The sequence below is a fragment of the Nitrospiria bacterium genome (assembly GCA_036397255.1).
GTDB lineage: Bacteria > Nitrospirota > Nitrospiria > DASWJH01 > DASWJH01 > DASWJH01.
Genome location: DASWJH010000055.1, coordinates 1 through 57493, shown reverse-complemented (window position 1 = coordinate 57493; position 57493 = coordinate 1). Strand labels below are relative to the sequence as shown.

Annotated in this window: 55 protein-coding genes, 1 tRNA gene and 2 other RNA genes; 22 read left to right on the top strand and 36 right to left on the bottom strand. The window is 43.3% G+C overall.

The genetic code is table 11. The annotated features are described in order from the left end of the window. The first annotated feature begins 574 nt into the window (after positions 1 to 574). The 5 genes from VGB26_07740 (at position 575) to VGB26_07720 (ending at position 6348) form a co-directional block, all read left to right on the top strand. Positions 575 to 1222 (top strand): hypothetical protein, encoded by a 648-nt coding sequence (locus VGB26_07740; GenBank protein ID HEX9757678.1) that lies wholly within the window; start codon positions 575 to 577, stop codon positions 1220 to 1222. Between the two features lie 160 nt (positions 1223 to 1382). Beyond that, a complete protein-coding gene (locus VGB26_07735) occupies positions 1383 to 3359 on the top strand; it encodes a hypothetical protein (GenBank protein ID HEX9757677.1) in 1977 nt (658 codons plus the stop codon). Positions 3360 to 3738: 379 nt separating this feature from the next. Further along, complete coding sequence (locus VGB26_07730) at positions 3739 to 4836, top strand: aminomethyltransferase family protein (protein ID HEX9757676.1); 1098 nt, start codon at positions 3739 to 3741, stop codon at positions 4834 to 4836. Between the two features lie 29 nt (positions 4837 to 4865). Further along, positions 4866 to 5681, top strand: a complete 816-nt coding sequence (locus VGB26_07725) for an SDR family oxidoreductase (protein ID HEX9757675.1) — start codon at positions 4866 to 4868, stop codon at positions 5679 to 5681. 121 nt (positions 5682 to 5802) lie between these two features. Further along, a complete protein-coding gene (locus VGB26_07720; protein HEX9757674.1) occupies positions 5803 to 6348 on the top strand; it encodes an HNH endonuclease in 546 nt (181 codons plus the stop codon). Between the two features lie 173 nt (positions 6349 to 6521). On the opposite strand, the gene VGB26_07715 is transcribed toward VGB26_07720, so the two are convergent. Together VGB26_07715 and VGB26_07710 are read right to left on the bottom strand one after the other, a co-directional pair. After that, on the bottom strand, positions 6522 to 7511 hold the full coding sequence (locus VGB26_07715; GenBank protein HEX9757673.1) for a DUF6687 family protein: 990 nt from the start codon (positions 7509 to 7511) through the stop codon (positions 6522 to 6524). Next, positions 7508 to 8362, bottom strand: a complete 855-nt coding sequence (locus VGB26_07710) for a transglutaminase-like domain-containing protein (GenBank protein HEX9757672.1) — start codon at positions 8360 to 8362, stop codon at positions 7508 to 7510. Before VGB26_07710 ends, VGB26_07715 begins: the two co-directional genes overlap by 4 nt. A gap of 258 nt (positions 8363 to 8620) precedes the next feature. On the opposite strand from VGB26_07710, the gene ffs reads away from it, so the two are divergent. The 12 genes from ffs to VGB26_07650 all read left to right on the top strand — a co-directional run bounded on the left by ffs (position 8621) and on the right by VGB26_07650 (position 19261). Further along, positions 8621 to 8720: signal recognition particle sRNA small type (ffs, locus tag VGB26_07705), an RNA gene on the top strand. A gap of 35 nt (positions 8721 to 8755) precedes the next feature. Then, entirely contained in the window at positions 8756 to 10411 is a 1656-nt protein-coding gene (gene dnaX / locus VGB26_07700) for a DNA polymerase III subunit gamma/tau (protein ID HEX9757671.1), read from the top strand. 8 nt (positions 10412 to 10419) lie between these two features. After that, a complete protein-coding gene (locus VGB26_07695) occupies positions 10420 to 10737 on the top strand; it encodes a YbaB/EbfC family nucleoid-associated protein (GenBank protein ID HEX9757670.1) in 318 nt (105 codons plus the stop codon). 127 nt (positions 10738 to 10864) lie between these two features. Then, positions 10865 to 11482, top strand: a complete 618-nt coding sequence (recR, locus tag VGB26_07690) for a recombination mediator RecR (GenBank protein HEX9757669.1) — start codon at positions 10865 to 10867, stop codon at positions 11480 to 11482. A gap of 43 nt (positions 11483 to 11525) precedes the next feature. Beyond that, positions 11526 to 11875: a transfer-messenger RNA gene (ssrA, locus tag VGB26_07685) on the top strand. Positions 11876 to 12008: 133 nt separating this feature from the next. Further along, positions 12009 to 12323, top strand: a complete 315-nt coding sequence (locus VGB26_07680) for a YciI family protein (protein ID HEX9757668.1) — start codon at positions 12009 to 12011, stop codon at positions 12321 to 12323. 352 nt (positions 12324 to 12675) lie between these two features. Next, positions 12676 to 13281 carry a TetR/AcrR family transcriptional regulator gene (locus VGB26_07675; protein ID HEX9757667.1) on the top strand — a complete coding sequence of 202 codons (606 nt, stop codon included), beginning with the start codon at positions 12676 to 12678 and terminating at the stop codon, positions 13279 to 13281. A gap of 69 nt (positions 13282 to 13350) precedes the next feature. Further along, positions 13351 to 14109, top strand: a complete 759-nt coding sequence (locus VGB26_07670; GenBank protein ID HEX9757666.1) for an SDR family oxidoreductase — start codon at positions 13351 to 13353, stop codon at positions 14107 to 14109. A 41-nt stretch (positions 14110 to 14150) separates the two neighbouring features. Next, positions 14151 to 15005, top strand: a complete 855-nt coding sequence (locus VGB26_07665; protein ID HEX9757665.1) for an outer membrane lipoprotein-sorting protein — start codon at positions 14151 to 14153, stop codon at positions 15003 to 15005. Positions 15006 to 15084: 79 nt separating this feature from the next. Then, positions 15085 to 17454, top strand: a complete 2370-nt coding sequence (locus tag VGB26_07660) for an MMPL family transporter (protein HEX9757664.1) — start codon at positions 15085 to 15087, stop codon at positions 17452 to 17454. Positions 17455 to 17486: 32 nt separating this feature from the next. Then, positions 17487 to 18839: a hypothetical protein gene (locus VGB26_07655; protein HEX9757663.1), complete on the top strand. Its 1353-nt coding sequence runs from the start codon at positions 17487 to 17489 to the stop codon at positions 18837 to 18839. Between the two features lie 116 nt (positions 18840 to 18955). Then, positions 18956 to 19261: a TfoX/Sxy family protein gene (locus tag VGB26_07650; protein HEX9757662.1), complete on the top strand. Its 306-nt coding sequence runs from the start codon at positions 18956 to 18958 to the stop codon at positions 19259 to 19261. Positions 19262 to 19289: 28 nt separating this feature from the next. Here the strand turns inward: VGB26_07650 and VGB26_07645 are convergent, their stop codons facing one another. Beyond that, positions 19290 to 19640, bottom strand: coding sequence for a hypothetical protein (locus VGB26_07645; GenBank protein HEX9757661.1), 351 nt, complete (start codon positions 19638 to 19640; stop codon positions 19290 to 19292). Positions 19641 to 19750: 110 nt separating this feature from the next. Here VGB26_07645 and VGB26_07640 point away from each other — a divergent pair, with 110 nt between their 5' ends. Further along, positions 19751 to 20002 carry a hypothetical protein gene (locus VGB26_07640; protein ID HEX9757660.1) on the top strand — a complete coding sequence of 84 codons (252 nt, stop codon included), beginning with the start codon at positions 19751 to 19753 and terminating at the stop codon, positions 20000 to 20002. A gap of 83 nt (positions 20003 to 20085) precedes the next feature. Here the strand turns inward: VGB26_07640 and VGB26_07635 are convergent, their stop codons facing one another. The 3 genes from VGB26_07635 to VGB26_07625 form a co-directional block, all read right to left on the bottom strand. After that, a complete protein-coding gene (locus VGB26_07635; GenBank protein HEX9757659.1) occupies positions 20086 to 20325 on the bottom strand; it encodes a hypothetical protein in 240 nt (79 codons plus the stop codon). 56 nt (positions 20326 to 20381) lie between these two features. Beyond that, a complete protein-coding gene (locus tag VGB26_07630) occupies positions 20382 to 20849 on the bottom strand; it encodes a thermonuclease family protein (GenBank protein ID HEX9757658.1) in 468 nt (155 codons plus the stop codon). A 353-nt stretch (positions 20850 to 21202) separates the two neighbouring features. Continuing rightward, a complete protein-coding gene (locus tag VGB26_07625; GenBank protein ID HEX9757657.1) occupies positions 21203 to 21601 on the bottom strand; it encodes a PilZ domain-containing protein in 399 nt (132 codons plus the stop codon). Positions 21602 to 21968: 367 nt separating this feature from the next. Here VGB26_07625 and VGB26_07620 point away from each other — a divergent pair, with 367 nt between their 5' ends. Next, positions 21969 to 22469: a DUF4388 domain-containing protein gene (locus VGB26_07620; protein HEX9757656.1), complete on the top strand. Its 501-nt coding sequence runs from the start codon at positions 21969 to 21971 to the stop codon at positions 22467 to 22469. Here VGB26_07620 and VGB26_07615 read toward each other — a convergent pair. The 20 genes from VGB26_07615 to pgsA all read right to left on the bottom strand — a co-directional run bounded on the left by VGB26_07615 (position 22441) and on the right by pgsA (position 43517). Then, the gene (locus VGB26_07615) at positions 22441 to 23385 is read right to left on the bottom strand and encodes a DUF2232 domain-containing protein (protein ID HEX9757655.1); all 945 of its coding nucleotides are present in this window, start codon (positions 23383 to 23385) and stop codon (positions 22441 to 22443) included. The genes VGB26_07620 and VGB26_07615 overlap by 29 nt on opposite strands. Before the next feature lie 113 nt (positions 23386 to 23498). Next, positions 23499 to 23729 carry a 30S ribosomal protein S18 gene (gene rpsR / locus VGB26_07610; protein ID HEX9757654.1) on the bottom strand — a complete coding sequence of 77 codons (231 nt, stop codon included), beginning with the start codon at positions 23727 to 23729 and terminating at the stop codon, positions 23499 to 23501. Between the two features lie 31 nt (positions 23730 to 23760). Next, a complete protein-coding gene (ssb, locus tag VGB26_07605) occupies positions 23761 to 24159 on the bottom strand; it encodes a single-stranded DNA-binding protein (protein HEX9757653.1) in 399 nt (132 codons plus the stop codon). A 3-nt stretch (positions 24160 to 24162) separates the two neighbouring features. Beyond that, the gene (gene rpsF / locus VGB26_07600) at positions 24163 to 24507 is read right to left on the bottom strand and encodes a 30S ribosomal protein S6 (protein HEX9757652.1); all 345 of its coding nucleotides are present in this window, start codon (positions 24505 to 24507) and stop codon (positions 24163 to 24165) included. A 159-nt stretch (positions 24508 to 24666) separates the two neighbouring features. Then, the gene (gene ychF, locus VGB26_07595) at positions 24667 to 25761 is read right to left on the bottom strand and encodes a redox-regulated ATPase YchF (GenBank protein HEX9757651.1); all 1095 of its coding nucleotides are present in this window, start codon (positions 25759 to 25761) and stop codon (positions 24667 to 24669) included. Between the two features lie 34 nt (positions 25762 to 25795). Further along, on the bottom strand, positions 25796 to 27853 hold the full coding sequence (locus tag VGB26_07590) for a sodium-translocating pyrophosphatase (protein ID HEX9757650.1): 2058 nt from the start codon (positions 27851 to 27853) through the stop codon (positions 25796 to 25798). Positions 27854 to 28008: 155 nt separating this feature from the next. Then, entirely contained in the window at positions 28009 to 28272 is a 264-nt protein-coding gene (locus VGB26_07585) for a hypothetical protein (GenBank protein HEX9757649.1), read from the bottom strand. A 170-nt stretch (positions 28273 to 28442) separates the two neighbouring features. Continuing rightward, positions 28443 to 29171: a 50S ribosomal protein L25 gene (locus VGB26_07580; protein HEX9757648.1), complete on the bottom strand. Its 729-nt coding sequence runs from the start codon at positions 29169 to 29171 to the stop codon at positions 28443 to 28445. A gap of 23 nt (positions 29172 to 29194) precedes the next feature. Continuing rightward, entirely contained in the window at positions 29195 to 30136 is a 942-nt protein-coding gene (locus VGB26_07575; GenBank protein ID HEX9757647.1) for a ribose-phosphate pyrophosphokinase, read from the bottom strand. 63 nt (positions 30137 to 30199) lie between these two features. After that, a tRNA-Gln gene (locus VGB26_07570) sits at positions 30200 to 30274 on the bottom strand. 36 nt (positions 30275 to 30310) lie between these two features. Beyond that, positions 30311 to 31318: a 4-(cytidine 5'-diphospho)-2-C-methyl-D-erythritol kinase gene (gene ispE / locus VGB26_07565; protein ID HEX9757646.1), complete on the bottom strand. Its 1008-nt coding sequence runs from the start codon at positions 31316 to 31318 to the stop codon at positions 30311 to 30313. A gap of 183 nt (positions 31319 to 31501) precedes the next feature. Next, entirely contained in the window at positions 31502 to 32932 is a 1431-nt protein-coding gene (locus tag VGB26_07560) for a sigma-54 dependent transcriptional regulator (GenBank protein ID HEX9757645.1), read from the bottom strand. Positions 32933 to 33125: 193 nt separating this feature from the next. Next, entirely contained in the window at positions 33126 to 34814 is a 1689-nt protein-coding gene (locus VGB26_07555) for an ATP-binding protein (GenBank protein ID HEX9757644.1), read from the bottom strand. Positions 34815 to 34863: 49 nt separating this feature from the next. Then, positions 34864 to 36075 (bottom strand): type II secretion system F family protein, encoded by a 1212-nt coding sequence (locus tag VGB26_07550; protein HEX9757643.1) that lies wholly within the window; start codon positions 36073 to 36075, stop codon positions 34864 to 34866. Positions 36076 to 36146: 71 nt separating this feature from the next. Then, positions 36147 to 37259 (bottom strand): type IV pilus twitching motility protein PilT, encoded by a 1113-nt coding sequence (locus VGB26_07545; protein HEX9757642.1) that lies wholly within the window; start codon positions 37257 to 37259, stop codon positions 36147 to 36149. Positions 37260 to 37338: 79 nt separating this feature from the next. Beyond that, positions 37339 to 39138, bottom strand: coding sequence for a type IV-A pilus assembly ATPase PilB (pilB, locus tag VGB26_07540; protein ID HEX9757641.1), 1800 nt, complete (start codon positions 39136 to 39138; stop codon positions 37339 to 37341). Between the two features lie 358 nt (positions 39139 to 39496). Further along, on the bottom strand, positions 39497 to 40561 hold the full coding sequence (aroC, locus tag VGB26_07535) for a chorismate synthase (GenBank protein HEX9757640.1): 1065 nt from the start codon (positions 40559 to 40561) through the stop codon (positions 39497 to 39499). Positions 40562 to 40722: 161 nt separating this feature from the next. Then, positions 40723 to 41580, bottom strand: a complete 858-nt coding sequence (aroE, locus tag VGB26_07530) for a shikimate dehydrogenase (protein ID HEX9757639.1) — start codon at positions 41578 to 41580, stop codon at positions 40723 to 40725. Beyond that, entirely contained in the window at positions 41528 to 42904 is a 1377-nt protein-coding gene (locus VGB26_07525; GenBank protein ID HEX9757638.1) for a DUF512 domain-containing protein, read from the bottom strand. Before VGB26_07525 ends, aroE begins: the two co-directional genes overlap by 53 nt. 67 nt (positions 42905 to 42971) lie before the next feature. Beyond that, entirely contained in the window at positions 42972 to 43517 is a 546-nt protein-coding gene (gene pgsA, locus VGB26_07520; GenBank protein ID HEX9757637.1) for a CDP-diacylglycerol--glycerol-3-phosphate 3-phosphatidyltransferase, read from the bottom strand. 713 nt (positions 43518 to 44230) lie between these two features. On the opposite strand from pgsA, the gene VGB26_07515 reads away from it, so the two are divergent. From VGB26_07515 to VGB26_07505, 3 genes are all read left to right on the top strand, one after another. Continuing rightward, positions 44231 to 44554: a hypothetical protein gene (locus tag VGB26_07515; protein HEX9757636.1), complete on the top strand. Its 324-nt coding sequence runs from the start codon at positions 44231 to 44233 to the stop codon at positions 44552 to 44554. Positions 44555 to 44625: 71 nt separating this feature from the next. After that, a complete protein-coding gene (locus VGB26_07510) occupies positions 44626 to 45153 on the top strand; it encodes a TIGR02266 family protein (protein ID HEX9757635.1) in 528 nt (175 codons plus the stop codon). Positions 45154 to 45251: 98 nt separating this feature from the next. Then, the gene (locus VGB26_07505) at positions 45252 to 48020 is read left to right on the top strand and encodes an FAD-binding and (Fe-S)-binding domain-containing protein (GenBank protein HEX9757634.1); all 2769 of its coding nucleotides are present in this window, start codon (positions 45252 to 45254) and stop codon (positions 48018 to 48020) included. Between the two features lie 75 nt (positions 48021 to 48095). On the opposite strand, the gene VGB26_07500 is transcribed toward VGB26_07505, so the two are convergent. The 10 genes from VGB26_07500 to VGB26_07455 form a co-directional block, all read right to left on the bottom strand. Continuing rightward, positions 48096 to 48905 carry an AgmX/PglI C-terminal domain-containing protein gene (locus tag VGB26_07500; protein ID HEX9757633.1) on the bottom strand — a complete coding sequence of 270 codons (810 nt, stop codon included), beginning with the start codon at positions 48903 to 48905 and terminating at the stop codon, positions 48096 to 48098. A 179-nt stretch (positions 48906 to 49084) separates the two neighbouring features. Continuing rightward, on the bottom strand, positions 49085 to 49564 hold the full coding sequence (locus tag VGB26_07495; protein ID HEX9757632.1) for a biopolymer transporter ExbD: 480 nt from the start codon (positions 49562 to 49564) through the stop codon (positions 49085 to 49087). An 87-nt stretch (positions 49565 to 49651) separates the two neighbouring features. Continuing rightward, positions 49652 to 50113, bottom strand: coding sequence for a biopolymer transporter ExbD (locus VGB26_07490; protein HEX9757631.1), 462 nt, complete (start codon positions 50111 to 50113; stop codon positions 49652 to 49654). Positions 50114 to 50153: 40 nt separating this feature from the next. Then, positions 50154 to 50807 (bottom strand): MotA/TolQ/ExbB proton channel family protein, encoded by a 654-nt coding sequence (locus VGB26_07485; GenBank protein HEX9757630.1) that lies wholly within the window; start codon positions 50805 to 50807, stop codon positions 50154 to 50156. Continuing rightward, positions 50808 to 51254 carry a hypothetical protein gene (locus VGB26_07480; GenBank protein HEX9757629.1) on the bottom strand — a complete coding sequence of 149 codons (447 nt, stop codon included), beginning with the start codon at positions 51252 to 51254 and terminating at the stop codon, positions 50808 to 50810. Beyond that, positions 51235 to 51846: a tetratricopeptide repeat protein gene (locus VGB26_07475; protein ID HEX9757628.1), complete on the bottom strand. Its 612-nt coding sequence runs from the start codon at positions 51844 to 51846 to the stop codon at positions 51235 to 51237. The genes VGB26_07480 and VGB26_07475 overlap by 20 nt, the downstream gene beginning before the upstream one ends. Before the next feature lie 22 nt (positions 51847 to 51868). Beyond that, positions 51869 to 54736: a tetratricopeptide repeat protein gene (locus tag VGB26_07470; protein ID HEX9757627.1), complete on the bottom strand. Its 2868-nt coding sequence runs from the start codon at positions 54734 to 54736 to the stop codon at positions 51869 to 51871. Beyond that, positions 54733 to 56115 (bottom strand): tetratricopeptide repeat protein, encoded by a 1383-nt coding sequence (locus VGB26_07465; GenBank protein ID HEX9757626.1) that lies wholly within the window; start codon positions 56113 to 56115, stop codon positions 54733 to 54735. The genes VGB26_07470 and VGB26_07465 overlap by 4 nt, the downstream gene beginning before the upstream one ends. 150 nt (positions 56116 to 56265) lie before the next feature. After that, a complete protein-coding gene (locus tag VGB26_07460) occupies positions 56266 to 56865 on the bottom strand; it encodes a c(7)-type cytochrome triheme domain-containing protein (GenBank protein HEX9757625.1) in 600 nt (199 codons plus the stop codon). Continuing rightward, positions 56852 to 57217: a cupredoxin domain-containing protein gene (locus VGB26_07455; protein ID HEX9757624.1), complete on the bottom strand. Its 366-nt coding sequence runs from the start codon at positions 57215 to 57217 to the stop codon at positions 56852 to 56854. The genes VGB26_07460 and VGB26_07455 overlap by 14 nt, the downstream gene beginning before the upstream one ends. Between the last annotated feature and the right edge of the window lie 276 nt (positions 57218 to 57493).

The window sequence follows — 57493 nt, the reverse complement described above, 5'->3', positions numbered from 1 at the left end:
GAATTACTCAGCAACTGTATAAAGTTTGTGACCCCTTTCCTACACCCCAATCACAAATTATAAAGGTAGATTATATCCGTATCCTGGATGTTCCCCAGATTCCTTAGCTTCCCTTCTTCAACCTTATTCTTGACCTTTATGACTTGCCCGGGTTTAATCAAGCTAAGTACTTTCTGAAAAAAAAAGAGGTGTTTTTACATCAGGAAAAAATTTTCCCGGATTTCAAGGCGGGGGAGGAACTTTTTTTTCAAAGAATTTTTTGAGAAAGATTTGTTGGAAATTTTATTTAATATCTGAAAGTAAATGAAATTGGGTGCCTTTCAAATAATGGCTCCTGGAACCAAGCCTCCGGATTATGTTAAACTAAAACTTTTACTCGAAGATTAAATGATCGGCAAGATTTTTTTGAGTTTATTCATAGTGGGTTGAGGCTTTTCATCTTCTATCGGTTATCAATCAGGAAGGGGAGGCGGAGGCCATCCGGACCGAGGATGGAATACCCTACTCCTATCCCATTTTTTTCAACCTTGATGAAAAAGGGCTTTGGAAGTTAAGGGGGTTTTAGAAAAAATAGATGAGTTTAAATCGAAAAAAATTTAACCTGATTTTGCTTTTTACGTTGGTTTGTTGGTTTGCCGGTGGATCCAAATTTGTAGAAGCGGGATACCGGGGACCGTTTGAAGGACGGATAGTAGACCAAGAGACCTTAGAGCCAATCCAAGGAGCGGTGGTTTTTGTAGAATGGCATAAAGAAAAGTTAACCCCCGTTCATCCTGTTCAGGAATTCTATGATGCGGCGGAAGTTCTAACCGATGAAAATGGAGAGTTTTATGTTCCAAAAAAGTGGTCTTGGAACCCATGGACTAGCTTGATGGCGTATTCAAGGGTCATCCTCTTTAAAGCAGGGTATGGGTCTGTTACCATTTCCCATTGGCCAGGTTTAAAGGATCTGGCGGAAGAGATGAAAACCTTTGATGTTGAGACAAGAAAGAAAGCAGGACCCGAACTATATTTTGATATTCTTTTCGAAGAAAGGTCCTCCAAAAAAGATCTCCCAATTTTCTTACTTAAAAAACTAACTTTAAAGGAAGAAAGTTTGAAAAACCGACTTGGTTTAGATCCAGGTTCAGAGGTACCTAAGGAAAAGAAAATCCTAATTTTGAAAGAAATAGAGCGTGATAAAACTTTTACCAAAAGAGCAATAAAAAATGAAAAAAAATAGTACTCCAAAAATTTTCTTCTTTATTTGCTTTTTAATCCCTAACTTATTTATTGAGCACGTTTTTGCGTGGAAAATACCTACACATGAATTGCTGTCAAGGGAAGCAGTAGTAGCCTCAAATTTGAATAATGGGGTTTTACAATCACTGGGGTTTGAAAATTTGGAAACAGAAATTACCGGTAATAACTTTAATAATGAGACGGTTAACCAAAACATCATAGAGTGGGTTGAGAGCGGAGCTAGATTTGAAGATGCAGGCAATCTTTTAACAGGGCGGTTGTATAACCACTTTCATAACCCTTTATTGGAATGGCCTTTCGCAGGGTTGAATGATGATATTATTGGTTTTCCCCTTCAAGGAGAATCTTCGGTTCTTTGGGCGCAAAACGCAACTATTTTAGAAAACCCTGACTGGTCGTGGTGGGGAATTCGGGAGTCTTTCTTTCAAGGCCTGACATCCATAACGTCAAGTGAAAGGGAAGCTCAATTCGCTCGAGTATTTGCTGGACTTGGACATATGATTCACCTAGTACAGGATGTAGCTCAACCTGATCATGTCCGAAATGATGCTCACGCTTTTGATTTCTTTTTAGTGCAGGGAATGGAACACTGGGCAAAGGTAAACCCCGATGATATTGAGGATTTCGTTAGCATTCCAGATTTCCCGAATTTATCTTTAGATAGCCCTATCAATAATCTAGCCCCTTTGGCTAGGTTTTGGGATACTGATCAATATGACGGTACATCCAACACGGAAGGTCTAGCTAAAGGGCTTACAGTAGGATTGGCCGAATACACCAACCGAAATTACTTTAGCGAAGATACTATCGATTCTTCTGACTCACACCACCAATTCCCATTTCCTTCCGTTGATATCCAGAATTACCACGTTTGTGCTGATGACCCTCCTCCCAGTTCCTTTGGAAGTAAGCGTTGGTATATTAGTCGTGACCCATGTGATTCCACAGACGGAATTGACCATTTTCTGGCTCAGAGCCTCCTTCGTGATGTGGTTAACCAACAACCGGTTGAGATTACTTCCGCAATGCAGATCGATAATAGGGTCCGTAGGGATTATGCAAGCGACCTGATTCCCCGGGCCGTCGGCTACTCAGCCGGTCTTATCAATTACTTTTTCAGAGGGCAACTTGCTGTTGAGCCGGTGAATGATACCCATTTAAGGGTGTACAATCAATCTTCTGAACCCTTAAATTCAGGCACCATCGAACTTTTCTATGATAATCCCCAAAATCAAAGGGTTCCGATTACGGCAAGCCCTTTTGTGATTTCAGCCCCAATTGCCCCTGGTCAAACCTCCGACTCTATTCCCTACATTCCACCTTTGGATAACGCTAACCCCGGGAGGTACTGGGCAGTATTTAGCGGGACTTTAGGGGCCGAAAATAACGCTGTCATTGGGTCTTTCGGTTTTCTGTGGCAGGAGGAATGGGATAATGGGATTACCGGTAATCACTCCTGGTGGCACATGGCAACTGATCCGATTTACATTAATTCCCTAGATCCTGGAAGTGTTATTAATACAGAAACCAGCAACGGCATTCTGACCATGGAAAATTCCCGCGTCCCCCAATTTTTGTATGCAGACCCGGATACTGGAATTGTCTACTATGGCTATCCCGACAATCAGGTTAATGAATCGATTGTTGGGGTGTTCGATTATATTGGGTCAAATGACGAGATATATTTTGATGGGTTTCCAATTCCCGTTACACCCGAAACAGAAGTCCATGTTAAGGTCAATGAGATGACCACATTAGGGCAACCCCCTCCCCCCCAGTGTGCCTATCAGGGTCAAAATGGAGCATTCCAACATATCAGTATTGACTTTAACCAAGACTTTTTCGTAGGGCCTGATATTGAATTGACCATTTCAGGTCAGCAGTTTATTGCAGGAGATACATTTAAGCCGGTTTTTATTTCCATTGGCCAGGAAACCCGTCTGAATATTTATCAGGCTTTGCAGGACCGTGGGGTGGTAATTACCCCACCTCTTGAGATAACCCATATTGGAATGACTCAGCAATTGTTTGAGGTGTGTGATCCCTTCCCTACACCTCAATCCCAGATGATGGAGATTGAATATATCCGCATCCTGGACGTTCCCCAAACTCCTTAACCCCCCACCTCTTAATCTACTTTTTTACCCTTTTCATAGATTTCGTTTTGTTGAATCCCATTTTCTCCTATTAATAGAAGTGGTTTTTTAAAAAATATTTTCACCTGTTTTCCTAAGGGTTATTTTCCCCTCCCGATTAAAAAGAAGATTGAATAGGTTACTATTCTATTTAACCCACCAAACAATAAATTTTTTGAATAAAATGTATTGTTTCCATGGAAAACAGCAGGGGGATTCCCCTGATCGACGGTTGGGTTGGGTCTTTGGATTGGGATTCTAAGGAATTTAAAATGGGGAGATTTCTCTTGATGAGCTTATTTTCATTATACTATAATCTCTATTTAACCTCTTAATACAAAAGGAAAAGGTTCGGGTTTTAATGAAACGGTTATTTCTCCATGAGAACCATAAAGCGTACGGAGCGGAATTTGGCCCTTTCGGGGATTGGGAATTGCCACTCCACTATGGTTCCCTTGAAAAAGAGCCAGTCCAGGTCCGAAAAACCGGAGGGATCATTGACCGGTCTTTTATGGGGAAACTCTTGATTGCCGGAAGTGACCGGCTCTCTTTTCTTCAAGGGATGGTGACAAACGATGTTAAACAGGTCACTCCCGAAAAGGGAATCTATAGCCTGGTGGTGACGGTCAAGGGAAAGATCGTTGCCGATTTTCTGGTTCTGGGTTTGGAGGAAGCCTTTCTCCTAGTGCTTCAACCGGAGTTAAGCGAAAAAGTTCAAACCCATCTGGATAAGTTTGTGATTGCATCGGATGTCAATTTGCAAGACGTCAGCGGCCAATGGGGTCTTTTTTCCGTCTACGGTCCATCGGCCCCTGTGCTTTTAAAAGGGGTGCTGGGAAAAGAAATTACCCAAAAGGACCCTTTGTCGGTTGAGGTTCATACCTGGAACGGTCACAACGTTTGGCTAATTCATCAACAGGAGTTGGGAACCCTCGGTTTTGATATTCTGATACCCCAAGAGCAGGCAATTTCTTTATGGGAAGAATTAAGGTCAAAAGGAGGCGACTTGGGTATCGCCCCTTTTGGCTGGAAAGCCTATGAGGTCCTTCGGATCGAAGGGGGGGTCCCACGGTATGGATATGAATTGGACGAAAGCGTATTTCCATTAGAGGCGGAGGTGGAGAATGCAGTGAGTTATGATAAAGGGTGTTTTCTGGGACAGGAAACCATAACCCGGATGAAGTTTCGTGGGCACGCGAATCGGCTTCGAATTGGGTTTGAAGCGGGGGGGAAGGAACCTCCGAAAAAAGGAGACCCTATACTATGTGAAGGAAAGGAAACCGGTTGGGTAACCAGTTCTGCATTCTCACCTTTTTTACAAAAAGTGGTGGGAATGGGATTTATCCGCAGGGATTTTACGGCCCCGGGAACACCCCTGAAGATCAAAATGAAATCCGGTGAAACCGAAGGAAAGGTATGCTCGCTTCCCTTGGTGGGTTTGAAAGAAAAAACGGGTTAACATAATAATTATAAAAAAGGAGATTTGGCGTGGAAAATATCCAGCAACAGTTTAGCGGTGATTGGGCCCTAATCCTTGGGGCGTCCAGCGGTTTTGGAGAAGCTGCGGCCCTAGAGTTGGCCCGGGTTGGGTTCAATATTGCTGGCGTTCATCTGGATCGCCGTTCAACCCTTCCCAATGTGGAGCGGATTGTGCAGAGCATCCAAGCTGAGGGAAGGGAGGCTTTATTTTTCAATGTGAATGCTGCAGATTCCAGCAAACGTCATGAGGTAATTGAAACTTTGGAAAAAAAATTTAAGGAATCGCCCCCCCAACCTCTTTTAAGAGTTTTTTTGCATTCGCTCGCCTTTGGTACCCTCAAACCGTATATTGCCCCCAAGGCTGGGGAAGCGATTACGGATTCCCAAATGGGAATGACATTGGATGTGATGGCCCATAGTTTGGTTTACTGGGTCCAAGATCTGATGTCTTCCCAATTGATGGGAAAAGGAAGCCGGATTTTTGCACTTACCAGTTCCGGTGGATCCCGGGTTTGGCCTACTTATGGTGCTGTTTCTGGCGCAAAGGCGGCTCTAGAATCTCATATCCGTCAGTTGGCCCTTGAGTTGGCTCCTTTTGGTATCACCGCAAATGCCATTCGGGCAGGGGTTACCGATACCCCTGCACTTCGAAAAATTCCCGGACATGAGCGGATGATCAAAGAGGCTCAGCAGAGAAACCCTTCCGGACGCCTCACGACTCCCTTGGACGTAGCCCAGGCCATGGTCATGTTAGCCAGTCCAACCGCTCATTGGGTGACCGGCAATGTCATTGGGGTGGATGGGGGAGAGGATATTGTGGGATAGTTTGGTAATTCTATTAAACCGAATTGTGGAAAAAAGAGTAAACTGGATTTTTTTCAAAAATATTCTATAATTTTAATTATTGGGAAAATACCTTCAATGCTCCTGATAAGGATTCCTGAGAATGACCCTTTTATTAAATGCCACTTATGAGCCTCTCCGGGTTTTAAATTGGAAGCGTGCGATAACGCTCCTTTGGCAGGGGAAAGTTGAAGTTTTAGAAGTATATGATCAGGAGATTCGGGGTGTTTCCATTACCATTAAATTACCTTCTGTTTTACGCCTATTAAGAGTGGTCAAGGTAAAAAACTGGCACCGTGCGGTGAAATTTTCACGAGCCAATATCTTTTTAAGAGACCGTTATTCTTGCCAGTATTGCAAAAAACGATTTCGAACAGAAGATCTGACTTTTGATCATGTTGTTCCCATTGCGCGAGGAGGGAAAAAAACATGGGAAAATATTGTGACTGCCTGCATTAGATGCAATAATAAAAAAAGCGGGCGGACGCCGGTAGAGGCGAGAATGAAACTCATTAAAAAACCTGAAAAACCCAACTGGCAGCCTTCCCTGACCATTACCATTGGGATAAAAAATGCCCCGGAAAGTTGGCGTGATTATCTGTATTGGAACCTTGAACTCGATAACGACTCTGATCCCGATACTTCGTGAGAAATTCCCCCTTCTTATCCCCTCGGAATTTCTAAGAATGGTTTTTCCCTTCGATTAATACCGTAAAGTCCTCCCAATTTGTTTTTAATAGACACCTCCAAACGGACCGGAATATTGTTTTTGAATTACACCTTTTTCTTTTATTAGGTGAACCGAAAAAAAGGGGTTCAATCTCATTGGCAGGGGTGTGATCGTTGACCGGCGGATGCTTGTCTGATGTAGTCTCTGACCATTTGGGCTACATTTTCATAGGGAAACCGGCTTGGAAGGGAATCCCCTTCGGGATTGGTATATTTTAATGCCGTGGTCAGAGACCCACCTTGAAAACCTTGAGACATCCAGCGGCCGAGGCCCCTTCCATCATAAACGTTGAGACGGCTGGCCAGTTGTTCCATGGGAACTTGAGGGATTTTTGGCCGGGTGATGGTTTCGGCCCAACTGTAATAGCGATACTCTAAGTCGTAACAAAACCCTTCTGAATGAATCTGGACGATTAAAAATAAATTTCCCTGACAGTGGTGATCAATGGCATATTTGGATGGCCTTTTTCCACAGACCAAAACGGTTAAACTTTCTTTTGGAAATTCTTTTCGAAGAACCTCCCCCTTTTCAAATTGTTCAAAAGAGTTTTCAATTTTTATATATTCAGAAAGCCAAAATTTCTCGTATGCACTGAGATTGGAGAGAAGCAAAGGGAGCTGTTCTAGTAATTTTTCGTAGCAGAATTGATCCTTCTTTTCATCTCTCCATTCCCTCATGGTTTCTGCAAAGGGAGATTCCGGGGATTCCCGGAAGGCGGTGACCAGGAGGTTGAATTGAACCGCCTTCGGCTGGGTGAATTGAGAAAAATCCCCTACCTCAGCTGCAGCGATCAGAAATTCTTTATGGGGTAAAGCCTGGGACGGGGAAAGAAGCACCCAAAGGGCCAAAAGACCATCCGTATCAAAATGGTTGTTGGATAGAATATCGCACTTTTGAATATATTTTTCTGAGTGAGGATGGGTGATAAATTTAATAGCAATTTCCGTGGAGGTGTCTGCGGTGAAAACCTCAGGGGTTTGATTGCCTTTCCAGTGGCTTAAATGAAAGCTATTGGGAACAATTCCATCTACGGAGATTTTCGTTTCACTGAGAATTTCAGGGGAATAATAAATAAATTTCATAAGGGACCTTTTTGAAGAAGTGTTTCAATCCAATGGTTAATTTTATTTAATTCAGGTTGTCGTTGTGTTTTGGAATAAATCACCTGAAGGTTTCGGAGCATTCGGGCCAAAATTGTCTGATCGGAAACCTTCTCCAAAAAAGATGAATGAAATGGTATTCCTGAATTTTGCAGGAATTGGACACAGTCTTGAACCTTTAATAGGGCTCCCTTATGATAGGGATCGATTAAGAACTTTTGGGTCTCCTTTTCATAGCCGAGGATAAAATGAATCGGCATGCCAATTCCAAAAATGGGGAGATTTAAGCGCCGGCCCAGGAATAAATAAATGGCAGAAAGACTAATGGGGATTCCTTTTCTTCGATCTATGACACGATTCAAATAACTGTTTTCCGGATCATGGTAGCTCAAGGCGTTTCCATGAAACCGCTCTTTTTCAAATAAAAAAATATTGAATCGATGAATAATTTCAAGGGGTTGTTGAGTGTCTCCCAAAGATTTTTTCAAATCTTCTGCCATTTGATTTAAAGTGGATCGATAAAAGCTGATTTCCATTTTGGGGTATTGGCTTTTGGCCAAGAGAAAAGCTCCATCCTCGAGGTTTATTTCAGAAGATTCAGATAAGTAAGCGCTGAATTGTTCTTCAAACTCCATCTGATCCATTTCAGCTAGAATGGGGCCTAATTTTTTTTGAACAGGGTTGGGTTTAGTTTTTAATGCCCGTTTAAGATTGACTAGAGAGTCTTCTCCAATTTCCTTGAGTTTTTGTTTTACCAAGGTTACGGTATGTGGATCAGAATCGGTGAGGAGCATAATCAGGGCTTCTATTTCTTTATGGGAGAGGTTAGACATTAATTTGATTTTTCCTTTCAAAGAGTCTCTATTTTCATGCTAACAAGTTTATTCCCTGGATTCAAGGAAGGTTTTGTCCTTTTTGTTTGCATTAAAGCAGAAATTTACCATACAATGCCTTTTGTTTATTTTCTTGCCCTATTGAAGGGTTGGATCAGCTTCAAATTCAGGGCAACATAAAGAAGAGGACCCATTTCTTCTAAAACCCTTCCAGATGGGAAGTGGAGGATTTCTTTAACAAAGTGCAGATAATGGGGAGGCCGGGCCCTGTGCAGCAAGGCCTTATGAACCCCGTCAGGTCCGGAAGGAAGCAGCGGTAAGTAGGTCCCCTTGGGTGCCGCAGGTTTGCCTGGTCTCCCCATTATCTGCACTCAACCGGAAACAGGAGAAAGGATGGATAAGAGCTATCAAGTTTCTGCTCGGAAGTGGCGGCCAAAATTATTTGAAGAGGTGATTGGCCAAGGCCATATTACCCAAACCCTTCAAAATGCCGTTCAAAGTGGGAGGGTGGCCCATGCCTATCTTTTCTCAGGTGAAAGAGGGGTTGGTAAAACAACCGTGGCCAGAATTTTTGCCAAGGCGTTGAATTGTGAGAAAGGACCCACCATCAACCCTTGCAATGATTGTGTGACCTGTCGGGAAATCTGGGATGGGATGGCCATCGATGTCATCGAGATTGACGGAGCATCCAATACCGGTGTGGATGATATCCGGGAGCTTCGAGAAGCGGTCAAGTACATTCCTGTCAGAGGAAGATATAAAGTCTATATCATTGATGAAGTCCATATGTTATCAACCTCTGCTTTTAATGCACTCTTAAAAACCTTGGAAGAACCCCCCGACCGGGTGATTTTTTTGTTTGCTACGACGGAATTACATAAGATTCCACCCACGATTCTTTCCCGCTGTCAGCATTTTACGTTTAAACGAATTCCTTTTGAGGAAATGATTCGACACCTACAAGGGATTGCAGTTGAGGAAAAAATTGAGATGGAAGAGGGGGGGTATAGGCTGATTGCACGTGCCGCTGAAGGGAGTATGAGGGATGCATTGAGTATTTTGGATCAATCGGTGGCCTTTTGTGGTCAGAAAGTGGATTTGGAAAACTTAAGAACTTTACTGGGCATTGTGAACCAACAGATACTGGAAAGGACCATTCATGCGCTACATCACCAGGACACGTCGGATGTTATGGCACTGGTTAATGACCTGGTAGCCCATGGAACAGATTTGCGAAAGTTTTTAGGTGATTTAGTTGAATATATCCGAAATCTTTTAATGATCAAGGTCTCGACCGATCCCTTTTCTTTAGTGGATTTACCCCGTGAAGAAGTGGAGCATTTAAAACAAATTGTGGCTTCCCTTTCCCTGGATGAGCTTCAACGGTGGACTGGGCATTTTGTTAAAACTCAAGTAGAAATCAAACTGTCTCTTTCACCCCGGTTTTCCCTGGAGTTGGCCTTGGTCAAGGCAACGCGAATGGTGAGGACCACCTCCCTGGAGGATCTGATCCAACGGCTTCATGCCATGGAAAAACGTTTGACCGATTTAAATAATAATCTTGTTGGGGAAGAATTCAAAGGTGGGGATCGTTCCTCTGAAAAAGTCCAGAGGGTGTCGCCTAAACCTGCTTCATCAGATGAGGCTGTCCCTCCTGAATTGTTTTTGGAGAAATGGAATCTAATTCTCAAGCGGATTAAAGAAGAAAAACCCAATTTAGGATCTTATTTGGAACAGGGAAGAGTCGTTGATTCCGGTCCGGATAAGGTTACCATTGGCTTTCCTGAAAATTCCTCTTTTTTGATGAAATTGGTTCAAAAGGAGGAGCATATGAAGGTTTTAGAAAGGACATTGGAGCAGGTAATGCAGAGGCCTTTGCCCATCAAATGGACGGTTTTGGATCCTGGATCAAAGACCGAACCGCTACCTTATATGGAAAAAAGTGAACGGGGGGGTGGGGAGGAAATGAACGATCCCATACAGACCCCGTTAATTAAAGAAACATTGGCAATGTTTGGAGGAAAAATAATCGAGGCCAAGGAAGAATAGGAGCAATCATGGCAAATAAAATGTTTGGAGACATCATGAAGCAGGCGCAAGCCATGCAAGAAAAAATGATGAAGGTTCAAGAGGAGGTGGCCAAGAAACAAGTGGAAGCCTCCTCTGGGGGGGGAATGGTAACGGTGGTTGCCAATGGAAAGCAGGAGATTCTCTCCATTAAGATTGATCCGGAGGTGGTTGATCCCAAAGATGTGGAGATGCTTCAAGATTTAATTGTGGCGGCGGTCAATGAGGCACAAAAAAAAGCCCAAGAAATGATGGCCGAGGAGGTCAAGGGGCTAACTGGGGGTTTAAAAATACCCGGTCTGTTTTAAGGTTTTCTTCATGGGGGAGCTACGGGAAAAATGAAAGTTCCGCAGACTTTCTCTAATATCTTTATTCAGGGGGTGGGGAGCCATCGAGGAAAACCTGGAGAGAGGAAAGTTTTTTTTTGGAGAAATCGTGAAATCTTTTGGAAGATTATCAGGGCAACCGGGAGCTTTATCCCAACTGGTGGAAGTATTAAAACGGTTACCAGGGATTGGACAAAAGTCGGCCCAACGGTTAGCCTTTTATTTCATGAGAATGACCCAACAGGATGTCCAAGGTATCGTTCAAGCCATTTTGGATATCAAGGAAAAAGTTTCTCTATGTCGGGATTGCCATAATATTTCAGAAAATGAGGTTTGCGGGATTTGCAACGACCCCAGGCGTGACCGGACAAAGATTTTGGTAATTCAAGACCTCAATGTCTTATATACTATAGAAAAAACGGGGGATTACAAAGGGCTGTACCATGTTCTCCAGGGTATTTTATCCCCTCTGGATGGGGTTGGTCCGGACCAGTTTCAGGTGGATGATTTGATTAAACGTTTTGGAAATGGAGAAGTGAAAGAGGTGATCATTGCCACCAATCCGAACATTGAAGGGGAGGCCACTGCCATTTATCTTTCCAAATTTATAAAAGACGCAGGGATCCAGGTCTCGAGGATTGCCTATGGAATTCCAGTGGGTATGGACCTGGATTATGCGGATGAAGTTACCCTTATTAAAGCCTTAGAGGGGAGGCGTTCCTTTTGAATCCCTTGTCTCCCATTCAGGTGATATGTTATTATAGTGCGTAGGGGGCGATCGGCTTCGACGGAGATCAAGAAGCTTAGGTGGCATGCCGAGGTTCCATTGGCTCGTTAAACAAATGGAAAAATCTAAATGCAAACTCACAACCTGAGTTAGCCTTAGCTGCCTAATCGCGGCTAACATTTAATCTGCAGTTGCCTGTACTGTGGGTTGAATGTCAACAAAACAGGCTAGGTGTTTTCACGCTTGGGGTAAACACCGAGATCAACAAGCTAGCCTTGGCTTTATGCCTGCTTTTGGGCGGGGGCCATTGCGAATTTAAAACAAAGGCTAAGCATGTAGAAGCCTAAAGCGGAGGGTTTTCGGACGCGGGTTCAATTCCCGCCGCCTCCACCAGTTTAAAAAGCCCGGGAAACCGGGCTTTTTTTATGGGTGGTTCATCGGACTTTTTTTATGTTAATATGCCCTGGGTCTATTTTTTTCATATAAACTAATTGAAATTCACCTTTCAAATCTATTGGAGGAATAAATGGCAAATTTTATGATTGCTTATTACGGAGGAAAACAGCCAAGCTCAAAAGAAGAGGGAATGGCCCAAATGGAAAAATGGAAGGCTTGGGTAAAAGGTCTTGGTGAAACTATAGTTAATCCAGGAACACCATTACCGGTTTCAAAAATTGTAACATCAAGTGGTGTTGAAGATGATAATGATCCAAATCCGATGAAAGGATTTGCAGTTGTTAAAGCAGGAAGCATTGAGGCTGCCAGTGAAATCGCAAAATCCGATCCGTTTTTAGAAAATGGTGGAACAGTACGTGTCTCACAAATGATGGAGATGAAATAAGACTACCTTTTTACTTCAATGTAGTATTTTGTAGTTAACCAAGAAAAAACTGTGAGTGATTGCAAACAGTTAAGTTAGCAATCACCAACTCCACCGTTTGGAAAAAAGCCTGGGAAGCCTGGTTTTTTTTATGCCACCTCCCGTGGTCCATCCGGGAACATTTTCGCATCTTTATCCACCAGACTCCTGCCAAAACCCCGTCCATATCTGTATCTGTTAACCTTCAGGATTTTATTCAAATCATTTGTGCGCTAAGCGAGGAAAAGGACCCTATTGGAATCATTTATTTTTTTAGCTTGACTTCAAATCGGTGTCTTGTTATTTTTATACCAACCGGTAGGTATGTTAACCCATGAGAACCGCACAAGAACATTCTCCTGCTAAAGAAAAACTATTGGAAGCAGCTACCCACTTAATGCTGACCAAGGGGTTTCCTGCGACCTCCTTGGAAGAGATCTGTAATTCAGCGGGTTTGACCAAGGGTAGTTTCTTCCATTACTTTGAAAATAAAGAGCATCTGGGAAAATCCGTGCTGGACCGGTATGTCGCCTTTATGCAACAGAAAATCCAGCAGGCCCCCTTTTGCAAGAAGAAGGATCCCCTTCAAAGAGTGTATGGCTATCTGGATTTTGTGATTGAGCTATCAAAGGATCCCAACTTTCAAAATAATTGTCTTTTGGGAACCTTTTCTCAGGAACTTTCCAGCACTCATCCTCAAATCCGGAAGTTATGTTCCCAATATTTCCATCAATGGACGGAGACACTTAAAAAAGATCTTGATGAAACCAAGGAAAAATATTTCCCCAAAAAGAAATTCAATAATAAGGAATTGGCCGAGCATTTTATCGCCATTCTTGAGGGATCATTTATTTTGGGAAAGGCAACCCAAGATTCTTTTATAGTTGAAAAGAACGTCAAACATTTCAAACAATATCTTAAAGTTTTATTTAAAAGGTAAAATTTCGATTGAAGAACTATTTCCATCATTTCCCAATAAAGGGTTTATTGATCAAGAGGAGGGCTTTCCATGAGATTAAAAGATAAGGTTGCCATAATTACCGGTGGAGGAACCGGTATCGGCGAAGGGATTGCAAGGTTATTTGCAAGGGAGGGAGCGAAGGTTACCATCACCGGGCGGCGAAAAGATGTGCTGGAAAAAGTGGTCAAAGACATTTCCAATAGCGGGGGAAAAGCACTGGCCGCTTCGGGAAGTGTGACGGAGGAGCAGGATGTCCAACAGGCCGTAACGTCAACGCTTACTGCCTTCGGAAAAATCGATATTTTAGTCAATAACGCAGGTAATTTATTTCATGGAGGACCTCTCCATGAAACCTCCGATCAGGTCTGGAATGAAACCCTGGATATTTTTTTAACCGGGACTTTTCGTTTCAAGCGGGCGGTGATTCCCCATATGCTGAAACAGGGGGGTGGTTCGATTATCAATATATCCACGGTTTTGGGTCTGAAAGCCGCGCCGGGGTTTCCCGCCCATGCCTATGGGGCCGCAAAATCGGGAGTGATTATATTGACCAAAAGTGTGGCCATAGAATATGCGAAAAATAAAATCCGGTGCAATTGTATCTGTCCCGGTGGGGTGGATACCCCGGGGGTGGCGCCCATGATGAGCGATCCTCAGGTGAAAGCCGGTTTTGAATCGATGCATCCCATTGGCCGGATGGGAAATCCTGAGGAAATCGGGCACGCCGCGGTTTATTTTGCATCGGATGAATCCGTTTGGACCACCGGGAGTATTCTGTCCGTTGATGGGGGAATGGCGGCACAGTAATTTAAATTACCTTTTCCAAGAGAGGACAAAAGAGGAATCCAATGGAGAAATATAAGATGAGCCTTTTGCAAAAGAACCGACGGTTCAGAGCGTTCTTACTGATCACCATTTTGATGGGGTGGACGATTCTGTTGATCCAACCACCCATAGGATCCGCAGCCCTTTCTTCAGGTAAAACTCCTGAGGAAATGGGAAGATACATTTTTGTGACTCAGGAGGAGATGGATGAAGGATTTGGCGATGATGAAATCAGCATGGACATGACACTGATCAATGCAGCCGGAGAACAAAGCCAGCGCAGGATGGACCGGTTGACCTTTGAAATGAAGAAGGATGGGGATAAAACACTAATGACTTTCCAGCATCCCCTGGATATTAAGGGAACAGGTTTATTAACTTTTGAGCATATTCAAGGGGAAGACGACCAATGGCTGTATCTTCCCGCCCTGAAACGGGTCAAGCGAATTGCCTCGAAAAATAAAAGCGGAAGTTTCGTGGGTTCTGAGTTTAGTTATGAGGACTTATCTTCCAATGAACCAGAGAAATATAATTACAAATATCTTCGCGAGGATATCTACCAAGATCAATCGGTTTGGGTGGTGGAGCGGTACCCGAAGGATCCCAATTCCGGTTATACCAAAATCGTTACCTGGGTCAACCAATCCAACTTTCAAACCGTCAAACAAGAATTTTTTGACCGAAAGGGATCACCTCTCAAGATTCAATATTACAATAAGATCAGACAATATTTGGAAAAATTTTGGAGGCCCAATGAAATCATTATGGAAAACCTCCAGACCCAAAAAAAGACCGTTTTAAAATTTGAAGAATGGAGATTTAGACAAGGTCTCAAAGAATCATTTTTTACCAAGCGGTCATTAGAGCGGCAGCGATAGGCAAACACAGACCACCCAAAGAAATAAAAACCCAACGGATCACGGGGAAAATTTCTGTGCCCTTATGAAGAAGGGTAGAATGAAACTGAATAATTCAACCAACAACGGACAGGCTTTTCCTGAACGGTTAGGAAGGCTGGTGGTTCAATACCGCTGGTGGATGGTGGCCCTTCCCATTCTCCTTTCCCTAGGGGTGATTCTAACTGGGTTACCCAAAGCAGGGTTTAATTCCAGTTACCGGGTCTTTTTTAGTAAGGATAACCCTCAACTCAATGCGTTTGATGATTTTCAAGCCATTTATACCAAGGATGACAACATAACGGTCGTCATCCATCATCCTCAAAAGCCTGTTTTTTCCAACGAAGTTCTTGAGACGGTTCAAGATCTCACGGCTGGTTTATGGAAAACCAACTATGTTACCCGTGTGGATTCCATAACCAATTTTCAGCATACAGAGGTTTTTGAAGATGAACTAAAGGTCGATGATTTGGTTCCCCAACTTCCCCTTTCGAAGGGGGACCTGAAAATTAAAGAGGCCATTGCCCTTGAAGAACCCCTTCTGAAGGGGTTCCTTTTATCCCATGATGGGCGGGTGACTCAAATTAATGCCAGGGTGCTTTTCCCTCCTCTTGAGGAGAATCCTAATATCGCCAGCGTCATTTACTCCCTGGTAGAGGAGTTGGTATATCTGGAAAGAGAAAAACACCCGGAAATTGATTATCGCCTCAATGGCGTGGTGGCCACCAATACGGCTTTTTCAAGGACCCCTGAAGCTGAAATGAAGAAAATGATGCCGATCATGCTGGGCCTTGTGATTATTGGGCTAATCGTTCTGGTGAGATCAACCGCCGGGGTGGTGTTTCCCCTCCTTATTGTCTTTTTATCCATCATCTTTACCGCGGCAATTTCCGGGCATTTCGGAATTTTATTGACCCCGGTTTCTGCTGCCTTCCCCCAAATTTTATTATCCGTGGCAATTGCTTACTCGATTCACGTTGTGGTGAGTTATGCACGGCTAAGGAGGAACGGTCTTACCCAGGAAGAAGCGGTTCAGGGGGCCTTGCAAAAAAACTTTTTCCCAATTTTTTTAACTGCTTTAACCACCGCCATCGGGTTTCTTTCCATGGTTCTGAATGAGGTTCCCCCCGTGCGACATCTGGGCATTTTGGTAGGAAGTGGGGTCCTCTTTACATTTGTGATTTCCGTCACCCTCCTGCCCGCTTTGTTGACCATTTGTCCTTGTGGCATAAAACCCTTGAAAAAATCCCATAATACAGAGGGAGGGGAAGTTACTCCTAGAGAATGGACAGACTGGTTGGGGGACTTGGTGACCCGGCGTTATCAATTCTTTTATTTTTTTTTCCTAGGGGTGGCTGTGGTAGGAAGTTTATTTATTTTTAGATTAGAATTGGACAACAACCCCATCAATTATTTCAAGAAGGGGACCTGGTATCGGGAAACGGCGGAATTTGTAGATGCAAACCTCACCGGGGTTTCCTATACCGATTATTCTATTGAAAGCGGTCAGCCCAATGGGGTCAGTGATCCTGCTTTTCTTGCAAAGGTTGAAGCCTTTTCGGAATATCTTATGACTTTTCCGGAGGTGGTCCATGTCAACACGATTGTTCCCATTATGAAACGATTGAACAAAAACCTCCACGGGGATAATCCCGCTTTTTACAGGCTACCCGAGACCCAAGAATTGTCCGCCCAGTATTTACTGCTTTATACCTTATCCCTTCCTTTTGGATTGGACCTGACCAACCAGATCAATGTGGACTATTCCAGCACCCGTGTTACGGCTACCATGAAAAAAACACCGGGCAAGCGGCACCGAGAGATTTTGAGTGATGTGGCATCATGGATGGGAACCCATTATCCGGAGATCGAAGCACAGGGGACTGGGGCTTGGGTCATGTTTACTTTTTTAAGCGACCGGGTCATCCGCGGAATGCTCATGAGCTTGTTTGTGGCACTTTTATTAATTACCCTGGTTTGCATTTTTACATTTAAGTCCATTCGTTTGGGATTGTTGAGCCTCGTGCCCAATGGTTTACCCATTGTATTGACATTCGGGGTTTGGGGGATGCTGGGAGATCATGTAGATTTTGCGGTATCCATTGTGGCCACCGCTGCTTTGGGAATTATCGTGGATGATACCATTCATCTGTTGGTTCGTTATCAACGAAATAAAGAAAACGGATTGGAAAGCGGCCCGGCGTTCCAGCACGCTTTGGGAGATGTGGGCCATGCCTTATTATTCACCTCGATTATTTTAACCATCGGATTCGGTTTGTTCATGCTTTCGGGTTTCCGGATTAACTCCAGTTTAGGGGCGATGATCAGCTTCTCAATTGTCCTGGCCTTAATTTATGACTTCTTTTTCCTCCCGGCCCTGTTGATGAAATTCGATCAAAAAAAAGTTAAAATAGCCCGTCCTAATTTTTGAACCTGTTGAGAATTACTCAAAATGAATGTCCCATGAGAGAGCTATTTTCCCCCCTTATGGTTTTTCGGACCGGTAAAAGAGTGACCTGCTTCCCTCACCCGATTAGCGAATCCTTTCAACATTTCTTAAAAGTCAGTTTTCTGGCAATGGTCCTTATCCTTTTTCCTTTTTGGGGAAAAATAGCTTGGGGTATCGACCATGATTTGAAAATAGAAACCAGTGTGCAGTTTTTTGTTTTCCCTTATCCCGGGAAGGGAGACCAGGATGAATTTGTTTCTTCCGTTCAGGTCAAACCGGACCTGGCCTTATTTTTTAGCGAGTCTCTTCAGTTGACCGTAGCGCCTCGCTTCCGGGTGGGTATAACCGATCCTGAATATCATTTATTCTCCCCAGATGATATTTATCTTGAATATGTAAGAGAGAGTTACGAATTTCGGTTTGGGTATCAAACTTTTTTTTGGGGAACGGTGGAGTCTGCCAATATTGTCGATATTCTTAATCAAGAGGACTATATCGGAGATTTTTTTGATCCTGACAAACTGGGGGAACCTTCCCTTCGCGCCAGGTTTTTAATCGGTGAAAACCGGTTTGATTTTTTTCAGTTTTTCTATTTTACTCCAGCACCCATTCCCGGAAAGGTGAACCGGTTTAATTTTTTTGATGGGACTCGAAATATATCTGGTGATGCCATTTACACCCATTCGGCAAAACGTTTTCGCCAGCAGTTTGCCTTACGGTGGGAGCGTACTTTCGGTTCTGCCGATGTTGGGCTCTCTTATTTTAACGGGTATGAAAAGTTTCCCATTATTTTTCTGGCTCCTGGGGAGGAAAATGCCCAAGTGTTTTATTACGAAATGCAGCAAGCAGGGGTTGACCTTCAAATGAGTTTAGGAAATTGGTTGATCAAAGGAGAAACCCTTTTCCAAGAGACCGGTGCGGCGGGGATATTAGACCGGTCCAGGCTGCTACCCAATGGAGCAGTGGTGACTCAGAATCTGGTTCCGGAAGACCATGCGGCCTTGGTGGGGGGGGTTGAGTATACTTTTTTTGGGGTTTTGGGTAACAGCGATCTTGGGATGCTGGGAGAATACCTATATGATTCCGAGCAAAGTTTGGATGCGGTTGCCTTTAGGCCTTTCCAGAATGATCTTTTTATGGGGTTCCGCTGGTCCCGGAATAATTCGGGTGACGGAGAAATTTTATGGGGTGTGACCTTGGATCTAAAAGAACAGTCTCAGATTTGGCGTGTGGAATATTCGGAACGGTTTTTTGAACGAATCAAACTGATGGTTAGAGCGGATATCATTGATGCGGACCCCAAAGACCCCATTTCTGGTTTTAACAATGATGACCGTTTCTCCTGGGAGCTTTTATATGTTTTTTAGGATTTTTCTTTTTTTAAGAGGGAAAGGGGTGTCTTTGCAAATAATCGAATGAGGAATGAACCCCTTATTTGCTTTCTTATTATTAAGAAAAGATAAATAGTAGGGTTTTTTGTTAGGTGAAAAGCGATTCTTTTAAAGATTTTATTTTGGACCAATTACAGCACTTAAACCAGTTGAATTGCCGTCCCATGTTTGGGGGGTACGGGCTATATCGTGGGAAAAAATTTTTTGGAATTATTTATAAAGGGAGGGTCTACTTCAAAACCCGGCCTTCCAACCGAACCCACTACGTGGAATGGGGTATGAAACCTTTTCGTCCAAATTCAAAGCAAATTCTGAAAAACTACTTTGAAGTTCCTCCTGATATTTTAGAAGACTCCGATCAGCTTACCCTGTGGGCTGAACAAGCCTTTCAGGCGTAAAAAAAAGGATTCGGGTATTTCAAATGGGTCATGATATGGGCACGAATTCGTTGATATCCAGTGAAAAACCTTTTTCATCCGTAAAGACCAGACGCCCATTCTTATTCGCATAGTGGAGTGATTCAAGGTTGGCGCTTTTCGGGAGAATGATTACAATATGCCCCGCGCCGGACATGAAAAAGATTCTGATCCGTTTTTCGGGTCTCTTTTCGTATTCATTTTTTCCAGAATTATAAACGAACACATGACCCTCCACGCGGATCTGATCCGCTGAGACCGCTTGAATTTCCCCCGCAAAATGCTGGTTAACGTCTTTTGGGAACAAGCGCCGGGTAATAATGTGGATTTTTTCTCCAACACTGAACACAGGTGTATTCACCGCTTCCTCCTTTTTTTACTGATTCCCAGTATCACTAAATATAGGGGTTAATTGATAACATTATATTATAAGGGTCTTCGTGTAATCGAGTGGGTAAAAATTGTTAAAAAGTGTTTAAGGTCCATACAGGGCAAGGGTCAAGTCAAAGTCATTCTGCGGTTGAAGCCTTTGAAGTATTAGAGGTTCCTGCAAAATCCAGTTCGTCATTCCCGAATGGTTTTATCGGGCCCGCCTGCCGGCAGGCAGGAATCCAGGATTCAAAAAATCAACAACTTCTGGATTCCCGCTTTCGCGGGAATGACGGGAAGGGCCTGGATTTCCGCTTTCCCCTGCCTGCAAGTGCCCGCCGGACAGGCGGGTAATGACAAAATTTACCCACTCACTTCCACGATGAGCCATATAATTTAAAAGGTCCTGATCAGTGACTCCAACCAGAGCAAAAATTTCAAGACCTCTTCCGAATTCGAATGACCCTTATCTGACAACGGGAGCAAACATCCTTTTGCGAAAGAGGAAATCCGCAGGTCGGGCAATTGATCTTCCTTCGGCGTCCCACCCGGCGATCCTCATGAAGGCGGGCTCCCACTCGTCGATCTATTTGGCGCCGGTTGAGGGATTCATCCCTCCGACCCTGCCCCTTCCGCCTGCTGACCTTCCCATTCCCTTTCCCATTTCCCTGATCCACTTTAACCTCCTTTCAGGATATCAGGCATCCCTTTCCTGGAAAAATTTCTTTACGGGTCAGTGTCCTTGATCCACCTGAACGTGGGCGGCCCAAATTCCTCGCCTCTCCTCCCATGCCTTTCTCTGTAAACCAAGTAAACGGCTCGCATATTTTAAGTTTGGAGGGTGAAGAGAAACCCTTGCATATCCCTCCTGAACCAAAAGGGCATTCACCATGACCCCATCCACATAGAGGTAACCCAAAAGCCTCTCATAATTATCTCGCTCTTTTTGGTCAAATTCCAAATAAACAGTATGTCCTTCAACCAAATGCCGATTAAACCGAAAAGCCGGAAGACCAAAGGGTTGGGGAGCTTCTCTCCATTTTCCCTTTATCTTTTTTTTTATTTCTGGAGCATCGATCCCCACATACCGAACCTTTTCCCCATTGCTCAGCTCTACGGTATCCCCATCGATCACCTTTAATACAAAAACCTCATGGCCAACCCCCGGCTCCTTATTAGTGGAATTGGCAATCCTCCTCAATCCTGAACCAAATCCATAAAAGGGATGAAAAGAAAGTGATCCTAACCCAGGAAAATCAAATAAAGGGTTTTTACATGGAATTCCATTTTGGATATTGAAGTTTCGAAAACTGTAAATGGGATTTTGCCCGTTTGCCTTTTCCAAAAACCAAAAGGAGAAAATAAAGAAAAATACAAAGCCCCACAAAAAAGAAAAATACGTTGATGTTTTTTTTCCAACATGGCAATGGATTTTTCTGGCAAAGGAAAAAAGACATTTACACGGAAAAAGGAAGGTGAGGGAAGATAAAAACACCAAAAACCTCTTTCTTGGGTAGGACTTGGATGGTTTAAACGCTTTTTACCCCATTATGACTAGGGCTTTCTTTTTTTGCGATGGTCTTCCTGTTGAATCCAGGCACCGATGACCTGTTTCGCTTTATTATTAAGGTCAACAAATTTGATCCCCATACCACCGGATATGAGGTCATTTTTCCCGTAATTTCTTCTCCATACCACCTCGCAGGTGGCGCGGACCATTGTTTTATTATCGGGAAGCACAAATTCCACGGGAAACCGCTCACCCACGATAAGGGGTGTTTTTGCCGAAACAAATAACCCCCCTTGGCTGATATTTTCCGCATATCCTAAAAAAACCTTTTTCCCATGTTCTCCCCGAACCTCAAGGACCAATAAAGGTAAACGTGGAGAAATTCTCCCGTCTAATTTTTGGGGCGCCTTCTTTTTTACGGCTGTTCCTTGCGCTTGCCTCATGGGGCTTATTCCTCCTTTTCTCTCCAAACTTTAAATGGTTTTCTTTCCCTTCAGTCCCCTCTTCAAAAACGGGAAAAATTTAAAACGATCCCCTTTTGGGCCATCAAAAATAACCTAAATCTCTATTCGAAATCCATTCACCGAATTTTAAGATCATGAATGAAAGGCAGGATAATGGGTACGTCATTAGAATTACCAAATGGTAACATCCTGCCCTGGAACCGTCAAGCGTAAGCCTTTAAATTGGGAAGGGTTTTCGGCAGGCTTTCCATATTTTCAATCTATACACCGAGCGAAACTTGACATTCAATCGGGGTGGGCTATAATTTGAGAGTTCGGTTCATCTTCCTCTCTGAAACCAAAAATCATGACAAACCCTCTTATTTTTTCAGGCTTTCTCAAAGAAAAAGACCTGATCCAAGTTTTGGAAACCTTATTGGCCAACAAGGCCACTGGAACTTTGACTCTTCAAAACCAGGGTCAAGTTAAATCCATCTCCTTGAAAGAAGGTATGATCGTTTTTGCCTCCTCAAACCTACCGGAAGACCGCCTTGGGGAAATGCTTTTAAAATCCCAAAAAATTACTCCGGAACAATATCGAATTTCTGTGGAAATTATTAAAAAAACAGGAAAGCGCCATGGCAGTGTATTGGTGGAGGAGGGATTTTTAAATCCAAAAGAAATTTTTGAAGGCCTAAAGTTTCAGGTAAAAGAAATTTTCACGAGCTTGTTTCTTTGGGAAGAAGGAGAATTTACTTTTTTAGATGGAGAACTTTCAAGGCAGGTCATTCCACTTCAACTGAAATTAGAAGATTTAATTTCCGAAGCCATCGAACGAGTCAGACAAGAGATTCACGAACCTTCCTAAAATCAGCCCAAACGTCAGCCAATCCCAAAAAGACCACAAAAAGTAGCGTCGGCCAGAAAATCAAAAGAAAAAAAGCCAAGGTTTGTAACCAATAGGAAACCCGTTTTTGGTGAAAAATGTGAATCATCAGGGCCAACCCCTGAAAAAGATAAAGAAGCATCAAAACGATCAACGCATTCCCTCCAACAACCCTTCCCGGAGAAAATGGGATAATCAGTAGGAAAACGGCCCCAATGACTCCCCAAATCAACTGATCCGGAAGGTACCAGTTTGATAGTTTTGAAAAAGGAAAAACATTTCCTCCCTTCTTAAAGTACCAATAGCGGATTAACAGAAAATTAGAAAGGATCACCAACAAGAATCCGATAAACATTAATGAGGGGATAAGCCAAAAAAGGATCTTTGCTTGAATCTCTTTTACCGCTTTTAACTGTTCAATCTGCTCCGGGTCCATTCCCGAAGTTTGATAGAATTCGATTAACCGGGCCAAAGAGTCTTCAATTTGTTTTTGCCCTGATACCAGGGGATTTTCATTTTCTCCGAGGCTTTGAATCACAACCAAACTTGCCCCCAGGATTAATGGAAATAAGGTGGAAACCAATAAAGTTTGATTAATTCCTTTTCCTTTTTGAAGCCATTCAGCAATGAGAAATGCCGGAATAACAAATCCAAAAAAATATAAAAACACCGACTCTAATCCCCAGGTTAGCAATAGAAATGAAACCAGGAATACGTTTCCAAGAAAAAAAAAGTGTCGTCCCCTTTCCAGAAGAACCAGGGTTAAGGGAGTTATGGCAAATCCACTGACCATCAAACCCAACGGCGGAATAATTTCAAGGGAGAGGAATAAAAAAGAGGAAAGAAGAAAGGCAAGGGGCCCCCACCAGGGGGATTGGGACCGAAACAAAATACCCATTCAGAACCAGTCCTTATTGGGGAGGAAAAACCCTTGGAGGGCTACCCAGATTGGAATAAAAATCTCATGATTCACAAGAAAAAGAATTCACGTCCTAATGACCGCATTTGGGTTTATCCCTCTTCGGCAAAAGCAAGCAACGCGATATTCCGGGCCCGTTTAATGGCTACACCTAAGTCACGTTGGTGTTTTGCGCAGTTCCCTGAAATCCGGCTGGGAATAATCTTTCCCCGATCACTTAAAAAGTCCCGAAGGAACTGAGTATTTTTATAATCCACCCACAGGACTTTTTCCACACAAAAACGGCAGGTTTTTCGTCGCTGAAAAAATCTCCTTTTTTCCATGATTCTCCTTCTTTAAACGTTCATAAACCCTTTAAAATGGAACATCATTATCTACCACATCTTCTTCTGGAAACGGTGGCCCTTTTTCTCCAGGCGTTTCCTGCTTCTTGGGAAGGAAACGAACACTTTGGGCCACGACTTCGTGTTTACTTCGCTTTTGCCCATCCTCTGTCTGCCAACGTCGCTCCTGAAGCCGGCCCTCAATAATCACACCGTTGCCCTTATTTAAATATTGACTACAGTTTTCGGCCTGTTTTCCAAACACCACAATATCCACAAAACAAACATCCTCCCTGAATTCCTCACCTTGTTTAAACCGGTGGTTAATAGCCATCCGAAAACTGGCCACCGCAGTTCCTCCCGGGGTGTATCGAATTTCAGGGTCTTTGGTCAGGTTTCCCATGAGGATAACTTTATTAAAACTGGCCATGAGCTATTTCTCCTTGTTTTCCTCTGATCCCTCGGTAGAAACACTGGGGTCCGGAACAGGCGGGTGCTCTAAACGAACCGTCATATATTTGATCACCGAATCATCAAGCATATAATTGCGTTCTAAATCGGAAATCAGCGGCCCGTCTCCTTTTAATTGGATTAGGTTATAGATCCCTTTTTTCTCCTTTTTAACTTCATAAGCCAACCGCCTTTTACCCCACTGCTCGGTTTTGAGGATTTCACCCCCATTTTTTTCAATAATCTTCTTAAATTTTTCTATTAATTGGGTATTGGCATCTTCTGTAAGAGATTGCCGACAAACAAAAATGGACTCATATTCTCCCATGGATTTGACCTCCTGGATGTAAAGCCCTTAAGCACGATAAGAGCGAGGAAACTTCTCGAAAGGGGGCACCTTTTCGTTTTGTACCCCCATTTTCCCATAACAATCTAAGTCTCGTTTTTAACATATCCTCACGTTTGGAATCAAGGGAGGATAGGCAAATTAAACATGAAATCGAAAAAAAACATTATCGCCATCCTGAATCACATAATCCTTTCCTTCCACTCTCAAAAGGCCTCTTTCTTTGATCTTTTGAACGGAACCTGCTTCACATAAATCAGAATAGCTCATAACTTCTGCCCGGATAAATCCTCTTTCCATATCTGAATGTATTTTTCCTGCGCCCTGCGGGGCTTTGGACCCTTTGACCACGGTCCAAGCCCGAACCTCCTCTTCACCCCCTGTAAAAAATGTCAATAGGCCCAGGAGCCCATAGGCGGCATTAATCAACCGGTTTAACCCAGGTTCTTCGAGGTTCAGCTCCGATATAAATTCTTGCTTTTCCTGAAAGGACAAGGTACTCAACTCTGCCTCGGTTCCCCCAGCTATGGCAATTACCAGGGTATGCTCTGACTGGGCAATTTCCTCAACCACTTTCAGGAACCTATTCTCACTTTTTGAGTCATAATCGGAGATATTGGCAACATACAGTAAAGGTTTTAAAGTTAATAAATGGTAATCTTGAATCATATCCCTCTGCTCAGGCTCCATTTGGAAACCTCTGAGGGACCGCCCTTCATTTAAAATCTTCTGAAGGGTCATAATGAGAGCTAACTCCTCCCGTTCAGATTTTCCTCCTGATTTGGCTTTTTTCTCTATTTTTTGAATTCGCCGGTCAAGAATTTCCAAATCCGATAAAATCAACTCAGTTTCGATGATTTCAATATCCTGTTTAGGATCCACTTTCCCCGCAGTATGGATAACCTCAGGATCTTCAAAACATCGAACCACATGGAGGAGAGCATCCACTCCCCGGACATGTCCCAAAAATTTATTTCCCAAACCTTCTCCTGTGCTGGCCCCCTTGACCAACCCAGCAATATCAACCACTTCCACAATCGTGGGTGTAACTTTTTTGGGACGGTAAATCTTCTCAAGTACCCCCAGCCTGGGATCAGGGACAGGGACGACCCCCACATTTGGATCGATGGTACAAAAGGGATAGTTCGCCACTTCTGCTTTGGCCGAGGTCAGTGCTTTAAAAATGGTTGACTTTCCAACATTGGGAAGGCCAATAATTCCGCAATTAAATCCCATGATAGCGCCTAAGCTGTTTTATCCTGTTTAGAAGTTAGGACCAAAAGGGGGCCATGATGGGAACAATAAGTAAAGCCACAATGTTTATGATCTTAATCATCGGATTGATTGCAGGACCCGCGGTATCCTTGTAGGGATCTCCCACCGTATCACCTGTGACCGCCGCTTTATGAGCCTCACTTCCTTTTCCCCCGAAATTTCCATCTTCAATGTATTTTTTCGCATTATCCCACGCGCCCCCACCGCTGGTCATGGAAATGGCCAAAAAAATGCCCGTAATAATGCTTCCCACCAATACGCCTCCCAAAGCAATGGGACCCAAAAGAACACCAACTAAAATTGGAATGACTACGGGAATGAGACCTGGGAGGATCATTTCTTTAATGGCGGCCCGTGTAACAATATCCACGGCTTGGCCATATTCGGGCTTCCCCGTACCCTCCATTATCCCCTTGATTTCTCTAAATTGACGACGGACCTCTTCCACTACTAGCCCCCCGGCTTTTCCAACCGCCTCCATCGCCAAAGCACCAAAAAAATAAGGAAGAAGCCCCCCAATAAAAAGGCCCACAAGGACTTTCGGGTCAGCCAGGAGAAAGGTAACCTTCAACCCCATCTTTTCAAGCTCTTCGGTATAAGCGGAAAACAACACAATAGCAGCCAGCCCTGCGGATCCAATGGCATATCCTTTGGTCACCGCTTTAGTGGTATTTCCCACCGCATCGAGGGGATCGGTAACCGCCCGAACGCTTTTAGGAAGCTCCGCCATTTCAGCAATGCCCCCCGCATTATCAGTGATGGGGCCATAGGCATCAATTGCCACCACAATCCCTGTCATGGAAAGCATGGAAACGGCGGCAATGGCCACACCATAAATTCCCGCAAAGGAATGGGCGGTGATAATTCCAGCCGCAATCACAATGACGGGAAGGGCCGTGGCCTTCATTGAAACAGCTAAGCCCGCAATAATGTTGGTGGCGTGGCCTGTTTGGGAAGCCTCCGCAATATGACGAACCGGCCAATATTGTGTTCCAGTATAATATTCCGTAATAACCACGATCGCCCCGGTAACCAATAATCCTACCAAAGCGGGAATATAAAGCTCAAACACGCTATACCCGGCTTCCCCCCCCATTAACCAGGTGGTCACAGGATAAAAAGCCACTGCAGAGATCACGGCACTTGAAATTAAACCTTTATATAAAGCCCCCATGATGTTATTTCCTTTTCCCAAACGAACAAAAAAGGTCCCAATGACCGAGGCAATAATAGAAACCCCGCCTAATACCATTGGATAGACAAACGCGTTGAGGCTTTCCTGATAAATCAATACTCCCAGGAGCATTGCAGAAATTATGGTTACGGCATAGGTTTCAAATAAATCCGCGGCCATTCCCGCACAATCCCCCACATTATCCCCCACATTGTCCGCAATCACAGCGGGGTTCCGGGGATCATCTTCAGGGATCCCAGCCTCTACTTTTCCAACCAAGTCGGCCCCCACATCTGCCCCTTTGGTAAAAATGCCTCCCCCCAACCGGGCAAAAATGCTGATTAAACTACCCCCAAAACCTAACCCCACCAGCGCATTAATCGTCTTGTTTAATTCAATTCCCATTCCCAACAAAATGGATGAATACCCTGCAACCCCCAAGAGGCCTAATCCGACCACTAATAGCCCCGTAATGGCTCCCCCACGGAAGGCAACGTCCAACCCCTGTGCAAGGCCCGATTTGGCCGCTTCGGTCGTCCGTACGTTGGCCCTGACAGAGACCCACATACCGATATACCCCGCAGCTGCCGATGCTACCGCCCCGATGGCAAACCCAATGGCCGTTAAGAGCCCCAAAGTCATTGCAAGAACCACTAATAAAATAACACCCACAATTCCGATAGCGGTGTATTGTCGATTCAAATAAGCCTTCGCTCCTTCCTGAATCGCTAATGCAATTTCCTGCATCCTATCTGACCCCGGATTGAGCCCTAAAATCCATTTTGACGAAAAAACTCCATAAAGAAGGGCTATCACTGAACACCCTAAGGAGAAAATTAATCCCATTTGTACAACGCTCACGTCATCCTCCTCACTCATATTGATTACAATTCGCTATTGAACTGATTCATGGTTTTTTAAATTCCCTAAAACACCACCGCCTGGATGGCTTGAAAACTTTGATCACCACCTTTTCCAAAAATCTTATTTTCCGGAAAAGAAAAAGGGGCTAAAACAAATTCTGACGGTCGGCTCTAACCGGGAGGCCGTCCAATACCTATTTTTAGACGATTAAAATGGTGGGTTCCTAAAGAGGTGATAAAAGACCGGATCCCATGTCCCCCATAAGCCCCTGTTGCCTTCCGGAAGATCCGAGCAAATGGCAAGTCCCGATCGTCATGAACCACAACCAAGTGCGTGTGGTCATTTTCTTTTTTTTTCACCCACCCAGCAATCGTGGCCCCACCTACGTTCATAAAGGTCTTGGGTTTAACCAGAAGGGAAGACTTTCCATCCATTCTCACCTTTCCGATTCATACCATTGGGTCTTCCTGATAAAAAGGTATTCGCCGGACGGAAGCAACCCGTTCAACTCTTCGGTACGCTACACTATGCTGGGAATTTTTGTAACGTGATACGGGATTTTCCAATCCAACAATAACTTTCAAAACGAAATCCACGAACTAATTTATTCCTTTTCTTTCTTGGATTCCTTCTCCTTCTTAGGTTCTTCTTTTTTCTCTTCGCCTTTTGCTGCTTCTCCTTCTTTCTTCTCCTTACTCACCACTTCAGGTTCCTTTACCTCTGCCTCTGCCGGACTGGCCAAGAGCTCTTCAAGTTTGGCCTCCGACATCGGAGCGGTTACCGAAACGACTTTCATTCTTTCCTCTTCTAAAATGCGCACCCCTTCCTCCACCTTTAGGTGTTTCACGTTGAATGATTCCCCCAGCCGCAACTCTGATACATCCACCGGAACCTTCTCAGGAATTTGCAAAGGAAGACATTCAATTTCAATTTCACGAAGATGAGTATGAAGAACACCCCCTTCTGTTTTAACCCCAACCGGAACACCTCCGGTAATTTCAAGGGGAACCTTTACCCGGATCATGGCGTCCATAGCCACTTCAAATAAATCCACATGCAGTAGTTTTCCGGTTACGGGATGATATTGAAAATCCCTAAAAATAGCGGTACGTTCTCCTTTCTTTTTTAATCCATTAATTTTTAAATTCACCAAGGAATTTTCACCTCCCGAAGACCCAAGGGATTTTCCCAATTCCACTGAATTTAGGGTAAGTTGTAGGGATTCCCCCGAACCAAAAAGAATTCCAGGAATTTTCCCTTCTCTTCTCAAACTCCGGGCAGGCCCTTTGCCACTTTTTTCCCTTAAATCAACTGATAAATTTATACGTTTCATCCTTAGACTCCTAACATTTTTTCCTAAACAAACAATGAACTTACCGAATCCTCTTCGTGAATTCGCTTTATCGCCTCCCCCAAAAGAGGGGCAACTGAAAGCACTTTAATTTTGGAGCAGAGGTCCTTCTTTTTTCCCAAGGGAACCGTGTTGGTCACGATAATTTCCGTTATGGCTGAGGAATTTAAATGGTCTAATGCTGACCCGGATAAAACCGGGTGGGTACATCCAGCTAAAATTTCGCTGGCTCCTTTTTCATCTATTGCCCTTGCACTTTGCGCTATGGTTCCTGCCGTATCAATCATATCGTCTAATATTAAGATATTTCGTTTTTCCACCTCACCAATAATATTCATGAGTTTCGTTTGATTGGGGCCTTCCCTTCGTTTATCAATAATAGCCAATTGGGCATTGAGGCGTTTCGCAAACGCCCGAGCCCTCTCCACCCCTCCAGCATCAGGGGACACCACCACCAAATCTTGAATGTTTTTGGATTTAATATAATCGAGCAAAACTGGCGTTGCATATAAATGATCCACTGGAATATTAAAAAACCCTTGAATTTGTCCCGCATGAAGGTCCACGGTCAGAACCCGGTGGGCCCCCGATGTGGTAATCAAATCGGCCATGAGTTTGGCAGAAATGGGAACTCTGGGTTGGTCTTTCCGATCCTGCCTGGCGTAGCCGAAATAAGGAATGACAGCGGTAATTCGATGAGCGGACGCCCGTTTCATCGCATCGATCATCAACAGTAATTCCACCAAATTATCGTTTACCGGTGAAGAGGTGGATTGTATAATAAAGATATCCATCCCCCTCACATTCTCATCAACCCGCACTAAAATCTCACCATCGCTAAAAGTAGAAAGGGTTGCCCTTCCTAAAGAAACACCCAAAAAACGGCAAATCTCCTCCGCAAGCTCCAAATTGGAAGATCCGGAAAAAAGCTTGAGTTTCCTATTCATCCCTTAACCTCATATCCGCCCTTTCTAAAATCTGTTTACACCCACCTAAATTCTCAAAAAAAATGGCTGGGGCGCCAGGATTCGAACCTGGGAATGCGAGATCCAAAATCTCGTGACTTACCGCTTGTCGACGCCCCAATTTGGTCTCAAATTTTTTAATTTTTAAAACCCAGGCTAAATTCTAAGTTTTGACAGTTCCTTTTTCCAGGGGGACCGCTCCAGAGTAGAAGTCTCCCGGACCATCCATCCGGGACCTGTTTTTAAAGCTTTTTTAGCCCGTTTCATTTTCTCGGGGTTTTCAAATATTGCAAACACTGTTGAACCACTTCCAGACATGAGTGTCATTAAGGTACCCAGCGCCTGCAAATCCTCCTTTATTTTTTGAACCTGGGGATACTGATTAAAAACAACCGATTCAAGATCATTCCGGAGAGATGCCAAGACATCTGGGAAGGAAAACCGTGGTTTCTCGAAATCGCTGATTTTAAATTGCTCTTGGACAATTGTCAACCACTTTTTTAACAATCCCAAAGATTCAGGTTTTGGAAAGGTTTTCTCCTGATGGATGTTTTGTTGTGCCTGGAAGGATCGGAAAACCCCACCTGTGGAAATAGATATCCCCGGATTCACTAATAAAACAGATAAAGGTGTCCCCCCTTTAAGAGGAACCAATTTCCCTCCTTTTTCCAATGCTAAGGCTAAAGGTCCTTGAAAAAAAAAAGGGACATCGGCCCCTAATTGATCTCCAAACCGGATAAGATCTCCCCGAGAAAGGTTTAGATTCCAAAGGAGATTTAAACCCAACAGGGTTGCTGCTGCATTACTACTCCCTCCCCCTAATCCAGCGGAAATGGGAATTACCTTTTTTAAAAAAATTCGAACCCCTTGGGAAACCCCGCATTCTCTTTTTAATAAAGAAGCTGCCCGAAAAACCAAATTTTTTTCTGTTGGGGGTAAAGAGGCCCCCTCTCCCTTCAGCAGAATCCCCTCTGGGGAAATATCAAAAAGAATTTCATCGCCGAAATCCACCATCTGCATTAGGGAAACCAGATCATGGTATCCGTCCAGTCTTTGGCCAATGACATGTAAAAAAAGGTTTATTTTCGCGGGGGAAAAAAGGCAAATTCTTTTATGGGTTCCTAGGGGTGTCATTTTTTCTGGCTCCGCTACAGATTGACACAAGAGGCCCTCCAATTTCAAATTTTATATTGAATTAAGGGATTGAAAAAAAACAAGAAGGGAAACGCTTTAGAGGGCCTAACCCGCTCCTTTGTTATAAAAGAAAAGGTTTCGGAGAAAATAAGGGGAGGAAAATTTTTGTGGACTCTCGGGGAAAACAGGGAATAGGGACAGACGTATTTGGAACTAAAATTTTTCTTCAGGAAATTCCTCTAAATCGTCAAAATCTTCTGGATCATTTTGTCCATTTTTTTTAATACCGTATTTTGATAAACGATAACGGAAGGAACGGAAATTTAAATGTAATAGTTTGGCCGCTTCCTTTTTTACCCAATGGGCCCGGTCCAACGCTTTGATTAAAAAGCCTTTCTCAATATGTCCCATCAGATCTTCTAAATCAATCCCCTCCTCGGGAAGATCGGTGAGGAACATGTCTTTTGAGAAAACCGACCGTTGAAGATGGTTTTCAATATCCTCCTGTCTAAGTAAATCCCCATTGGCCAAGGCCAAAGCGCGCTCTAATACATTTTCTAATTCTCTTACATTTCCCTTCCATTCGTGGGTTTTCAAAAGGTCCAGTGCATCCGAGGTAATTGCTTTTACCTTCTTTCCGCTGTTTTCACTATAATTGCTCAAAAAATGGTTAACCAATAATGGAATGTCTTCCGGCCGATCCCGCAAGGGAGGTAATTGGATGGGAATGACATCCAAACGGTAATAGAGGTCTTCCCGAAATAACCCATCAGAAACTAACTTTCCAAGATCTTTATTGGTTGCCGCAATGATCCGAACGTCCACTTTAATATCACGGGTTCCACCGATTCGTCTGAATTCTTTTTCTTGTAAAACGCGTAATAACTTCACTTGGATCGATGGAGGGGTTTCCCCAATTTCATCTAGAAAAATGGTCCCATTATTGGCTACTTCAAACAGGCCCTCCTTATTGGCAACAGCTCCGGTGAAAGACCCTTTCATATGACCGAATAGTTCACTCTCCAAAAGGGGTTCCGGTAACGCACTACAATTTACCGTGACAATGGGAAATTCCTTTCGTTTACTGTTAAAATGAATGGCCCTTGCAACCAGTTCTTTTCCGGTCCCACTTTCTCCTAAAATCAAGATATTACTTCGGCTATCCGCAACCTTCCTAATCAAATCAAAAACCTGCCGAATCCTTTCACTTTTTCCAATGATATGGTCTAAAGCACCCTTCTCCCCCAATTCGCGCTTCAACAAGAGATTCTCTTCCCGAAGGTGTCTCTTCTCAAGGGCATTTCGAATGATCAGCTTTACTTCTTCAATTTGGAAGGGTTTGGTGAGATAATCATAAGCCCCTTGCCGCATGGCTTCAATGGCAGTTTCGGTAGACGCAAAAGCCGTAATGACCAATACAATGGTTTCCTCTGAAAAATCCCTGACCATCTTAAGGAGGTCAAGGCCACTCATTCGGGGCATTTTGATATCGGTAATGACCAAATCAAAAATATCTTTTTCTAAACACTGCCGCGCAATTTCCCCATCCTCCGCTGTACTCACATAATATCCCTCTTTTTTAAGAACGATGGATAGAAAATCCCGCATACTTTTTTCATCATCAACCACAAGGATCTTTTCCACATACCCTCCAAAAATTGAAATCCAATGGGTCTTCCCTAAACAAGATGCCGGGTAAATTCAAACATGGTTGTTCAAAAAATAACCGTCATTTTACCAAGTATTAAATCGGAACCTCAACTTTTTCTATTCCCTAAATCTTTTTAAAAAAAAAGAGAATACCCGTTCCCCTATTCATAAATTTGTGCCAACCGTTCTATGGGCCATGGGAGGGCAAAAGAATTTTAAAGGTGGTGCCTTTCCCTAAATAACTTTCAACCTCAATTTTCCCACCATGATCTTCAATGATCCGATGAACAATGGCTAAGCCTAAACCGGACCCTCTATCCTTTGTGGTAAAAAAGGGATAAAAAATTTTTTCCAGGTTGACTGGTTCGATTCCTACCCCAGAATCTTGAAAAAGGACTTGAAAACAAGAAAATGAACCCTCCCCCGATCCATTCTCTCCCCCATAACCGCTATTGGCTTGCCTTGCCAAAACCCGCAACACCCCGCCCTCTGGCATCGCTTGAACCGCATTAATGGATAAATTCCAAAATACCTGTTTCATTTGGTCGGGGTCCACTGAGGCGCTCAAAAACCGGTCTTCGGGCTCAAAAAACACCTTAATATTTTCTCTGTAGTCTTGGGCTTGTTTAAAAAAATCTAAGGTTTCCAATAATAAACTTTTTAAATCACATTTTTTCCGGTTTGGAGGGGAAGGTTTTGCGTAACGAAGAAACCCTGTAATGATGGAATCCAATCGCTCCGTCTCACGAAGAGCAATGTTCATCAGGGTTTTTTGTTCATCATTGAGCAAAGGTTCTTGCCTAAGAACCTGCATGGACCCACTTAAGGAAGCCAAAGGGTTTCGAATTTCATGGGCCATGCCTGCGGCCATTTCCCCAATGGTCGCCAATTTTTCTTTTCGTTTCATTTCCTTTTCCATTTCCCGAATGTGGGTTAAATCCTGAAAAATCCCAATAATTCCTGTACTATTTCCCTCGCTCCTAAGATCCGAAACGGTCACACCCAATAGGAGCTTGGTTTTATCTTTGCGGTGGCATTCTCCGTCAAAACGATAGGGAAGGCGGATCTTCCTTGGAACGGAAAACACTTCCTCTAATTTTTCTAAATCCAAAACCTCCCAACACCGCTTTCCCCGGATTTCATCCGAAGAAAATCCTGAAATTTCCCCCGCAGCCCGGTTAAAAGAAGTCAGTCTCCCTTCCAAATCCGTGGTCAGAAGCCCACTGCTCATACTATGAACAATATGTTCATGGTACCCTTTTAGTTCTGTTAAACCCTTGTCTTTTTTAAGGAGAGCTTCCCCAGTCTTTCTTAGTTTCTCCGATACCCCACCACTGGCATAACCCACCAAGAAAAAAGCAATGATGTTGAGAAAAAGAATATAAAAGGTCTCTTTGCTTGTCAAGCCACCCGAGGTTAAAACAGGAAAAACCTCATAGTATTGGAGATCAATGAGACCTCCGTAAAGAAGAGACGCAATGGCGGCTGCCCCTACCCCTCCCTTTCTGGAAAGGATCATCCCCGATGAAAAAACCGAGATTAAATATAAAAAAGAAAAGGGACTCTGAACCCCCCCGGTTACAAAAACCAGGCCGGTTTCTAAGATCAAATCAAGAACAATTTGGCCATAGGCGAAGGCATATAGGTAGGAAGACGTTACCTGGTTCAAGGAAAGAGCGTAAACAATCGTTAACAGGTAAGTCGCACCGATAAGAAAATAAAAAGAATGAATGGAGCTGAGTTGTCGGCCGAATCCTACTTGCAAAAGGAGAGAAGACCCCAAAAAAATTGTCACCACACTGACCCGCAGCCCCAATAACCATTTCAAGCGCCTGCGGACCTCTTCCCCTTCTTCTCGTGATAGCGTCTTGTTCACAAAATCATCAGGTCGGGACCTCGAAAATTATTTTTTGAGGTTTTTCTTTTTACCCTACAATAGAGGCCATTTTGAATATGGGTAAATACATGGAAATAACGATAAACCCAATCACCACTCCAAGGAAAACCATCAGCATGGGTTCAAGAAGAGAGGTAAGCCCTGCTACAGCGGTATCCACTTCGTCATCATAGAAATCAGCAATTTTCCCAAGCATTGCATCAAGGGCTCCCGTGGCCTCACCCACGGAAATCATTTGTACAACCATGGGGGGGAAAACTTTTGTTTTCTCTAACGGTTCTGAAACGGTTTTTCCTTCACTAATGCTTTGACGGGCAACCAAAAGGGCTTCTTCAATCACCTTATTTCCGGAGGTTTTTGCAACAATTCCCAAACCATCTAAAATTGGAACGCCACTGCTGATCAGGGTTCCCAAGGTACGGGTAAATTTGGCAACAGCTGCTTTTCGGACAATCGGACCAAAAACCGGTGAAGCCAAAATAATTTTATCACAAAATCTCCGGCCCTTTTTATTTCCGTAAAAAAATTTCAACCCAAAAACACTGGCGATCACTCCCCCAATAATCAAAAGAAAATTGGATTGCATAAATTCACTGGTAAACATAACGATCCTGGTTGGGGTGGGAAGGACCCCTCCAAAATCAACGAACATTTTGGCAAAGGTGGGGATCACCCAAACCATCAGAACCGATATAACCACCACCGCCACACCCACAATGGTCGCGGGATAAAACATGGCGGCTTTAATTTGGCTTTTTAGCTTCATCACTTTTTCAATATGCTTGGCGAGGCGGTTTAAAATGGTATCTAAAATTCCTCCAGCCTCCCCGGCGGACACCATACTGACGTATAGGTCATCAAAAATCTTGGAATGTTTTTTAAGCGCATCCGCATAGGTAGACCCGCTTTCCACATCTTCTCGAACATCCTGAATTGCTTTGGCCAGCAATTTATTTTCGGTTTGCGCCCCTAAGATTTCCAAACATTGTACGAGGGGTAACCCTGCATCGATCATGGTTGCAAATTGCCGTGTAAAGACCACGATATCTTTATCCCCGACCCCACCCCCCAAACCGGGGATTTCCATTGCAAGAAGACCGGCCTTTTGCTGTTGAATGGACGTCACCAGAATATTTTGTTTCCGCAATAGACTGATCACTTCTTCCCGGGTTTTTGCAACCATTTGCCCTTTTTGCAAAGAACCCTGCTTATTTCTTCCGGTCCAGGTAAAAGTCGCCATAATTCCTCCTAAGGACTTTGGGGCGTGGAGTAACCCCATTGATCCAAACTCAAAAATTTTGCCCTTTTTGTTTATTGGGCCATTCGTTGCTCTTTTCCAGTTCCAACGGGAGCCCCACCCCCTCCTCGATTCATCATTGAAATGAGCTCGTCAGGTATACTGGATCTACCCACCGCATCATCGTAGCTGACCAAACGTCTCAAGTACATTTCAAACAGGGCTTGGTTCATTGTCTGCATTCCAAATTTATTTTGTCCTGTTTGCATGGTGGAATAAATCTGGTGAATTTTGTCTTCGCGGATCAGGTTTCGAATAGCAGGGTTTGGAACCATAATTTCCATGGCCAGCAACCTTCCTTGGCCATTCGTTTTCGGAAGCAACTGTTGGCAAATTACCCCTTCCAAAACAAAAGAGAGTTGGGCGCGAACCTGCTGCTGTTGATGGGAAGGAAACACATCAATAATTCGGTTAATGGTCTGCGCACAGGAATTGGTATGCAGGGTGGCAAAGGTGAGGTGCCCCGTTTCTGCAATGGTCAAAGCCGCTTCAATGGTCTCTAAATCCCGCATTTCCCCGACCAACACCACATCGGGATCCTGTCTCAATATATATTTTAATGCCACCTTAAAATCGGAAGTATCCGAATTGACTTCTCTTTGATTCACTATACATTTCTTGTGGGGATGGAGAAATTCTATGGGATCTTCAATAGTGACAATATGTTCATGACGTTCCGAGTTGATCCGATCAATCATACTGGCCAGAGTAGTGGACTTTCCGCTCCCGGTTGGCCCGGTCACCAGGATCAACCCTCGGGGTTTCTTGACCAAATCATGCATCACCTTAGGAAGCCCTAACTCCTCAAAGGAAAGGATTTTAAATGGAATGGTCCGAATGGCGGCCGCAACCGCCCCGCGCTGCATAAAAATATTTGACCGGAATCGACTTAAACCTTTTAAACCAAAAGAAAAATCAAGCTCATTTTGTTCTTCAAAACGATGCTTTTGAGCATCCGTCAAAACACTGTAACAAAGCTGCTTGGTTTCAGCGGGGGTCATCGGTGGAAGATCCAAAGGAACCAATTTACCATCCACTCGGATTTGGGGTGGGGATCCAGTGGTAATATGAAGGTCAGAAGCACCTTTCTCAGTCATGGTTTGGAGTAATTGATATAAATTGGCCATCTTTTCCTTTCTTTTTTTATGATATCTTTTTTACCTTCGCCAAAAAATTTGAATTAAAAAGATCTCGCTGGAAAACTTCTTAATCGCTAAACGTAGAGCTGACCACTTCCTCTACGGAGGTAACCCCCTCACGAACCTTTTGAAGACCACTCATTCGAAGTGTTTTCATTCCTAATGACATTGCTTTTTTCTTAATTTCATCCGCAGAAGCACCCTGAAGAATCATTTCGCGAATGGCTTCTCCAATCGGCATGACTTCATACAAGGCCACCCGTCCTTTATAACCGGTTTTGCTGCAAATCTCACATCCTTTTCCTTTATATAAGGTAAGCTGGCTAACCTCGCTTTCCGAAAAACCCGCCTCCACGAGGGATTGGGGTGAAAGTTTTTCTTCCTCCTTACAGTTGCTACAGACTTTTCGGGCCAACCGCTGGGCCAATATTAAAATGACCGAAGAAGAGACCAAAAAAGGCTCAATTCCCATATTCAACAGTCGATTAATGGTGCTGGGGGCATCATTGGTGTGAATGGTGCTTAAGACCAAATGTCCCGTTAAAGCGGCTTTAACCCCAATTTCAGCGGTCTCGTAATCCCGGATTTCCCCCACCATCACCACATCTGGATCCTGACGTAAAAAAGCTCGTAGGGCGATGGAAAAGTTCAACCCTATTTCATCTTTCATCTGAACCTGATTGATTCCCATTAGGTTATACTCAACCGGGTCCTCTGCAGTCATAATATTGATCTCTGCATCATTGATGGTACTCAATGCGGAATACAGAGTAGTGGTTTTCCCGCTTCCCGTAGGACCGGTGACCAAAACCATTCCATAAGGACTGTTGATCGCCTTATTAAAATCCTCCAATGGTTTGGTTTCAAAACCCAGTTTGGTTAAATCTAAGGATAGATTGGATTTATCCAAAATTCTCATCACCACCTTCTCACCAAATAAGCAAGGAAGTGTGGAGACTCTGAAATCCACCTCTCTCTTTTTTCCGAGTTTTAATTTAATTCGACCGTCTTGAGGGAGCCGGCGTTCGGCAATATCGAGCTTTGACATGATTTTTAAACGGGAGACAGCAGCGTTTTTGATTTTTAAAGGAAGATTCATGGTGGTTCTCAAAATACCATCTAACCGAAAACGAACCCGAAACACCGTTTCAAAGGGTTCAAAATGGATATCACTGGCCCCCACCTTAATCGCATTGATTAAAACACCGTTAACCAATTTGACAATGGGTGCCTCAACATCCCTGATCCCCCCCTCGTCTTGTTGCTCTTCCACCACATCAATATTATCCAGGGCATCGCCCACAACGGAATCGAAATCCTCAACGGCGATCATCGGCCCTTCTTCGAGATGATCAAAATCCGCATCCCCCTTTAAATCCCCATCTCCGAGGGTGTAATCCCTGGCCTCCAACAAAGCGCTTTTTGCCGTTTGGGAAATTTGCAGGTTGTAATGTTTATTAATCGCGTCCACAATGGATGTCTCAGAAGCAATCACGGGGTCCACATCATAGCTGGTCATGAATTTAATATCATCGATGGCAAACACATCGGTGGGATCAACCATGGCCAAAGTAATTAATTGCCCCCTTCTTCGAATGGGGATCACGCGATGCTTGATGGCCACTTGAGATGGAATGAATTTCACCACCGAAGGATCAATTTCCTGGGTAGCCAAATCCACGGAAGGAACTCCATACTGCTGGCTTAAAAATTTTAAAAGGTTTTCCTCTTCAAGAAACCCTTGTCTAATTAGAATACTACCCAAATGTCCCCCAGCCTTTTTTTGTAAAACCAGGGAATTGGTAAGCTGATCCTCCGAAATTAAATTGGCAGCAACTAAAAGTCTCCCTATTTTTTCAGGACCCAATGTTTACCTCTGGAATTTAGAAGGGTTCAATGCTGGTTGGCTCTAGCCGTTTATTATTAAAGAGAAAAAATTCTTAAATTCAAAGCATTTTTAAAAAGATTTTTTCATAAGCTGTGTAAAGTGTACTGAAGGTTCCATTTTTTGTCAAATTTGACAAAAATCAATGTTTTATTAATATTTTCAATAAATTATGAGTTTAATAAATCTTAAAAATACAGAAAGAGGTTTATTCGAAGAAAGGAATTCGGTATGGGAAGATTTTAATAGAATAAGAAATATAAAAATAAGGGTTTAGGTCTTTTGATTTGAGAAAGGGGGCGGGTTTTAAACAGAAAAAAATGAAAAGGCAATCTAAAACTTAAAGATCATTAATTCTAACCAGTTTATTTCTTAAAAGAAAATCCGCAAGAACCAATGCCATCATTGCTTCGGCAATGGGAACTGCACGAATTCCCACACAGGGATCGTGGCGACCTTTGGTGATGATTTTGGTGGGTCGTCCTTCAATATCAATCGTTTCCTGTTCAATGGCAATGGAAGATGTGGGTTTGATGGCCAAACGAGCGATAATGGTATCACCGTTGGAAATTCCCCCTAATATTCCCCCTGCATGGTTGGATTTAAAACCATGGGGAGTAATCGGATCGCAATTCTCACTTCCCCGCAGCTGGACCACACGGAATCCATCCCCAATCTCTACCCCCTTGACCGCATTAATTGACATCAAGGCTTTCGCAATTTCCCCGTCCAACTTATCAAAAACCGGCTCTCCTAACCCGGGGGGAACGCCTTGAGCCACTACTTCTACAAGCGCACCAATAGAATCTTTCTGGGAACGAACCTTTTCAATAAGGGTTTTCATTTCCTCCGCCGCTCTTTTATCCGGGCAAAAAAGCGGGTTTTGAGAAATCTCGTTTAGGTCGATGGTTTCGATTTCCACAGACCCTACTTTCCTAATATAAGCAATGATTTTTATCTCGCTCTTAGCCAATACTTTCCTGGCAATGGCCCCTGCGGCCACCCGGGCAACGGTCTCCCGAGCGGAGGCCCTACCTCCCCCTCGGTAATCACGTATCCCGTATTTTCGAAGGTAGGTTATATCCGCATGACCCGGACGGAAAAGATTTTTAATAGAATCATAATCCTTAGATCTTTGATCCTCATTATGAATAATCATGCCAATGGGGGTACCCGTGGTGACCCCTTCAAAAACCCCGCTCAATATTTTCACTTGGTCCTTTTCTTGCCTTTGAGATGTTAAAGGGTTCTGTCCCGGCCGTCTCCGATCTAAATCTTTTTGGATCTCCGTTTCCGAAAGAACCAACCCGGCGGGACACCCATCGACAATCACCCCCAGGGCCAAACCATGGCTTTCCCCAAAAGTGGTCACACGGAAAACAACCCCATAACTATTTCCAGCCATGAAAAAACTCCGGGTAATTGAAAGAAACACCCTGCAATATCAAAAAACCCACAAGCCAACCGAACCCATTAAAATACCCCCCCAAAAAAAAAAGAGGACCTGGGTAAGAAAAAAATTTAAACCAACTTTTCAGCCCGGAGGGGTCTTTCTTCAAACAGGTCTCACACTCTTTGAAGGGCCTCAGCCATAACCTGAACGGGCCCTTTTTGCCCTGTCCAGACCTCAAAAGCCAAGGCCCCTTGATGCACCAACATGGGCAAACCTCCCATGGAAGCCCAACCTTTTTCTTTTGCCAAATTTGAAAAAAAAGTTCCCCCTGGGCGATAAACCAGGTCACACACCACAGCGTTAGGGTTTAAGCCATCCAGGGTGATCGGAAGGGGATCGGATGCTTGAAGCCCCAAAGAGGTTGCATTAATCAGAAAATCCACCCTTTTTAAAAGATCCTGAATTTTCAAATCATCCGGGGCTAAGCCATGGGATAAAACCTGTGGGGACCAGGCCCTCATCTGTTGGGCTAATCCCTTGGCCCTGGAGAGAGTTCGATTGATAAAAATTACCTCCCGCACCTGTTCCTTTATCAAGCGGTACCCCACCGCCCGCGCCACCCCTCCTGCCCCCACCATTAAACCTACTTTTCCCTGAAGACTCATTCCAATTTCTTCCCGGAAGGCAGCCACAAACCCTCTTCCATCGGTGTTGTGTCCCACCAAAGTTCTATCCGCCTGAACTTCAATGGTGTTAACGGCTCCAATTTCCCGAGCCTCTGTGGTCAACCCATCCAAAAAGGGAATCACTTTTTCTTTGTAAGGAACCGTAACATTGGCGCCCTTTAGGTTTTGGATAACCCTGAGAAGTTCTACACTAACCTTTAAATCCTGGGGAAAAAGATGAAATGGAAGGTAACACCAATTTAGCCTCAGGGCCAAAAAAGCTGCATTTTGAATGGCGGGGGAAAGTGAATGCTCAATCGGATTGCCAATGATGCACACCAGTTGTGTTTTTCCCGATATATCCATGATCCGCCCCCATCATTTCCCAAAGTCCACGAGTTTTTGATTGAACCATTTGAACGGGAATTCCCAAGGCCTTCGAAATATCCTCAGGGCTGGTATTATCCAGGAAAAAGGTTCCTTCTTCGTTTAGGGCAACGGAGGGAATGACCAAAAGATCTCCTATATCCTCCGAACGTATACCTTGAATAATGTCCCCTCCTGTCAACAACCCCGTCACGGTTACCGATGGACCAAAAAAGTTATTTTGAATAGGAAATACCTGAAGGGAAAGCCCTTTTACCTGAGCTTGGGAAACGACTTGTTGTAAATACCCCCCAAATGAAAATCCTGTGACCAAGGAAATCCTTTTGGGCGTTCCAACCTGGGATGGAAGGTTTTGAAGCCATTCCGTGGCCTCCCTCAGAAACAAGGAAACCATTCCCACACCATTTTCAAACTGTAATAATTCTTCATAATATTCCACGGAAGGAAAAGGCTCATTGGCTTTAATAAAAAATTCATCCGATGGAAAAACAAAAGAAGTTCCCAATTCGTTCCGAAATCGATCTTGCCAGGGCTGTAAGCTTTGGACCATGGTTTTCGCATAAGCCGGGGTCACTTCTTCAATGGGGATCAAATGATCCCGAAATTTTGTCAGGCCAACGGGGACAATGGCTAAAGAAGCCACCCCTGGATACAAAGCCGCTAAATCCTGAATACTTTTTTCAAGGAAAACCCCATCATTGAGTCCTGGACAAATGACAATTTGTGTTTGGAGGCTAATTCCCTGGTTGATAAACTCCTTCATGGTTTCTAGAATATCCGGGGCTTTTGGGTTCACCAGAAGCTTCCGCCTCAATTCATTATCCGTGGCATGAACTGAAACATAAAGGGGGCTAAGTTTTTGTTGGAAAATTCGCTGGCGATCCCTTTTGCTTAGGTTTGTTAAAGTAATATAGTTTCCATATAAAAATGAAAACCGGTAATCTTCATCCCTAATATAAAGGGCTTTTCTTTGCCCCGAAGGATTCTGGTCAACAAAACAAAAAATGCATTTATTGGGACATTGCCGAATACGCATACCTGGAAACCCTAAGCCTAAATCTTCATCGGGTTCCTTTTCAATCTCAATGTCTAAAATTTCTCCATTTCCTTTGATGACTTTCACCTCAATCATCTCATCAGACACAAAATATTTATAATCAATTACGTCCCTTAGAACTTGATCGTTGATGGACAGCAGCCGATCCCCTTCCTCAATCCCAACGTTATCCCCTATTCCATCGGGGGAGACTTCGTCTACGAGAAGCCCTTTACCTGTCTGAATCGATAAAAATGATTCCGTCATGGGGTGTTTAACTCCTATCCTTCATTTTAATTTCCAAGCTTAAAAAAACGGGTTTTCCTTTCAACCATTAGACGAACTGCGTTCCCTCATGGTTCATTAATCTAACCCAGCGAAAAAGGTACTGCAATCCGGATATGATCGTAAGCCCTACTGTTAAGAAAAGTAAAGGAGAAAGGTTAGACGTATCTTTCTGGAAAACCACAAAAAACAAAATGGCAAGGATACAGACCAACTGAAATAATGTGGTACTTTTTCCCATCAGCGTTGGCAACATGTTAATGTTCATTTGGGTCAAATGCAATAAAAGAGTTCCCAAAAGTAAAATGGCATCACGACTCACAACTACAATGGTGATCCAAACGGGAATAAATTTCAAATAGGCCAGCGTAATAAAGGCCGCCGTTAAAAGGAGTTTGTCTGCCATGGGATCTAAATAGCTTCCCAGTTTGGTCCTTTGATTGGAGACTCGAGCGATAAAACCATCTAAACCATCCGTCAAACTAGCCAATAAGAAAATCAGCAGGGCATAAAGATAATAATGATATACTAGAAAATTAATAAAAAAAGGGATCAACAGGATCCGAAAAAGCGTTAAGCCATTGGGAACATTCATAATGTTTCTCTAAAAAAAACCCCAAAGTCCAAAAGCCCCTTACTAATATAGGGAATCCCCTCTGGAGCTGTCAATGAAAATTAAATGGTTTTTCTTAAACATCTCATTATATTCAACAACTTCCTGGACCATAGGTTTAATTTTTAAAAACTCTGAAAAAAGGAAAAAAAGAAGAAATTTTCTCACCCCCACCCATTTAATGGGTTTTCCCCTTCCCGAAAAGCTAGAGGGGGTGGAATCCTAAGGTTTTAATAAAAATGAAACGTTAAAACCACACTAGACTCCTCTTGACAGTGTAAAAAAGGAAGGTTATCTTGATGAATATTTAATGGCAAAACCTTGTTATAATATTTTAGTGAACCTTAGGCGGAAATTAAAACGAAAAAACAGGGCAATAGTTAAAATTGGGTAGAAATGAGGAAATAATTTAAGACCATTTCTTTTTCCATGCCCTTGATTTTCTGGTTGGGCTGCACTATTTTTAACTTTTCATTTTCCAAAAAAAAACAATAACCCTTAAAGGACAGACCCCATATTCCAGCGATTCCCGCAAAACCATTATTTACTCAAAAAAACATCTTGGACCTTTCCCAAGTGTGCGCTCCTTGTTAGGGAGGGGCTGGAAAAGACATGTAAAGAAATTTTTTTAGCGGTCCGTTCATCAGGATGGATGGAAGATCGCTTATACCCTGGGAATAATAAAGGAGAACCTCATGTCCATCAATGTTGAAATTCATCAGGTAGAGGGATTTGATTCAGTTCCAAGGTATTTTAATCGGAATATTGAAATATTTAAGGCAGAACGGGGGTACCATGGGAGAATGCACTATGAAGATTTTACCGTAGAGTCGACCCATTTTAAAATTATTCGGCAAGCCATTGAAGACGTGGTTTCCCGTTTACAAGAAAAAGGGTTTACCAAACTTCGCACACGGCTAAGTTTTCGTGGCAAAAAATACTTAGGTGAAAGGGGAATTCGTCATTTTGACGACAGTGAACAATGGACCAATTATCCAGATAAAACGGTTGCCCAATGAAAATTCCGTCCTGGTTACTTTATGAGGAGAAAATTCCTCACCTTTTTTTAAATCACATAAGGAAGATCTGAATGAGAATTCCGATTTTAAAGACAGAAAAATATAAAAACTGCCATGTAGAAATCGATAAAAAAAATGAAACGCTTATTTTATTTGGCCCCAAGGATAATAAAATTGGAAACCTGACCCTCCAGGAAATTTTAGATTATTTAACTGGAGCCATTTCCATAAATAAAAGAAGAGCACCACGAACCCCTCTCTCTTTGAGAATCCGGTACACCAATCCCGAGGGTAAATGGTATGAGAGCATCACGGACACCATTGGAGGTGGAGGACTTTTTATTGAAACCCGTACCCCCTTCCACCCAGGGACCCCTGTAACGGTGGAAATGTCCCTTCCTGGGAAAAAGGATAAACCCATCCAAGCAGAGGGAGTGGTGGCTTGGACTCGGAAAAAGTTTGAACGGATACTCTATTTTCCAGGGATGGGGATTCAATTTACAAAGGTATCCAAAGACGACCAAAGGTTTCTCATTTCTGAAATTAATCTTTTGAATAGTTTACGTGGACTCCAAGAAGGAACCGACCAAAAAGAATAAGGCCACTTAAGAAAAATTAATCCGTTTACAGACAAAGTAGAACCCGGGCCTTGGCGGTTCTACCTTTAAACAGGAAACAACCTTAATTCCCCATTAATATGCTCCGTAATGAAATTCATCAGCTGACCCAGTATTTTCCTCAAAAAAAAATTCTGTCCGATGGACCCGCTTTAACCGCCTATTCAATCGATGCTGGCATTTACAAGGTTTTACCCCTGGCAGTGGTTTTGGCGGAAGGTTTAACAGACATCAAAAAAGCAATTCTATATTCCAAAGCCACAGGCGTACCGATTACAGCCAGAAGCGGGGGAACAAATTTGACCGGAAACGCCATTGGACCGGGGATTATTTTAGAATTTTCTCGAATAAACCGTATTCTGGAAATTAATAAGGAAGGGTTATGGGCCAGGGTTCAACCGGGAATTGTTTACGCAGAGTTAAACCGAGATCTTTCAAAAAAAGGACTCATGTTTGCCCCCGATCCTTCCAGCGGAGACATGTGTAAATTAGGAGGAATGATGGGGAACAATGCGGCTGGCCCCCATTCCCTGAAATATGGCGCAACAAAGGACAATGTTCTAGAACTTGAAATTACCCTTGCCTCAGGGAAAACGCTCACTGCCAAACCTTACATTCTTAACAGTTCACCCTGCAGAGATTTGCTTCAGGAACACAGAGAACTTCGGGATATCCTGGACCTGGTTCAACAAAACGCCGAACTGATCAACCGAAAAAAAAGACAGGTTTCGAAAAATAGTAGTGGGTATAACCTTTTTGCCTTGGCAGAGGGTTTGGAACGAGGAGTTTTTGACCTTCCCCGACTTTTTATAGGAAGCGAGGGAACCTTGGGCCTGACGACAGAAGCCAAAATAAAACTGGTCTCAAAACCCCAAAGGGTGGTCACCGCTTTAATGTACTTTCGGAAACTGGAGCAAATTGGAAATGCAGTCAATGATTTGCTCACCTTGGAACCCAGTGCGCTGGAAATGCTGGACTCCAATTCAATGGACCTGGTGGGACGAAAGGATTTCGACATTCCCAATGAGGCCCAAGTACTTCTCTTAATGGAATTCGACCATGGGAACATGGATATAAAATTAGACGAAGCCAAAAAAATATGCCAAGGGTATTCCCTCTGCGGTCCCATGGAAATCGCTTTGGGAAAAGAAAAACAGGAAAACCTATGGAAAGTTCGAAAAGCCCTTTATCCAACTTTATACCGTTATGATCAGGGGAAAAAACCGATTAATTTTGCAGATGATGTTGTGGTTCCGGCAAAAAGGTTACCTGATTTGATCCGCTATCTAGATGGCTATTTTAAAAAAATAGAGGTTCCTGTTGCAATATATGGACATATCGGAAATGGAAACGCCCATATTAACCCCCTCTTAAACGTCAACCGTCCGGAGGATTTCCAAAAAATGGTGGCCATCTCTAAAGAAATACACCAAACCGTCATAAGCCGTTATGACGGATCAATTTGCGGAGAACACGGGGATGGACGAGTACGGGCAGAGTTTGTGAAAGATCTTTATGGCGAAGAGATGTACCATCTTTTTAAAACCACCAAAAAGATCCTGGATCCCCAAAATATTCTCAATCCAGGAGTGAAAATCACAGACACTCCTTTTACTCAGGACATTGATTTTCTTCGCCTTTCCAAACCCTGTGCGACCTGCGCCAAATGCAACTCGGTTTGCCCGGTGTATGATGTCCTTCAAGAAGAATCCAACAGTGCGCGCGGATGGTTCCACATTTTAACCGATCCCAATTATTCCTACGAAGAATCAAAACGGGTCGTGGAATCCTGCTTAAACTGCAAATCCTGCCGGGAAGTGTGTCCCGCAGGGATTGATGTCTCCGCATTGGTATTGGAAAAAAGGGAGGAGTCCCCCCGTTGGATCACGGGGGTTTTATCTTTTCTTCAATCTAAACCAAAAACTTTTATTCCCTTGATGAAATTGGCGGGAAGAACACAACCGGTTTGGGACAATTTCCTGGGCCGATGGGTTTTGGAAAAAATAAGTCGTTTAATAATGTATCCCATCAATAAAAAGGCGCGGATTCCCCGGGAAATGGTTTTGCCAAAATTTGCCACGCAAACCCTTCGTGAAAAATTCAACCATCTCACAGAAGAGCGTGGACATACCCAAACCTTGGCCTATTTTCACGGATGTGCCGCCAATTTATTCCAGGATGGCGTGGGAGAGGCCCTATTGAAAGTTCTTGACCACCATGGGATCAATCCGGTCCTTCCCAGACAACGTTGTTCCGGAACACCCATTCAAACTTATGGGCACAAAAAAAACCTGTTGGATTCCGCCCGTTTTAACATGGACTCCCTTTCCCGTTTCGATCGAATTATCACCAGTTGTGCCTCCTGTACCCTCATGTTAAAAGATTATCCCGACCTCTTCCCTGATCCCTCAGAGAATCAAAAAGCAAGGGATCTTTCCAAAAAAGTAATTCATATCACCCAGTTTTTGAATGATTATGTCCGTTTAAAACCCTTTCCCTCTCCCAACCACCCACGTGAAAAAAAATTAACCTACCACTCTTCTTGCCATCTTCGGGTGGCCGGGGTAACCAAAGAACCCCGGGATTTATTGAAAAAACTCCCTGGGTATTCCTATGTTGAAATGGAAAATGCAAACCGCTGTGCGGGGGGTGCGGGAACATTTATTGTCAAAGATTATGACCTTTCTCAAAAAGTTTTTAAAAGGAAACGGAAAGGCATTTTGGAAAGTGAAGCAGATGTGGTCACCACCAGTTGCCCGGCCTGTATGATTCAATTGAAAAACGGTTTAAGAAAAAACCTATCTGTCAAGCATGTGGTCCAGGTCCTCGCAGAGACTTACCAATTATAATTTTTCACACTTTTTAACCCCATCCGTATTCTTCCAAAAGTTTTTTCTTTTAAAAACCTCAAAAGCCTGGTTCCATTAAACTGGGGAAAACTTGATTGGGTAAATGATCGTGACCTCACCCTCGGGAATGGGCTCAAAACGCCATGCCTGGATATGCTTTAAAAGGGCCACCTCAAACTCCTTTTGGTCCAGGTTAGAGGATACATTGGTAATTTTTGAAAGCGTTCCATTTGAAAGAATTTTAAACTCAAATACAATTTGGCCCATCAATTGAGGGTTTTTCTGAAGTGCTTTATTATAGATGAATTCAATACCACTTTGATGGCTCTGGATGACTTTGAGAATAGAATCATAGCTTCGAAGCCTTAAGCTGGAAGAATCTCCTTTGATCTCAAATGGATTTTCCACAATGGTGGCAGTACGCCCTGCCAATAAGAAATCATCTATTTGGGGAGAATTGAGAGGCACATTAAAGGAAACGTCCTCTTTTTCTTCCCGGTCTAGGTTTAATATCCTCTCCTCCGTTCCGGCTAAGGAGGAAAGTGAGGTCAGGGTTTCCGCTTGAGGAAAGGCCTCCCCTTTTGGCTCCCCTTGGGTCGGATTTTTTCTTGCCAATAATTTCAATAATCCGCTTTTCTTTGCGACCTCCCTATTTTGCTCTTGGGTAATTGGAGGGCTAACGGGGATGATGGGGGGGACCTCAACCTTCGGCTTTTGGGAGGGTTTGAGAGGTTCGATCCTCGGGGGAGAGGGAGACACTTTTTTTCCTTCTGGCTTCCTTAATTGGGGCTTTGAAACCGGTTGAACCACCTCTGGAGGTTTGGGAGGCTGAAGGATCAACCGAGCATTTCTTGGAGGAACACGTTCAAATACCGGAACCGCCATTTCCTGCTGAGGAACGGAATACGCTAACGCCCCTAAAAGGGAATAGAAAATTAAAGAACCGAGTAAAAACCATAGAAATTCTCTGTCTTCCCTACTTTTAAAAATTTTTTCATTGGGTTCATGATAGAAAATACCAGACCCCCCCTTTTATTTTTTGGATCAAAGGTTTATGGATTTTATCAATTTCCGTTATTCCTTTCTTCATGGAGGACCGCTAACGATAAATCACTAAAACCTGTTTCATTTGCCGTAAACAGGATACTTTTTAATAAACGAAAAGGAATCCGCCGGTCCCCCAAAATGGTGATTTTTCCTCCATGGTTTCTTTCCACACCAAGACGTTTTGAATTTTCTTCTAAAGCTTTACCCACCTGAGGAATAAAAAGGTCACTGCTTTGAAGCACCTCCCGAGTTGTCACAACCCGTTGATCCTGAACAAAAATAAGGTCCGGAGTAATCACCAGGGTTAGTGTTGAGTCAGGTTTGATGGAAGACGTTGACTGGGGAAGGTGAAGATCAGGGTTGGATGCCAAAAGGCCCCCCTCCGCGGCGTAACTTTTTAAAAGAAAAATTAACAGAACCGTGAAAACATCCACCATCGCGGTTAAATTCAATCGAGGGGGGTCAATATGGTGACGATATTTTTTGGGACGAAACATTAAATTTTGTTACCCCTCTTTTTTTTTCTTTTGGCTTTGCCAAAAATGGCTAAGGAAGGAAAAATTCTCCCCCTGCATTTTACCACCCTATTCACTCCCCTCCCCAATGGAAACCATCGGAAATAGAGGGAAAGATTGAATCACACCGTTTTCAATCACCACCCTTTCCCGCGAGGCATCCATGACTCTCACCAGTATGTCATATGAAACCTCAGAGTCACTTAAAAGAATCAAGTGGTTCTGATTCAAAAAATCTTTTTTAAGGGAATATAACGTTGATGAAAGACCTTCCAAATCGTATTGTCCATTTTTCTTGGGGAGGGAGAAAAGAAAGTTTTCCCCCGCCTGTATCTTAAACCCGTCCAGGGTGATTGAAACAATGAAAGGGGTTTGCTCACTCGGCCCTGTGGGTGCCTCGGACGAACCAGTGGGAATATAAAGATTTAGGATGGTTGTCTGAGAAGCCACCGCGGAAAGCAAAAGAAAGGGAATGAGAATTACCATTAAATTCCACAACCCAATAATATGCAACCCTTCGTCTGGAATCATTTTGATTTTCTTTTTGGATAGCCGTTTTACCACTACCACTTTATACCACCGGTATCTTTTTTTTAGAGGTTAACAGGTGAGCCAATCGCACTGAAAATTCATCCAACTCATCTCCCAGTTTCGCACTCCTGGCTTGCATAAAGGAATAGGTCAACATTAAAAGTATGGCAACCAATAATCCAAAGGCGGTGTTATTTAGGGCCAGGGAAATACCATTGGCCAAAAGGGCAGATTTTTGAGCCGGGTCTGCAAGAGAAATGGCACTGAAGGACCGAATCAATCCAACAACCGTTCCCAGCAAACCGAGGAGGGTTGACACATTCGATAGAGAATACAAATAATGCACCCTTTTCTCTAGAAGTGGAAGGACCTCCAACAAGGTCTCTTCCATTGAGCCTTCGATTTTTCGCTCCGATGCCTCCGAGTTTAGAGCCTCTTGGAGTCCGGAGGTCCACACCCTTCCCAAAGGGGCTTTTATATTTTGGCATAAGTGTAAAGCCTCCTGGAGTTGATCCTCTTCAATTAATTCCTTCAACTTTTTCCAAACTGCTCTTGCTTCCAAGCGCCCCCGTATGAATAGAGTTAGCCCTCGCTCCAAAGCAATAGCCGTTCCAATGGCTAACACAAAAAGAATGCCATACATAAAGATACCACCCGCTTTAAAACCACTTACAAGAAAATGAAGAATTTCCATTTATTCTACCTCGTTCACCGGAGGTGGATTGAACCCTCCATCAAGGGAAGGGGGAAAACCTCCTTTGTTTTTAAAACCCAATGCGTGTTCAAATCTTTCGGGTTCCAAAGGAATAAATAAATTGTTGATACCCCTCCGGGTGATCCAAATGTCCTCTTGCTCGATAGATTCCGGGCTTCGCCAGGGAATCTGGTAGGGAACACTGGGATTCATCACATTTCCAATAATTTCAGTTTGAAACAAAAAGAGGGGCTCATCCCGTGATCCGGTTTCTGGTTCTAGCCCAACCTGAGCTGCAAAAGATATTGTTGAACACACCACCAGGCACCCCATAACCTCAAATAATATCAATCCATTCCGAGGAAAAAAAGAAGAAAAATCAAAAACATTCTTGATACGCTTTGCAATCACTCCCATCTTTTGAAATTCAATCCTGCTCTTTTCCATTGTTATTCTCCCAATCGAGACGTTGTTCTAACTCTAGGATCCAACCCTCAATTCTGGAACGGTGTTTTCCGCCCCGCTTTAAATAGTGAATATAATACAGAATGGCATCTTCGGGTTGATTTAAATATAAATCATAAAGGATCCCTAAATTGAAATAGGCCGGCGCGAAGTTGCCGCTCACCCGAATGGCCTCCAAATATTCTTTCTCCGAATCCTGAAATTTCCCCATTTCCCGATAAAGAATTCCAAGGTTATTATGAACCTCTGCATTATCTGGGTCTAACCCAATGGCTTTTTGATAATGTTCCTGGGCTTTTTCAAACATCTCCTTTTGCTTAAACAGAACGGCCACATTATTATGGATCACCGCAATATCAGGGTTGATCTTCAGCGCTTTTTGAAAAGCAAGAATGGCTCCATCTTTTTTCCCTTTATCCATCAGTTGTATCCCCTCCTTAAAATACCCCAGAGGTTCTGAGGATTCTTCAATAAACTGGCGGTCTTGCTGTATGGTAGACTCGCTTTTTCGGGACCAAGAACAACCCATTGGAATTAAAAACACTCCGACCATTACAAAGAGAAAACACTTCAAACCACAAGTTCTCCACTTGAATTTAAAACCCGGTTTCTCGAAAAACACTTTCTTCAAATTCCTTTTTTTGATAGCGTTGCGGGTTAAGAATGCCCAACCGCTCAAAACTTTTCTTAACCCAGAGGTCATAAAGGCCAACGGTCTGGGCTCGATGGACATTCCTTTCATAAGCGGATACTGCCTTTTCCTTCCATTGTTGGGATTCTTTTTCAAGCAGCAAATTATATTCCTGTAATTCCCCTGGTTTTAAATCAGAAGGGCGCTCAGACTGGGCAATGGAAAGACCATAATCTTCAAAAAGCTTTCCTTTTCGGTATGAAACCTCCGTAACAATCTCTTTAATTTTAAATTCAGCGGCTTTTTCATATTGCTCCAAAACGTCTACCCTCAAATTCTCCTTCAATTTAAGATTCTCCTCCAACGGGTGTTTTAATTGTACCTTTAAAAAATCTTCATGCCTTCCCCGTCCTAAAATCAGATAGGACTGAGCCACAAAAGGGGAAACGGAATCAAGGGTCGAATGAGAACCTTGGTACAGGAAAATAACGGATGAATAAAGTTTTTGGGAGCCTTGCAAGTCTCCCTCTCGAAAAAGATTTTGTGCCGAACGAAAAATCGATTCAATTTTCCCCTTACTGTCCACTGGGAATTGGGCAGCAGCTTTCTGGAATCGATCCGCTGCAACCTTCCATTTACCCCCCTTTTCATACAGGCCGGCAGTATAAAAAAGGATATCTGTCTTTTTTCCTGCCTCTTGCTCTGCTTTCCAAAATTGATCATAGAGTTTAGCCGCATCAACCGGTCTATTCATTTTCTCATAGAGAACTGCCAGTTTACGCTTCGCCTGGTTTTGATAGGGGGAAGGAGATTCGATCAATTTCTCTAAATTGGCACTCGCTTTCTTTTTTTTACCTTGCTGTAATAATAATAAAGACCCCTCATAAAGAGAGGCTTCCGCTGTTTTGGCTCCTGGAATCTCCTCCGAAATTCTCAAAAACAACTCCGAGGCCTCCTCAACATTTCCCTCGGCTTTTAACCGTTCGGCTTCTTGATAAAGAGATAAAGCCATTAAGTCTTGAAACTCTTTCCTTTTTGGATGTTCAGGTTGTAAAAGTCGAAAAGCCGATCCATAAGCCTCCGCTGCGGACATATATTGTCCTTCCTGAAAATAGCCGGCTCCTAACATTTGGTAAGCCTGGGTTTTCATTGGATCCTCCGCATCGGAATGATCTAAGAAAAGGCGGGTAAACTTTCGTGCTTCAGAAAGATCTCCTCTTTGATATTCCAAATTGATCACTTTTAATAGAACCTCAGGGGTTTTGGAATGATTGAGAAACCTCTCTAAAAATTTTTTGGAATTCTGAAGGAGAATCTTTTCAGCCTCTGTTGATTCCTCCTTCAGCACAACCGTTTGCCACTGCTCATAAGCAACCAAAGCCGCATAGGCGGCTTCTTCGCTTTTTGAATGGTGTGGATATTCATACGCTACAACCTCATAGGCCTTCGCAGCTTCTAAAAACCTTCCCAATTCAAACAAACTTTCAGCAAAAAGAAAGTGAACCTCCAGTGCTTCTTTGGATCCTGGATAATGGGAAAGAAAAGACTGATACCAATGAACCGCCTTCATAAGAGGACCCTTTTGTTTTACCCGTTGGGCCTCCGAGTGAAAAAAGAGCGCCAGGCGGTAAGTGGTGTCTTTCATCCGACTTTCATAGAGACCTTGTCTCTGGTTTGCATTTCTTTGGACCCATTGACTTTCCGGTCCAAAAAGCTGGACAAATTGAATTCTGGCTTCTGTGGCCCGACCGATTTTTTGTTCTTGATCATAGGCCTGAATCAGGGACCACTGCAGGGAAGGGGCGTGAGGATGAAAAGGGTATTGTTTAAGAAAAAGGGAATAAACTGATATGGCTTTTTGAGGATTTCCTCCTGCTAAATAAAAATCCCCTAACCCCCGATAAATCATCTCTTCGTATTCCCGGTTCCCAATCCCCTTAAAATATTGAACTAAAGCAGGTCCCCCTCCTAAATAGTCGAAGGAAACCGCCATGACCCGGACCACTTCTTGAATCATTTCCCAATCTAAATCGTTCAACCGGTCGAGTGGTCTTTCCGATTCCATTTTTTTATCCTTATTTTCTCCAACCCGTTTTTCATCTAAAAAAATTCCCAATGTTTGAATGGCGCGATTATAATCCTGAAGTTTAAAATAAGACCAACCTATTTTATAAAGCCCTTTCTGGTAAAAAGGACTGGGTCCTTTTTCTACAATGACTTGATAAGCCTGGTTGGCCTCCTGAAAAAGACCCAGTTCAAACCTCAAGTCTCCCACCCGAAAAGCCGCTTCCAAAAAATAGGAACTGCTTGGATAACGGGTCATTAATAGATGCAACGTTTGAAGGCCGGAATGTGTTTTTCCCTCCTCTAAATACCCACGGGCCAGCTGGTAAAGAACCCGGTCATTGGCCGGCCTTGAAGGATAAAGCGTCAAAACCCTTTCATATAAGGCAATGGGTTTGGAAAAATCAAAACGAGGAGAAAGGGGTTTCTGCTTCAATTGGCCTTCTCGGTAACGGTTTGAACGATCCTCATAAATCAAGCGGGCCTCTCGATTGGCCTTCAGGGTTACCTCCATGAGGAGGTCCCCTAATCGGTGCATCGCCTCCGCTTTCAAATCACTTTTGGTCTTAAAATAAGCAGATAAAAAATCTTCATAATCCCGAATGGCCAGAAGAGCCTGCCTTCTACTTAAACCCTGATTGATTAAAATATCCTTCACCTCTGATTCCAAGCGGGCAGAATCTACAAAACGAGCCGTATCTTTCCCCCCACAGGAAATAAGATTTAGGCAGGAAAAACCAAGAAAAAAAATGATGTGCTTAAATTTCATTGCCTTTTAACCCCTAAATCTCGCGGTGAAAGATTTCTTGCGATTCCCAGGCTAGATCTGACCAGAAGCTCTTCTAATGCTCTTTTTCTTTGAATAAGGTCCTCCCGGTAGGTGTGGACCCAATCTCTTTTCAACGAATCTTCAATGCGATGAAGGGGTCCCTTCTTTTCACCCTCAAATTTTCCTTCGGGAGAGGACATGAGTTTTCTCAAATCCCCTAATTCTTTTATGATACGTTGCCTTTCAACAATGGAATAATCAAACAGGGAATCCATTGGGAGTAACCCTCCATCCATTTTTAATAAAACTTTTCCAAGAATGATATCCTTTTCATTCTCACCCAACCATTCTAAGTCCACCTCTATTTTTTGAATCGCCAGTGTAATCTTATCCAATAAGGTCCGATAATGAGAAACCGCTTTTTCATAGGCACTTAAATTGGCATAACAATATCCAATGGTAACCAACCCCTCCAAGGCTTCAAAAGAATCGGGAAACCGTTCGGAAAGCTGGCGAAATAAAACAATCGATTTGACATACTCTTGGCTCTTAAAATAAGACCAGGCTAATCCATAGAGCGTTCTCTTAAAAAAGGGACTATTCTCAGGGATGGCCTCGAAGGAAACCCGTGCCCCTTGAGGGTCGGTTTCCAATAAAAGTTCACCTAAAATTAAATGACTCCAATCCTGAAAGTAGAGTCCCTTCATATACGGTGTCGGGGAGATCTCTCCTATCCGGCGAATCCATGATACCGCAGAGGAAAAATTTCCCGATTTCCGGTAGGCTAAAGCAATCGAATAAAGGGCAAAAGGATAACGATCATTTTTAGGATCAATTCTCTTCAAGGTTTCAATGGCCTTCAGATAATCCCCCTTGTGAAAATAGGACATCCCAAGAAGGTACATCCATTCATCGGATGCCACTGGATAAACTGAAACCCCAGACCCTTTTTGAAAAACGGAGATGGCTCGAGAATACTCCCCTTTTTTATAAAAGGCCTCGGCCAAAAGCCCCTTCCTACTGGACTCTAATACTTGGGAAGGCCCCAAAGAAATGCCCTCCAACCTTTGAATCACCTGTGAATAAAGCCCTAAAAATAACAAAGCCCTTGCTAATAAGATTTCGCTTTTCCCAATGGTCGAATTTTTCTTTCCCTTCATGATGGCCACCCACGCCTTCACGGCTGCATTTGAATAAAACCCACCATCGAAATCCCCTCCCCCCCTCCGGTACCATTCTTCGGGTGGAGGAAAAGGGGTTTCTAGGTTTTTCTTTTCCACTGCAACACCTGCCATTTGAATGGATTGAAAAATAATTTTTTCATCCTGAGATGAAAACCCCACCAGAGGCTTTCCCGTTCCGGAAGGGGAAAATCCCATGGAAATCTCTAAATTAAAAAAAAGAGAAAGAAAAATTAGGAAAGAAATTAATAGGTTCAGATAATTTTTATTTTCCATGTTGAAAAAAGAAAAGGGACTTTTTGGAATGAATTTTCTAACACGCGTGGAAGACCCCATGAAGGGTGGTTTCTATTTAGGGAGGGTATGGCAACGGTTGCACTCCGAAAGCGGAAAAGCCACCTTTCCGTGACATCGGCCACAAAACTCCCCCTCTTCAATATTGGTCATTGTTACCGGATTGATTCCCGCTTGCATCACAAAAATACTTGGGTGACAATTCTTGCAATCCAACCACAGGGTGTGGGGAAAGTGGGGATACACTACATCCGGAAGGTCTCCCTTAACTTTGAAGACCACATTAAAATCCATAGATGGGAGATTTTTTCGGGAAAGGTCTATAGATTCCCGGGGCTTGATAAATCCATCGGTTAGGGCAGTAACCCAATCGACCTCTCCCCCTTGCGTCTTCGGTAAGAAATAAAAGGCCAAAGGATGTTTTTCCTTAGCGGACAAAATTTCTTCGATTGCTTTTTCCGGGGAAATGTCTTCTTTGGGAGTGGGAAGTATATCAATGGTGGAACTCTCCTCAATCATCGAGGAGGACTGAATCATTCGAATGGTTTCTTGTTTTACAACATTTTTTTCCGCGCAACCAAATAGGGTGAATCCAAAAATGATAAAAAAGGCAAGCAGGTTAGACCAACCCATGTTGAGGTTAATTCCCGACAATCACAAGCCCCAACATTTGTTTATGAATAAAACAAAAGTAGGGAAATTCCCCAGAGGTAGTAAACGTGTGCTGGCACGTATTGTCCGGTTCAACTTCATCGCAAATAAACTCTAATTCACCAGTGGGACCCGAACCCGGAACGCTCGCAAATTGATGCATTCGAATATCATGATTCACCCATTTTATAGTATCCCCGATGGAAATATGGACCACTTCAGGGGAGAATCGGTATGTATCTTTTAAAACAAGGATTTCATGGATCTTTTCCTTTTCACTCCAAACTGAGGCCGGAGATAGGATGAAGAAAATGAAAAACAAAAACAGATGAAAATTCTTAAATTTCTCCCTCATTTTTTCCTCATGAACTTAAATTATATCGAGAAACTTCGCCTATTGTCAACAAACCCCGAACCTCATCAAAGTAAAACCATTCAGGATAAAACATTTTCTTCCCTTTTTTACCCTTAAGTGCTCATTTCCTATCAATGTAATCCCAAAATGATAATGTCCTATTTGCCCAAAATAGAAATGTCCTATTGGCTGATAGAATGCCCTGACATGGAAGGAGGGCAGAATGGCCAGAGAGGACATGCTGAAGATGAGTGTGAAGGAACTTCCAAGGGTGCA

Bases quoted from the DNA above. Each gene is read 5' to 3' on its own strand.
- VGB26_07740 (HEX9757678.1), top strand. From the start codon at position 575: ATGAGTTTAAATCGAAAAAAATTTAACCTGATTTTGCTTTTTACGTTG.
- VGB26_07730 (HEX9757676.1), top strand. From the start codon at position 3,739: ATGAAACGGTTATTTCTCCATGAGAACCATAAAGCGTACGGAGCGGAA.
- VGB26_07720 (HEX9757674.1), top strand. From the start codon at position 5,803: ATGACCCTTTTATTAAATGCCACTTATGAGCCTCTCCGGGTTTTAAAT.
- VGB26_07715 (HEX9757673.1), bottom strand. From the start codon at position 7,511: ATGAAATTTATTTATTATTCCCCTGAAATTCTCAGTGAAACGAAAATC.
- VGB26_07710 (HEX9757672.1), bottom strand. From the start codon at position 8,362: ATGTCTAACCTCTCCCATAAAGAAATAGAAGCCCTGATTATGCTCCTC.
- dnaX (HEX9757671.1), top strand. From the start codon at position 8,756: ATGGATAAGAGCTATCAAGTTTCTGCTCGGAAGTGGCGGCCAAAATTA.
- VGB26_07695 (HEX9757670.1), top strand. From the start codon at position 10,420: ATGGCAAATAAAATGTTTGGAGACATCATGAAGCAGGCGCAAGCCATG.
- VGB26_07680 (HEX9757668.1), top strand. From the start codon at position 12,009: ATGGCAAATTTTATGATTGCTTATTACGGAGGAAAACAGCCAAGCTCA.
- VGB26_07675 (HEX9757667.1), top strand. From the start codon at position 12,676: ATGAGAACCGCACAAGAACATTCTCCTGCTAAAGAAAAACTATTGGAA.
- VGB26_07670 (HEX9757666.1), top strand. From the start codon at position 13,351: ATGAGATTAAAAGATAAGGTTGCCATAATTACCGGTGGAGGAACCGGT.
- VGB26_07665 (HEX9757665.1), top strand. From the start codon at position 14,151: ATGGAGAAATATAAGATGAGCCTTTTGCAAAAGAACCGACGGTTCAGA.
- VGB26_07660 (HEX9757664.1), top strand. From the start codon at position 15,085: ATGAAACTGAATAATTCAACCAACAACGGACAGGCTTTTCCTGAACGG.
- VGB26_07655 (HEX9757663.1), top strand. From the start codon at position 17,487: ATGAGAGAGCTATTTTCCCCCCTTATGGTTTTTCGGACCGGTAAAAGA.
- VGB26_07625 (HEX9757657.1), bottom strand. From the start codon at position 21,601: ATGAGGCAAGCGCAAGGAACAGCCGTAAAAAAGAAGGCGCCCCAAAAA.
- VGB26_07620 (HEX9757656.1), top strand. From the start codon at position 21,969: ATGACAAACCCTCTTATTTTTTCAGGCTTTCTCAAAGAAAAAGACCTG.
- VGB26_07615 (HEX9757655.1), bottom strand. From the start codon at position 23,385: ATGGGTATTTTGTTTCGGTCCCAATCCCCCTGGTGGGGGCCCCTTGCC.
- rpsR (HEX9757654.1), bottom strand. From the start codon at position 23,729: ATGGAAAAAAGGAGATTTTTTCAGCGACGAAAAACCTGCCGTTTTTGT.
- ssb (HEX9757653.1), bottom strand. From the start codon at position 24,159: ATGGCCAGTTTTAATAAAGTTATCCTCATGGGAAACCTGACCAAAGAC.
- rpsF (HEX9757652.1), bottom strand. From the start codon at position 24,507: ATGGGAGAATATGAGTCCATTTTTGTTTGTCGGCAATCTCTTACAGAA.
- ychF (HEX9757651.1), bottom strand. From the start codon at position 25,761: ATGGGATTTAATTGCGGAATTATTGGCCTTCCCAATGTTGGAAAGTCA.
- VGB26_07590 (HEX9757650.1), bottom strand. From the start codon at position 27,853: ATGAGTGAGGAGGATGACGTGAGCGTTGTACAAATGGGATTAATTTTC.
- VGB26_07585 (HEX9757649.1), bottom strand. From the start codon at position 28,272: ATGGATGGAAAGTCTTCCCTTCTGGTTAAACCCAAGACCTTTATGAAC.
- VGB26_07580 (HEX9757648.1), bottom strand. From the start codon at position 29,171: ATGAAACGTATAAATTTATCAGTTGATTTAAGGGAAAAAAGTGGCAAA.
- VGB26_07575 (HEX9757647.1), bottom strand. From the start codon at position 30,136: ATGAATAGGAAACTCAAGCTTTTTTCCGGATCTTCCAATTTGGAGCTT.
- VGB26_07550 (HEX9757643.1), bottom strand. From the start codon at position 36,075: ATGGCGACTTTTACCTGGACCGGAAGAAATAAGCAGGGTTCTTTGCAA.
- VGB26_07545 (HEX9757642.1), bottom strand. From the start codon at position 37,259: ATGGCCAATTTATATCAATTACTCCAAACCATGACTGAGAAAGGTGCT.
- aroC (HEX9757640.1), bottom strand. From the start codon at position 40,561: ATGGCTGGAAATAGTTATGGGGTTGTTTTCCGTGTGACCACTTTTGGG.
- aroE (HEX9757639.1), bottom strand. From the start codon at position 41,580: ATGGATATATCGGGAAAAACACAACTGGTGTGCATCATTGGCAATCCG.
- VGB26_07525 (HEX9757638.1), bottom strand. From the start codon at position 42,904: ATGACGGAATCATTTTTATCGATTCAGACAGGTAAAGGGCTTCTCGTA.
- pgsA (HEX9757637.1), bottom strand. From the start codon at position 43,517: ATGAATGTTCCCAATGGCTTAACGCTTTTTCGGATCCTGTTGATCCCT.
- VGB26_07515 (HEX9757636.1), top strand. From the start codon at position 44,231: ATGTCCATCAATGTTGAAATTCATCAGGTAGAGGGATTTGATTCAGTT.
- VGB26_07510 (HEX9757635.1), top strand. From the start codon at position 44,626: ATGAGAATTCCGATTTTAAAGACAGAAAAATATAAAAACTGCCATGTA.
- VGB26_07505 (HEX9757634.1), top strand. From the start codon at position 45,252: ATGCTCCGTAATGAAATTCATCAGCTGACCCAGTATTTTCCTCAAAAA.
- VGB26_07500 (HEX9757633.1), bottom strand. From the start codon at position 48,905: ATGGCGGTTCCGGTATTTGAACGTGTTCCTCCAAGAAATGCTCGGTTG.
- VGB26_07495 (HEX9757632.1), bottom strand. From the start codon at position 49,564: ATGTTTCGTCCCAAAAAATATCGTCACCATATTGACCCCCCTCGATTG.
- VGB26_07490 (HEX9757631.1), bottom strand. From the start codon at position 50,113: ATGATTCCAGACGAAGGGTTGCATATTATTGGGTTGTGGAATTTAATG.
- VGB26_07485 (HEX9757630.1), bottom strand. From the start codon at position 50,807: ATGGAAATTCTTCATTTTCTTGTAAGTGGTTTTAAAGCGGGTGGTATC.
- VGB26_07480 (HEX9757629.1), bottom strand. From the start codon at position 51,254: ATGGAAAAGAGCAGGATTGAATTTCAAAAGATGGGAGTGATTGCAAAG.
- VGB26_07470 (HEX9757627.1), bottom strand. From the start codon at position 54,736: ATGAAATTTAAGCACATCATTTTTTTTCTTGGTTTTTCCTGCCTAAAT.
- VGB26_07465 (HEX9757626.1), bottom strand. From the start codon at position 56,115: ATGGGATTTTCCCCTTCCGGAACGGGAAAGCCTCTGGTGGGGTTTTCA.
- VGB26_07455 (HEX9757624.1), bottom strand. From the start codon at position 57,217: ATGAGGGAGAAATTTAAGAATTTTCATCTGTTTTTGTTTTTCATTTTC.